Here is a 57671-nt window from a genome sequence, read left to right on the forward strand (position 1 = left end):
CCGATTCGCCGCCGCCTGGGGAAGTGAGGCAGACTAGCACCGGAACTCCTGGTGGGAGGTGGTTTTGACGCTCCCTTGCTACCAGGAGTTCCCCCACGTCACAGCCCCAACACGCCGCACCCCGTCAAGTTCCCAAACAGCCACTTAGCGATGCGACCATGTTCATGAACCCGTTGATTGCGTTGGTCACGGGCCGGCTGGGATCCAGTTCGCGCGCCCGCCGGGCTATCCGTCGGTTGAGGGCGATTCCGCGTGGCGTCGCGGTCTCCGCCACCTCGTTCCCGATCGAGTACATGATGACCGAGGGATGGTTGAAGTCCTTGGCGATCATCGAGGCGAGGTCCCTTTCCCATTCGGACTCGAAGTCCGCGGAGTAGTCGTGCTTCGACTTGCTGCGCCACCAGACGTCGGTCAACTCGTCCACCACGAGGACGCCGCGGCGGTCGCACGCCCGCAAAGCGGCGCGAGAAAGCGGGTTGTGGGCGCTGCGGATCGCGTTGTAGCCGCTTTCCTTCAGTATCCTGATGCGGCGGTCTTCTGCGGCGTCGAGGGTGTGAGCGCCGATGACGCCGCTGTCGTGATGGACGCAGGCTCCCCTCAGCTTCACGGCGCCGCCGTTGATCCGCAGCCCGTCGCGGGCGTTGACCGAGATCATCCGGATTCCGATCTCGTCTTCCGCCTCATCCATCTCGCCGCCCTCCGCCCGGACACTTGCCCGAAGCCGGTACATGTCGGGGTTGGCGGGAGACCACGGTTGGACAGCGCGGATCTCGATAACGGCGTGGACCTCGGCAACCCCGTCTGACTTGATCACCGCTGAGTGAGCGGCCGATTTGAACCGTTCGCCCGCCGGGCTGACCAACTCCGCCTCGACCACAGCCGCCCGCGTGCCCGGCGAGACGTTGCGCAAGGGTATGGTCACGGCCACTTCCGCACAGGTCCCGCAGATGCGCGTCGTGACTGCTCGCGGACCCTCGGGGGCGACGAAGACGGCCGGTCCGGTCAGCAAGTGGACCGGGCGGTAGATGCCGCTGCCGGTGTACCAGCGGCTGTTGGGCTCGCCGCTGTTGTCGGCGATCACTTCGACCGTGTTGGGGCAGCCGAAGTCAAGCAGGCCGCCGATGTCCACAGTGAACAGCGCGTACCCCGACGCGCGGCCTCCAGCCAAGTGCCCGTTGACGAGCACTTGTGAGCGCTGGTAGACGCCCTCGAACTCGAGAAACACCGCCCCGCCCCGCCACCCCTCCGGGGCGAGGAAAGTCTTGCGGTAGCGGTACTTCCCGCCGGGGAAATAGCCGGTTCGCGGGCCGTTGCGGGTTTCCGGGTCCCGCCCCTCGTGGAACATCGCGTCGTCGGGAAGGATCAGAGGCCCCCGCGCGGCATCGGGCCTGTCGGGCGTGGCGGTCTGGACGTACCAGTCGTCGGCGAAAGGCTCGCGTTTCATGGGCGTTCAGCGAACCGACTTGATCGGGACGATGACGGCCGCCGCCGCCACCACGCAGACCAAACCGAAGACGAACAGCGCTGGATATCCCCCGAATGCGTTGATGAGGAAGGCGGCCAGTCCGGGAGAAGCGGCGCCGGGGATGTTGTTGGCGATGTTCAGGATGCCGAGGTCTTTCGCCGCAGAAGCTCCGGCCTTTGGGAGAACTTCCGTCATCAGGGCCTGGTCGGCGGAGAGGTAGAGGCCGAAGCCCATCCCGACGAGGATCCCGAGGACGCACATTCCCGCGAGCGTGGGCGAGAACAGGGGGACAACCAGTCCGGCGCCCATGAGGACGGACGCGATGTAGAGGAAGACCTTCCTTCGGCGTAGCCGGTCGCTCAGCCATCCGCCGAGCAGCACCGTCGCCAGGACGCCGCCGAGCAGAGCTACGCTGAGGAGGCCGATTTTCTGGTTCGCCTCCGCTTCGGTTAGTCCAATGTAATCGGTCAGCGTGTAGAGCTGGTAGACGGACACGATGGTGTAGCCGAAGAGGAAAAGCAGACGTCCGAAGAACGCTAGGTGAAAGTCGGGGTACCTGCGGGGACTGACCCAAAAGCCCCGGACGAATCCACGCCAGTTGAACGGCTCGCGCTCAAGGGCGAGGCTGGAGCTGTCCCGGTTGAACGCGATGAACGCCCCAGTCACGGCGAGGATGGCCACGCCAAAGACGGTGTAGCCGGGCCCCAACCGCTCGGCAAGGGCCCCGGCGCCCACGACCCCCGCGGTTGTGCCGATGATGGTTCCGATGCCCACCGCGGCGGAGGCGGTTCCGCGCTTGCTGCGGGGAAAACGGTCCGCCACAATCGCGGACAATGGGCCCTGAAGCACGTTCAGCGCGAGTTGGATCACCACCCAGAACGCGGCGACCCAGAACAGGGACCGCAAGTGGCCCATGCCCAAGAGGAAGACGGCGGCGATCATAGATCCCGCCAGCATCCATGGCGTGCGCCGTCCCAGCCGCGACCGGGTGCGGTCGCTGAACGCTCCGATGATCGGCTGGACCACGAAAGTAAACATGACTCCGATGGTGGTGACCAAGGCGAGGTTGGTGATCTTGTTTTCGGGGTCGAGGTCTCTCACTTGGTTTGGCAGAAGGACCTGCTGGAGCCCCTGGTAGTTGGCTAGCAGCGCGATCCACACGACGGGGAGGGAGAGCAGCAGACGGCGGTGGGGCGCCTCTTCAATTGGCGGCCCGGCCGCGGCGGCCGGATGGGCTGGAGGTGTGGCGTTCGACATCGTTGTCCGTTCTGCGTTCAGATGGTTTGGCCTAGATCGGGGGCGTGCGAGCGTGACTTTTCGGCGGTCATGCCGCGCGCCCGGCGCTGACGGCGCGGCCCACTGCGTGAAGCCAACCGGGCCACCGGTTGTCTGGCCCCGCGGAGTAGTCCCAGAGCATGTTGTTGCAGACGTACCCCACGGCGACACCTGTCGCGGGGTCTGCGAATGCGAGGCGCCCGCCCGCCCCGGTGTGCCCAAACGAATGCGGTCCGAGCATTGGGTTGCCGGTGCGATAGATCTCGAATCCCGACGAGAACCGCAAGGGGTGCTTGTCCGGCAGTCTCGCGAAACTGCCTGGTGAACGCAAACCGTCGGTCTGGGGCGCCGCGGCCCGCCTGATTGTCGCGGCCGAAAGGAGGCGCGGCGTCCCTTCAACATCGCCGATGGTCGCCGCGTACAGCTTCGCCAACGAGCGGGCGTCGCCGATCCCGTTGCCCGAGGGAAACTCGGCCGCGTGGGCTTTCCTCGTGTTCAGTAGGCGCATAGCACCGTCGCCATGGGGCGCGACCGCCAAGACCGCCTGGACCAAAGGGTCCTTCCGGTCGAGGGCAAGCCAGGCGCGCAGGGCGATGCCGACCTTCACTCGCTGGTGGACGACGAGTTGCGGCACAACACGGGGCTCCAACTCTTGAGGAAGGCCGATCCACAAGTCGAGGGCCAAGGGTTCGGCGATCTCGCGTCGAAACACAGTGCCGATGGTGTCGCCTGTTACCCGTCGGATGGCCTCGCCGACAAGCTGCCCGAATGTGAAGGTGTGGTACATGAATGCTGTGCGAGGTCGCCAAAATGGCGCCATGCGCTCGAGCGACGCGATGGTGCGACCCCAGTCCAGATAGTCGTGCGGTCGCAGCCCGTCGGCGGCCGGGAACTGAGCGAGGCCGGCTCGGTGCGAGAGGACATCGCGCAAGGTGATCTCGGCTTTGCCGTTCTGCGCGAATTCCGGCCAGTAGCTGCCGATGGGGGCGTCGACGTCGAGTCTTCCCTGCTGCGCCAGCCGGTGCACCAGGATGCTGGCAATGCCTTTTGTCGCCGACGTGAGCACCTGGATGCCATCTCCGGGGTACGGCAGATCGCGGGCCAAGTCCCGGCCGGCCCAGATGTCGACCACCTTTACGCCGTGCTGGTAGACGGCCAACTGCGCTCCGCCGGCGTCTTTGGCCTGCGCTTGAGCGAACGCCTGACGGACGCTTTCGAAGCCGGGGGCGACATCGCCGCGGGTTGCAGCGGTCACGGCCGGGCGCCGAACACGAGGTCCGCGAAGTCGCGCCAGGCCGCGCGCAGATCGATCGAGGGGTCGCGCAGCCATGCGAGTTGGATGCCCTCATGAAAACTGTCGACCATTGTGACGAATCTCTCGGGATCGGGATGCCAATTGGCGGTCATGGCGACAGCCCGCTCCCGGATGCGCCGCGCGCGGTCGACTAGGTGCTGATGCGCGGGGTGAGAGGGGTCCAGGGATTCCGCCCCGAGGATGGTGTACAGGCGGACGATCTCAGGACATCCCGCATCGCGGTCGATGAGACGGTCCATGAAGGCCCGCGCGCCCTCGCGGGTGGACCCGTCCACGCCAATCTCGGCCAGGAAGCGCTCGTTCGACTCATCCTGGTGGTCGAGGACCGCGACAAGGAGATCCTGCTTCGAGGCGAAGTAATGCAGCATACCCGCGTTGGTCATCTCGCATTCTTCGGCGAGTCGCGCCAGCGTCAGGGCGTTGTAGCCGCGAGCGGAGATGAGCGCGGTCGCCGCTTCCAGAATCATGGCTCGGCGCTCGGGGCCGCTGAAGCGCACCCGCTTCCGGCCTTTCTCAACGGCAGTTTGCGATTTGGTCATGTCTCCCTCCCTCAGATTCTGACCGAAAGCGCGTTAGGGTCGCCGGAGAACGCCCCGATCTCAAGGCGCGTCCGCTCGGACGCGGGGCGGAATCCGGCCGCTGTCCACCGCTGGAGGGGCCGTGTTGTCGCCCGCACGGCGACCTCTTCCGATTCGCCCGCGTCAAGGCGCACCGGGGCGAATCCGAGCAGAACCCGCGTCGGGAAGTCGTCGCCGGCGCCCTCTGGAACGCCGTACACCTGCACGACATGGCGTCCGGCCCGCTCGCCGGTGTTGGCCACCCGCACGCGGACATCGAACCCGTCCTTGTCGCGGCCGACGATCACAACATCCGAAAGCTTGAAGCGGGTGTATGACAGGCCCCATCCCAACGGGAATGCGGCTGCGTGCCCCTTGCGATCCAGCAGCCGTTGACCGAACCAAATGTCGTAGGTGACGCTGGTCGCGTCGCGGTCAAAGAACGGAAGATGCGCCTCGGACGTCGGAATCGAGAACGGGAGGCGCCCAGAAGCGTCCTCCTCGCCCAAGAGCACTTTGGCGAGAGCACTGCCACCCTCCGCCCCTGAGTACCAGCCGATCACCACGGCCGGGACGCTTTCGCGCCACTCTTCGATGATGACGGCTCCGCCAGTGACGATCGACACGACCGTTCGCGGGTTCGCCGACCCCACGGCGCGGATGATCTCGGCGTCGATGGGACGCAGCCTGAGACTCGCGCGGTCGCCGCCGATCCCGCTGCCCCCGAGGATGTTGATGCTCCCGGGGCTCTCCGGATTGCTCATGCCCGCGATGACCGCCTGGCCGGCCGGGTCGTCGCCGACAGATGGCAGGATTGCCAGCAGGGCGGGGTCCGTGAAGGCGCTGGCGTCCACGTACTCCCCTTCGTCTTCCGAGGTGTATCCGGCGATGACGATGGCCACGTCCGCTGCGGCGGAGGCTGCGGCTGCAGCTTGCGGGTCGTCATCTAAGACGAAGACGAATTCAGTGTCCGGCAGCGCGGCCACCAACCCCTCTCGCACTGTGACCACCGATGGGGCATGCACGTCGGATGATCCGTGGTCGCCGGTGTTTGGTAGATCGGCGAGCCGGCCAATCAGCGCCACCTTGCGGAGAGCCGCCCGGTCCAAAGGAAGAACGGGGGCGCCGCCTACCTGGTCGTTCTTGAGCAAGACGATGCTCCGTTGCGCGGCCAAGCGGGCCAACGCCCGGTGCTCGTCGGAGAACACGACACCACGACTCGGTTCTTCCTTGTCGCGGGTTGCGTAAGACAGGATTTGCGTCCGCAGTATCCGGCGGCCCGCGCGGTCCACGTCCGCCCAAGACGCTCGGCCGGCGTCGAGGTCCGCGGGCAAGCGCGTCGCGCGGAGCTGGGCGAACGGCTCCTCGACGTCGAGGCCGGCCCGCAGCGATAAAGCCGCGTCTCGAATGCCCCAGATGAAGTCGCTGACTGTCACGCCCTCAAAGCCCCACATGCCGCGGAGCACGTCGGTCAGCAACCCCGCATTCTGACCAGCCCACTCGCCGTTGACTGAGTTGTAGGAGCTCATCACGCCGGCGACGCCCTCCTCGATGACGCGCCGGAAGTGCGGGAGATACACCTCGTGCAGCGCCCGGTCGTCTACCGTCACGTCCACCGCGAATCGCGCGTTCTCCATCGAATTGAGAGCGAAGTGCTTGACCACCGCCATGGCATTCCGCTGCGCGCCACGGGTGAGCGCAGCCCCGAACTCGCCCAGCAGGACCGGATCCTCGCCATACGTCTCCTGAACTCGCCCCCAGGCCGGGTGTCGCGGCAGGTTGACGCACACCCCGCCGTAGAAGTTGCCGCCCTGAGCCCGCAGTTCGCGGCCAATTGCGAGGCCGATTTGCTCTTCGAGTGCCACATCCCAGGTCGCGCCACGGGCCATCGAGACGGGGAAAGCGGTCGATTCGCCCAGCGTCACGCCGCGCGGACCGTCGGAGAAGCGCAACCCCGGGATGCCGAGACGCTCGACCGCGCCCATGACGATGGGCGCCCGGTTATAACCGTTCCCCAACATGTCGGCCATGGCGCCCCAGAACGGCGCGTCCCCGTCCAGGAGACTCAGCCTCTCCTCGGGAGTGAGGAGTGTCAGCAGTTCCTCGGCGGCGGAGTCTGCGGCCCCTCCGGCGCGTACCGCCGCGACGGCGACCTGGAAAGGCGAGACGGTTGTTGAAGGCATCGAGGCTCCTCTGGAACTTATCGACCAGTCGGTAGATAGCACGACGATAGCACACTCTCCCAAGAGGCAAGTGCCGTTCCGGATACCGTTCCTCGTGGGCGCCGAAACGCAAACTGCGGTCCAACCCCAGAGCCGTGAAGCGCAAGTACGAGAAGTTCCCCGTCAAACGGGCAGCCGCCGCGCCGCCCACGCCACCGGACAAGACCGTCAGACTGCGCTCACGCTAACCCAACGGTATTGATGTAAGGCGGCACTTGCGAGAGAAATGTCCAGCGCCCGCCCGGCAAGCCAAGGATCGATGTGGCCCCGGTAAGCATTCCGCCCAGGGCAGGTGCCAGGAGGCTGCCCAAGAAGCCGGCGGCGCTCGGGAACACGATGTAGCGGCCCCTGCGGGAAGGCGGGACAGACTGCTGAAGCAGAGCGTAGATGGTGGGCCAGACAAGGCCCCACCCTGTGCCGTCCACGCCGCGGCCCACGGCCAGCACGGCCATTGACGGCGCCAGTCCGGCTACCACTTTGCCCAGGGCCACCAGGCCGATCCCCAGCACCAAGAGGTGCTTTCGTCCCAGCAGATCGCCAATCCGGCCGAATATGGGCGTCCCGAGCATTGCCACCCACAGCCAAGCGACTTGCGTTAGCGCGTGCAGGCCCTCACTGATCGCCCGGACCGCCACCGCCGCCACCATAGCGTCCAGGCCGCCCGCGGCCATGCAGCCAGCGAGCAAGCCAGTGGTCAGAGCGGCCTGTCGCCCGGCGTCTGGCATTCCCATGTTCTAGACGCGGACGTTCTTGACTTGCGTCAAAGAGGTGGTCATTGGTTGGCCTCTTCCGCCAGAGAATCGGCGATCAAACCGAACGCGGCGCCGATAATCAGAACCGCCAAGCCGGGCATGATCGCGACCCACCAAGCCACGGGCAGAAGGGCGATCCCTCCTTGCATCATCTGGCCCAGCTCCGGGGTCGGTTCGGCCACGCCTATACCGAGGAACGCGAGCGACGCGACCAGACCCACAGTCCCAACGGCTTGGGCCGCCGCGTAGGACAGGTTGGTCGAGATGACCGCTGGCGCCACGTGCCTGGCCCGCCCACCCTCCGCGCTTCTCCCACTGGCGGGTGCAGATGGGCACCTCTTTGTCGCGACTGCACTCGGGTTTGAGCAAGCCGGCACCGCCACTCCCTGCACGTCCTACGGTGAGAGCCAGCTCTGGATTCGCGGAGTCCATATGGTCAGCATGGCCGGTAGTCGTACCAGTCCCAGAAAGCAGGTGCCGATGTCGCCAGGCCGGTTGCGTACATCCCTATGTAGACCCCGGTGAACCCGCCCGCCACCTCGGTCGACAAGTATCGGGTCTCGCCGCGCCCGATCTCGCGAGTCATTCCGCTGACATCCACGAAGCCGAAGCGGTAATGATCGGCATCCGCACCGACCACGAGGTCAATTGGCCCCGGAGGAAATGCGGACGTCGCCACTTCTGACACCAGGTCCCCGATGCGGCGCCTCAGAACCAGCTGGCGAGCGCCGTCGAGCAGGCGAAGCCCGATGTCGTAGTGGTGCGTCTCGTTCATCCGAACGGTCAGTCCCGCTTCGTCGGCAGCCGTGGGAGCAAAGTCGAGCCGGGAGGCAATTGTGAACTCATGGTCTTCTTGGCGGCGGCCGACGAACACCAGGTGCGGCTCGTCGGTGCTGTCGCGGCCCGGCTTCAGTCCAAGCCAGCCGGGGCGCCAATCGAGTGACCAGCTGGCAGGGTCGGGGTTGCGGAGATGGTTCCATTGGAGACCCAGAATCCGGCTGTCGAAGTCGTCGCGCCCCCAGCGGACTGCCGGTCGGCTGAGGGGAAGGTCAGGCGCGGGTGCCTCGAGTTCGATCATGCCCGACCCGGCGACCTGGGGCCAACCGTCGGCCGCCCAGACCACTTGGGCGAGAAAGGTCTCGCGCCCGAGGACGTGGACCGGGGGATTGCCGTGGGGCCGAACGCCGAGGCACAGCATCCACCAAGATCCATCCGGCAGTTCCACCAAGTCGCCGTGGCCGGTGGACTGGATGGCGCTGGCGCGCGAGCGGTGCGACAACACCGGATTGCGCGGGGACGGCTCGAAGGGGCCCCATGGCTCGGAGGAACGCGCGACGGTGACCATGTGTCCGTGGTCTGTGCCGCCCTCCGCCGCGAGGAGGTAGTAGAAGTCTCCGCGCCGGAACAGATGGGGGGCTTCGGGGAACCGGCCGCCGCTGCCGGCCCACAAGAAGCGGGACTCGCTCAAGCGATCGCCAGTGAAAGGGTCGACCAGACACTGCTGCAAGCCGCGCTGGAATCCCGGGGAAGCCTCCTCCACCTCATCCAGATTGGGCTCGATGGTGGAGGTGAAGTACGCCTTGCCGTCCTCGAAGAACAGGGATGGGTCGATTCCGTTTTGGTCTACCCACACTGGGTCGCTCCACGGGCCGGCGGGGTCGACCGCGTGGACAATGAGGTGGCCGCCTCCGGAAACGTTGGTCACGGTCATGAAGAAGATTCCGTCGTGCCAGCGGATGGTGGGGGCGAACAGTCCGCCAGACGGCCCGGCCGCGCTCAGGTCGAGTTGGCTGGGACGGTTCAAGCAGTGGCCGATCTGCCTCCAGTTGACCAAGTCGGTGCTGGCGAAGATGGGGATGCCGGGGTAGTACTCGAATGAACTGGTGACGAGGTAAAACGTGTCCCCGACGCGGCACACGCTGGGGTCCGGATGGAAGCCGGGAATCACCGGGTTGGCGAAGAGCCGCTGATGGGTCGGCCCCCGCCCGCCAGCGGCATCCGTGCCCCTCTGCAACTCGACGCCGTCGGGAGGTTTAGCGGCCATTGGCGTGCCTCACTTCCCGAATCCCGCCGTGATGCCTTGCACCAATTGGCGCCGGCCCACGGCGTAGGCCGCCAGCAGCGGAATCGCAGAGAGCACGACCGCTGCCAGGACCGCCGGGATGTTGATCATGAACTGGCCCTGGAATGTCCACAGCGACAGAGGCAAGGTGCGCTTGTCGGCGCTCTGGGTCAGGATCAGCGGGAACAGGAACCCGTTCCACACGGTAAGCGCGTCGTACACGGCGACGGTCACCAGAGCGGGCCGGGTCAGCGGCAGCACCAGATTGAACAGGAGGCGCCGGTCGCCGGCGCCGTCGAGCCACATCGACTCGAACAGTTCCCCCGGAATGTCGCGCATGAAATTGACCAGGATCAGCACCGTCAACGGAATGGCGAACGCGACCGACGGCAGGATCAGAGCGGCCAGCGTGTCGTAGAGGCGCAGCCTCATGACCATGTAGTAGACCGGGATTATCGTCGCCTGGATGGGTATGGCGATCCCCAGGAGAAAGACCGAGAAGATCCTGCCCGCGGCGGCCGAGCGGCTCCGGACCACCACATACGCGGCGGTCACGGCGAGCGCCAAGACGGCGGCCACGCTCGCCAACGTGACGATGGCGGAGTTGGCCAGGTAGCGCAGGAACCCGGATTCCCACACCAGGCGGTAGTTGTCGAAGGTCGCGTGGGACGGGAACGAGAGCGGGTTCTCCGTGTAGAAGGCGGATTGCCGGCGTAGTGACGTGATGAGGACGTAGTAGACGGGTAGAACCACGATGGCCAGCCAGATCGTGCTGGCCAGGCCGCCGATCACATTGGGGGTGGTTCGCCGGCTCATCACACGCCCTCCATTTGGCTTTCCATTCTGGTCGCGCCGGAGGCTTTGTTGAGCAGCAGTGACACCGCCAACCCGAGGGACACGAGGATTACTCCTATCACGCTGGCGCCTCCCATGTCCCAGCCTTTGAAGCCCGTCAGGTACATGTCCAGGGGCAGGATTCGGGTGGCGTAGCCGGGGCCGCCTCCGGTCAGGACGAAGATCAGGTCGAAGTATGTCAGCGTGCCGACCACGATCAGGGTGGACGAGGTGATGATTGTGTACCTCAGTTGCGGCAGGGTTATCGAGAAGAACTGGCGGATCCGCCCGGCGCCGTCCAGCATCGCGGCCTCGTAGAGAGATGCCGGGATTTGCCGCGCGCCTCCCTGATAGAGCAGCGAGTGGAACGGCACGAACTGCCACGCGATCACGAAAACGACCACGCCCAGCGCCAGGTTCGGGCTGCCGAGCCAGTCCTGGTTGAGGGCGGCGATGTCGAGGGCGTGGCCGAGCCCGAAGTTCGGGTCGAAAAACGCTTTGAAGGCGATGGCGATAGCCGCTGACGACAGCAGGATCGGGACGAAGAAGGCCACCGAGTAGATGGCCCGGTAGCGTTGGCGACCGGCCATGAACACTCCGAGCAGAAGGCTGACCGGCGTTTGGACCAGCCAGGTCACGACCACGAACCTGAGGGTCAGCCACAGGCTGTTCAGGACGCGGTCGTCGGACAGCATGCGCGTCCAGTTGGACGGGCCGGTCCACGTCGGCGAGCCGAGTCCGTCCCAAGTGGTGAAGCTGAGGGCCACCACCCCGATCAGGGGAAGCACGGCGAAGGCTCCGAAGACGGCCAACGCCGGAGCGGCCAGCCAGACCGACGGGCCTGGGATCGCATTGCGCTGGCCCGGCCGGCGGGCCCCGGCCCGGATGTCTGGCTTCCGGGCCGGGGCCTTGAGCTTCATTTCAGTGTGGCGTTCATGGCCGCGACGAAGTCGTCCGGGGTCGATTGGCCCAGGAAGACCAGGTCGAGGTTGGTGAGCAGTTCCTGCGCCTGGTCGGCTGGGAGCGCTTGATCCCACGACAGTTGGAAGTGGGGCGCGTTCACCGCCATCGAGTACGCGAAGGTCAGGTACTCGGCGTCCTCTTGGGCGGCTAATTGGCTTTCCAAACCGGTGACTGGCGGGATGCCGCCTCCCGCTATCACATCGGCGATGTAGGCGTCGTCGAACAGGGTCTCTGCCAGGTACGCGGTGGCCGTCGCCTGCGCCCCGGCGGTCGCGGAAGCGGCGACCGACCAGTAGTTCGCCGGATTGCCCGTGATGTTGGCCGGGTCGCCCTTGCCTCCCGTGACCTCTGGGAACCCCAGGAAGCCGAGGTTGCCTGCAGCGACCCATTCCGGGTTGTCGGTCTTGAAGTTCTGCGCGCACCAGCTGCCTTGCAGGATCATCGCCGCTTTGTCGGTATGCACCAGGGCGATGTCGGCGTTGGCGTCGGTGGAGACGGAGCTGAAGCTCTTGCCGAAGCCGCCCGCGTCGATCAGTTGCCGGATCAGCGTGAGGGCCTCTTTGAAAGCGGGGTCCGACCATGCGTCGGCCTCGCCCGCGACCACCTTGTCGAACGCCTCGGGGCCGCCGATCCGGTCGGTCAGATAGGCGATCCACATCAGTTCGGGCCACTTTGACTGGCCGCCGAGTGCGAACGGCGTGATGCCGGCGTCCACGAACTGTCCGACTACGGTCAGGAGCTCGTCCCAGGTGGCGGGCGGCTGCGCGCCGACCTTCTCGAACAACGCCTTATTGTAGTAGAGGATGACGGGCTGCATCGAGGACATCGGGACAGCGTAGACGCCGCTGTTGACTTCCCCGTTCGCCACCACCGACGGGATCAGCTTGCCGCGCAGCGCGGCGGTTTGCGCGCCGATCTCGACCACTTCGTTGTTGGCCACGTAGCTGTTGAGGGTGCCGCCGCTCCAATTCCAGATCAGGGTGGGCGCCTGGCCGGCGCCGACGGCGGTGCGGATTTTCTCCTTGTACGCCTCGTTCGCGAAGATCTCGGGCTTGATCTGCGCGTCGGGGTGAGCGGCGTTCCACCGCTCGAACGACGCCTCGAAGGCCGTCTGGTCGCCTCCGTTGAGAGCCCAGACGGTGGCGGTCTCCATCGCGGCAGCGTCGCCGTCAGCGGGGGTCTTGCCTCCGCCGCTTCCGGACGAATCGGTGTTGTCGCCGCAGCCAGCGAGCGCCAGTGCTGCGGCTGCCAGGATCGCGGCGCCGACTCTCGGACGCCGGTGTCGGAAGGACATGCTCATCATCTCCAATCTGATGGGAACGCAACATTGCGAAATCTTTGCGCTCGTATGTGGTTAGAAACGCTACACCAAGCGGTGTGAATGTCAACTCGTTTTCGCACGCCGCGCTTTGCGGCGCCGAAGCGCGTAGTAGCGTTGCGATGGCGGCTCGCGCGGCGACCGCGCCCAGACGAGAGGAGGACCAATGCCACCGGTTGGCCGGCGGCCCACCCTGGGCGACATCGCGCGCGCGACTGGAGTCTCCGCCGGAACGGTTTCCAAAGTTGTCAATGGGCGCCCCGACGTGTCGGCGGCCACCCGGCGGGCGGTCAATGACGCCATCAGCCGACTCGGGTACGTGGCTCCCGGGGCCAGGCGATCACGGGACACCAGCCAAATGCTGGAGTTCCTGTCCGGCGACTTGGTCAGCAACTACACCCTCGAAGTGCTCCGCGGAGCCTACCGGGCCGCCCACGACGCAGAGACGGAGGTCGTGGTCGAATCGGCGCTCGTCGAATCACGAGAGCCCCTTCGGCCCGGCCGGCCCTGGCTCCAGTCGCTGGCGCGAGCCGGCCGGATCGGCCTGCTCGTGGTGGCGTCAGATCTCCCCCCGGACCTCATCATCGACGCCGCGGCGACCAGGCTGCCGGTCGTGATGATCGACCCGGTCAACCTGCGGGATCCCGGCGTGCCGTCGGTCGGAGCCACCAACTTCCAGGGCGGCTTCGCCGCAGGCGAGCACCTTCTAGGGCTGGGCCACCGCCGAGTCGGGGTCATCCAAGGCCCGGAGGCGGTCATGGGCTCCACGGCCCGCATCCACGGCTTCCGCGCCGCTTTCGAGCAGGCAGGCAGCCCAATCGACCCGATGGCCATTCGCAGTGCGGACTTCACGTACGAGGACGGCTTGCGGGAAGGTCTGGCGCTCCTGGCGCAGCCGGAGCCCCCCACCGCGATCTTTGCCTCCTCCGACACGCAAGCCCTCGGGGTGTTGGAAGCCGCACGACAGGCCGGAGCCGCCGTGCCCGAGCGGTTGTCGGTGGTTGGTTACGACTCGACCATCTTGGCCGCCATGTCGACTCCGCCTCTGACTGCGGTGCGGCAACCGCTTGAGGAAATGGGGGCGGTCGCGGTGCGAACGCTGCTACGCCTGGCTCGGGGAGAAGTGCTCGATTCCCAGCACGTTGAATTGGCTACGGAGCTGATCGTCCGGGCCTCGACCGCTCCCGCCGCGACGATGTAATAGCCCAGGAACGGTTGACACCGCGCAAATTCGCGGTATATGTAGCGTTAGATCACGGCAGAATGCGCAACTCTTGCGGTCGCTGACGACGTGGACACGCCTGGACCGAAGCCGATCCGAACGGACTCTGCCGTCCCCACCGCAAGGGCTGCGAAACCCCGGCGGGCAGCGCCCGCCCAAACCAGCAAACAAGTGGAGGGTCCACATGAACAACCGAACGAACAAGCAACCTCCGCGCCGCACGCGCTCCGCGCGAGGGAGAACGCGGCGCGCCGGCGCCATGGCGGTGGCCGGCGCGCTCGTGGCGGCGCTCTCAGTCGGCGCCCTAGCTGGCGCAGAGGGCGCTTCGGCCGCGCCAACTACCGCTGGGGCATCGCCTGCGGCTTTCGATGTTCCGGATGCGGCGCTGACTCGCCCGCTGGGGGAGATAGCCCAGGGGGCGGCCGGCGGAGCAGGGTACGGGCCGCAATCTGTCGCAGGGCTGGGAATTCCACTCGGGGGCGTCGGCGCGGGGTCATTCATGATCAACCAGGCTGGGACATTCGGCCCCTGGGCCTTCGGGGGCCAGCAGAACGGGGACGGATGGCAGAACTGGATCCTGCCGCAGGCGGCCTTCCACTACCGCGAGGCGGTGGGCGGATCTGCCGCGCGGACCACCACTCTGGCAACCGAAGGACCAGACAACGCATCCGCGCGGCGAAGCTGGGGCGACCCGCTGGCCGCCTGGAACCTGCTGGGTGCCGGTGACGGCACCTATTCGGCGCTATACCCGTTCGGATGGATCGACTACGGGCCCTTCGAGACGGACGTCGCGCTGCGCTTCTACTCGCCCTTCGCCGCCGACCAAGACGAATTGACGTCACTTCCCGTGGCCTACTTCGACCTTTCGATCTCCAACAGCACAGACGAAGTGGCCGAGGTCTCGACGATGTTCACCATGCCGAACGCCGCCCCCTACCAGGGAGGCACCCCCGCCACCGTGCGCGCCGGCCTGGTTAACACGCAGTTCGTGGATGGCGCCCGCGGCATAACCGGAATCACAATGGCCGCCAACGACGCAGGCAACACTCCGGACGCCTACAAATCAGAATGGACCATCGCCGCCAAGCCTGCTCCTGGTCAAAACGTCACCTACGTCACGTCGTGGAACGCGAATGGCGACGGCGCCGACGTGTACGCTCCTTTCACCGCCGGCGGAGCGCTGCCCGGAGGCGCGCTGGATTCGAGCAACACGGCATCGGCCATCGCGGTGTCCGCAACTCTGCAACCCGGTGAGGCCACCGTTATCCCATTCGTCTTGACGTGGGACTTCCCTCAAGTCACCTACGACAACAGCGCCACCGTGTGGATGCGGCGCTACACCGAGTTCTACGGGGCCAAGACCACGGACGAGTCGAACGCCGTCGCCGGCCGTTACAACGAATACGTCACGGGGAGCTACCCCTTCAACCAGTCGCGCAACATTGCGACGGACGCCCTAGCCTTCAAGGACGAGAACCTGCGGGCGGTGCTGGATTGGTGGGAGCCAGTCGCCACCAACGACGCGTATCCCGCGCTCCTACGGAACGCTGCATTGAACCAGCTATACCAGCTGCCGTTCAAGAACACCCTTTGGGCGAACGGCTTGGTTCGGTCGTCCGACTCGGTGGGCAGGGCTGGCTCCCACCGCCCGAACACGCATGTCTTCTACCAGCCAGACGCCGCAGCGGGAAGCAACCCGACCATGGGCTCCGACGTGGGAGCATACGGCTACCTTGCCTACAACCTGTTCGTGCCGTCCATCGAACGCGACCGCCTCGTGGCGGTGGCAGACGCCGTCATGTTCACGGCGAGCCGGAATCCCGACGACCCGAAGATAGCCAACCCGTACATCACCCGGGAAGCCTTCGCGGACGCGGTCCCCGGCACCAACTGGTTCCTCGACGACCTCACCAACCGGATATTCCGCATGTACGCCTACTCGCAAGTCCACCGCGACCAGGACTTCCTGCGATACGTGTACCCGGCGATGAAGCGCCAACTCGCTTACCTGCAGGACACCATCGCTCCTGGAACCAACCTGCCGCTGGCCAAGGCCGGCAGCACCAGCTACGCCGACATGTCAATGCCCAACACCTACAACGCCATCGAAACCAGAGGGCGCGACGAATACAATTCCTCTCTCTACATCCTGGCGCTGGAATGTGCGATAGCCTCAGGCACCTCGCTCGGGGAGAGCGACGCCGTGCTCGCGGAATGGCGCGAGGACGCGCGTCTGGCGCGTGACGAGTTCGAGCGGGTCTTCTGGGACTCGGAGAATGAATGGTATCGCTACACCGAGTACCCCGATGGCACTGGCAGCGCGGTGCTGCTGAGTTCGTTCTTCGCCCAGCACGTCGCCGAGCAGGTCGGCTTGCCGGACGTTGTCGACCCCGGCCACTACCGCGCTCACCTCGCCAGCGTCAAAGCCGTGTTCGGAAACAACACCAACAGCGCAGGCGACCCAATCGGCGCATCCAATTTGGAAGTCCCCATTGGCCAGCCCGGCTTCCCCATCACCTCGGCGCTGTTCGGCGACTTTCAGGCCAACGGCGTCTGGGCGGGCGCCAACTACTTCGCCGCCAGCACGTACTACGGCGCGGGCTTGCGACTGGGTGACGAGGAACTGAAATCCCGTGGTCTCGCCTACGCAGACGTCATCGCCGACAGGATTTGGGACACAGCCGAGAACGGGTACGAGTTCAACGGGCCAGAGCAATGGAGCAAGAACAACGACCAGGGATACACGTATCCCGGATATGAGCGGCTGCTCGCCGTATGGGATGCCTTGAACGCGATTTCGCCAGTCACGCCACAGACCCAGCTTCCCGTCGCCGCCGGTGTAACTGGCGCGCCACCAGCGGGCCAGGTCGGGCAGGCCTACTCCCACCAGTTCACTCTTACAGGTCACCCGGCACCCACTGTCTCCGTCACCGCAGGCGAGCTACCCCCCGGCCTTCAGCTCTCGCCTGACGGCGCGCTTTCCGGAGTGCCCACGGTGTCTGGGGAATTCACTCTGACCATAACCGCGTCCAATGGGCGGGCGGCCGATGCTACGTTAAGCGTTACTGTCGCGATTCGGGCCGCGAACACGCCTCCGACCACGCCGCCTCCGACCACGCCAGCTCCGACCACGCCGCCCCCCAGCGTTGCGGCATCAGTCGACAAGGGATCAATCGCTGCTGGGGAACGGCAAACGGTTTACGGCTCCGGTTTCTCCCCCGGCGAGGAGGTTGTTGTCTCCCTCGACGGCCAGACGCTGGGAACGGCGCGGGCCGATTCTGAAGGGAAGGTCGTCTATGCCTTCACCGTTCCAGTTAACGCTAGCGTCGGCAGGCACGTTGTGAGACTTGCCGGAGATTCGCGGGTCGCCGAAGTCTCATTCGAAGTCACTGCGCAGAAGGGCGAGGGATTGGCTGTGACTGGCTTCAACGCCGGTGCCGGGCTGGTCGGAGTCTTTCTGCTGATTGCGGTCGGCACTGCGCTGGTGGCAGCCGAGCACCGCCGAAAAGCGGCCGGGAGCGTCATCTGATCGTGTCCGCTTGCGGCCGGGCGAAGCCTAGCCTTCGCCCGGCCGTCGGGATCCCGAAACAAGGGCTTGGCGACTGATGCCGTGGCTCGGTCTCGGGTCTGTTCCTCCGGCGCTGGTTCTTTCCTCCTGCGAGGGTCCGTGGCTATGGCAAGGGCGCCCCAGTCCGGCCAGCTATGGCGCCGGCGGTGCGGGGCCCGGATCCGACGCGCCAAGTGCCCCAAGTGAGGCAGAGCCGCAATTCTGGGTGAGTCGCTGTTCTGTCTGGTCAGGCGCCGCGAGCTTGACCGGGGTGAGCAATCCTGCGGCGGATGCGAGCAGCGAACTCCGGTGCTCCGGCGTTGGCGAACCGTTCAACAAGTTCCACGGGAGTAACGGGTGGGCGCTGGCGGAAGCTGGCGGCCGTTATGAAGGACTCCAGCACGCCCGCATTGGCGGCGGCGCAGAATGTCGCACCGGCGCCTTCGCAGCGGGCCTTGTTTGACGGGTACATCCTGGACAGGCAGGACCCGTCCGGCAGCTCGGCCAGGACCGGCAGGATCGAGTTCTTCTTCACCCGCCAGCACAGGGCCACGCCGGCCGCAGCGGCGGCCGCCCACAGGCCGAACGAGAAGAACCCCCGGTCCGCGAGCACCAGCATCCCCCGGCGCAGCGCGCCCCCGCAGATCCGGCAGCATCGTCTGCTCCCCGACCCCATGCCCGTGTCGTGACAGGGCGGCAAGCTCACCGCCCTGGTCGCATAGTGACTATTCGTACTCGGATTCGGTCAATCGCGCGCGGACCGAGCGCCGCGCTACTCTTGGGCGTCGAAGTCCATCGGGGCGTCGAAGGAACCGAAGCCCGCCCCGCCGTCCATGTTCCGGAAGTCGAAGGACAACTCGTCGGCGTCCAGCGCGTCCAGTTGGCCCATCTCCGCGTCCGTCAATTCGAGGCCGGATATCGTGATGTTCTCAACGATGTGGTCGGGATTGCTGGAGCCGGGCATCGTGACACTGCCCGATTGGAGGTGCCATCTCAGGATGACCTGTGCGGGGCTGGCGCGGTGCGCCGCAGCGATCTCGGTGATTGTCCCGTCCGCGAACAGGCTCTGCTGTCTGGGGCTGCGCCCTCCGAGCGGGAACCAGTCCATCAACAGGGTGCCATAGGGTTCGATGTGCGCCCTCATGGCGGCTTGCTGGACGTAGGGGTTGCGTTCGTTCTGCAGGACCGCCGGGGTGATCGTGGCGATGCCCACCACCTCGTCGAACTTGTCCTCATAGAAATTGGACAAGCCGATCGCGCGCGCCTTGCCCGCTTCCACCGCAGCCTCCATAGCCCGGTAGGCAGCGATGTACTCACCGAAAGCCTGGTGCAAGAACAGCAGGTCGACGTACTCCAGATCCAGCCGGGCCAGCGTGGCGTCAATCCCGCGTCCAGCGTCCTCGTATTCGCTGGGCCACAGCTTGGTCGACACGAAAACTTCTTCTCGCGGAACGCCGGACCGCTTGACGCCCCGGCCGACAGCTCGCTCGTTCATGTAGGCGTTGGCCGTGTCGACCAACCGGCACCCGCTGGTCAGCGCGGTATAGACCGATTCCTCGGCCTGCGCCGGCGAAAGCATGTAGGTGCCGATGCCCAACACTGGCATGTCGATGCCCGCGTTCAGCGCCACAGTCGCCTTCTCCAAACCGAACCTGCTTGTCGGAGCCGCGGCCCCCGATGGCGACTTGACCCCGCCTTCTGAACTCCCGGCTGCGTCACAACCCGCCAAGATTCCCAGCGCTCCAGACGCTCCGACTGCCATCACTCCCTGCAAGAACCCGCGTCGGCTTAGCTGCCTGGCTGGGAACACGGCCTGGTTCATCGATTCCGCCTTTCCTCGCTGCCAGCCTAGGAAACCTCAACCGCTCGAAGTCAAGCGCAGGTCAGTTAGTGCGGCGAACCGGCAAACCTGAACCGTCGAACGCATCCACAACGGCGAAGCATAGGCGCGTCCTGCTGGGGCCAGGCGCAACGTCGCCGCGATGGCGCGGCTGCCTGCCGCTTATGTGGCACAACGGCATCCGCGTACGGGCTACTTTCGGCGGCTTGTCTTGTCCCTGCCGAGGACGGCGCGTGTGGCTGTGGTGGCGAGGTCGGCGGCCTGGTCACCGTCGATTCCTGGGTGGGTGTCGGGTGAGAACCAGGTGAGGAACACTTCGATCACACCGGCGGCGGCGTAGCGGGCGCGGAGGACGGCGGCTGGATCATCAGGGGCGATCCCGTAGTCCTCGACGAGCTTCTCGGTCAGCGAGTCCACGGCGGCACGCCGGGTCTCGACCCCGCCATGCATGATGGCCTGGCGCAAGATCTCGTCGTTCTGGAGGGTGTCGAGCAGGCGTCCGGCAGCGTCTCCGGCGCGCGCGTCGAGGCGAGTAAGAATCTGCTCGGCGGCACCGGCGGCCGTCAGAGCGTCGACCGAGTCGAAGTAGCGGTAGAACGTCGGGCGGGCGATGTCCGCCTCGCGGCACACGTCGCTGATCGTGACGGCGTGGAACTCGTCGCCGGGGTTGGCCTCGTGGAGCCGGGCGGCGGCCTCGGTGATGCGGGCTCTCGTCGAGCTGGCGCGGTCGGCGTGCTTCATAGGCCCCATCCTTTCAGATTCACGTACACATGTCACATATGTTACGGTTGTAACTATGTCGAACCGTTGGAGCGAGGCGCAGGCCGTCCCGTCGTCCTCCGCAGCGGTGAGGACCTCCCGACCGCCCCGGTACGGCCTGGTCGTGGCGTCGTTGGCGTCGTTGGCGGTCGTGGCGTCGGCGATGCAGGTCTTGGTCGTGCCGATCCTCGGCTCGCTCGGGCCGATCCTCCACACGTCCGCTGACAACGCCGCCTGGGCGGTCACAATCACGCCCGTCGTCTCGGCGGTGTTCATGGCGGTCACGGGACGATTGGGCGACGCCCTGGGCAAGCGCCGGGTCGTGATCACGATAACCGTGCCCATGATCGCGGGCCTGGTGATCAGCGGGCTGGCAACATCCCTCCCGTGGATGCTGGTCGGTCGCGGGCTCCAAGGGGTTTCGCTGGGGGTCGTGCCGTTGGGGATCTCGCTGATGCGCGATCTGCTCCCGCCCGAACGGCTCGGCATCTCGGTGGCCATCATGTCCGCCAGCGTCGGCGTTGGCGGCTCGCTGGGCCTTCCGGTCGCCGCCATCGTAGCTGAGGTTTGGGGCTGGAACGTCATGTTCTTGGGGGTCGGCGGCCTGGCTGTCGTCATGCTTGTGCTCGTGGTGACGGCGGTGCCGTCCGACGGCCCGCACCACTCCGACGGCCCGCTTCGTTTCGACTGGATCGGGGCGATCCTGCTCGGGGCGGCGCTGGTCTGCCTGCTCCTTCCCGTGTCGAAGGGTGCGGCCTGGGGGTGGGCCAGCCCGGTCACTCTGGGCCTGTTCGCCGCCACTGTCGTGGCCGCCGTGTTCTGGGTCAGGGCCGAGTTGCGGCACCCGGCCCCGCTGGTTGATCTGCGGACGTTGACACGGCCCACCGTCGCCTGGACGAACGTCGCCTCGCTGGTCATCACGTTCGCCATGTACGTGCAGTTCCTGGTCTTGCCCCAAGTGCTCCAGTTGCCGACGGGCACCGGCTACGGGCTGGGACATTCAATGCTCACAATGAGCCTGTGGTACGCGCCCGGAGGGCTGGCGATGCTCGCGGTGACGCCCCTGACCGGCCACCTCGAACGGCGCATCGGCGCGCGGCGCGTGCTCATGTTGGCCTGCGGGGTCATCGCCGTGTCGTACGTCGCGGCGCTGCCGCTGATCCGTACTGAGGTCGGCGTCCTGGCCGTGTCCCTCCTGGTCAACGTCGGCGTCGGCCTGGGCTTCGGCGTGGTGCCCGTGCTGTTGATGTCGGCCGTGCCCGTCGAGCAGACCGGAGCCGCAAATGGGTTCAACATGGTCGCCCGCAACATCGGGTCCTCCACGGCCGCCGCCGTGATCGGCGCGGTCGTGGCGACCATGACCACCGGCTACGCCGGTGAGGCCGTCCCGAGCCTGGCCGGTTTCCATGCCGCCCTTCTCGCCGGGGCCGCGACAGCGCTGGTCGCGTTGGTCTGCGCCGCGCGCCTGCCAGGCCGTCGGCGGCAGCGGCTCCACGAGGACGGCCTGTTGGGCGAAGAGCCACCCCCTGAACGCTGACTTCTTGCCGGGTGCTCAGCCGCCGATGCCGCCGTCGGGGAAGTCGGTGCTGGCGGCGAGGCCGCGCATGGCGTCGAGTTCGGCGCGTTGCCTGTCCAACTCAGCGCCGATCACCTGGATCGCGTCGGTCCCGAGGACGACCCGCAGGGGCAGGTCGTCGCGTTGGGCCAGCGCGAGGAGGGCTTGGGCGGCGCGGGCCGGGTCGCCCAGTTGCTTCCCGCTGGTGTGGTCGTTGTCGATGCGGCGCAACCCGGCGGTGACGGCGTAGTCGTCAATGGGGACGGCGGACTGTTTGAGGCTGCGTCCCGCGAAGTCGGTGCGGAACGCGCCGGGCTCGACCACGACCACACGGATACCGAGCGGTTCGACCTCTTGTTTCAGGGCGTACGAAGCACCCCCCAGGGCGAACTTGGTCGCCGAATAGTAGCCGGAGCCGGGGTTGGAGGTGCGTCCCGCGATGGAGGAGACGTTGACGATCGTCCCGGACCGGCGTTGCCGCATGCCGGGCAGGACCTGTTTGATCAGGTTGATCGGGCCGAAGAAGTTCGTGGCGAACAACTCGTCCACGTCCGCAGTGTCGGCTTCCTCGATCGCGGACCGGTACCCGTGTCCGGCGTTGTTGATCAGGACGTCAATGCCGCCGAAGCGTTCGGCCGCCTGGCGCACGGCATCGGCCATCTGGGCGTGGTCGGTCACGTCCAAGGCCAGCGGCAGCGCGGTGGCGGGATGGGCGGCGGCGATGTCGGCCAGCGCCTCGGGGTGGCGGGCGGTGACGGCGGCCTTGTGCCCGGCGTCCAGCACCGCCTGGGCGAGGGCGTGCCCCAGCCCTGTGGAGCATCCGGTGATGAACCAGGTTGACATGATGTGCTTCCTTTCGCGTGTGGGCCAGGGCTTGGGCAGGCTCAGGAGTTGTCGACCGTCAGCGGGAACGTGCGCGTGTTGAGCAGTTCGGGGTCGGGTCCGCCGCGCAGGCCGGTGTCGAGGGCGTCGATGGCGGCCAACTCGTCGGGCTTCAGCGCGAAGTCGAAGACGCCCAGGTTCTCGGCGATCCGTTCCGGCCTGACCGATTTCGGCACGGCGGAGCGGCCCTCGTCCAGGTGCCAGCGCAGCACGATCTGGGCGGGCGTCTTGCCGTACGCGGCGGCCGTGTCGATCAGCCGGTACCCGCACGCGAGAGCCGCCTCCGCGGCGGCGACGGTTTGCTCGGGAGGGGTCTGGAAGACGCCGAAACCCAGCGCGGGGATCGTCACGCCGTTGTTCAGCGTGACAGAGGTCTGGCTCATGATGATTCCCTATCTCAGGGGCGGACGAGCACCTTGAGGGCCTCGCGGTCGTTCATGGCTTGGTAGGCGCTGGCGATACCGGACAGCGCGACGGTGCGGTCGAAGACCTTGCCGGGGTGGATGCTGCCGTCGAGCACCTTCGGCATGAGCGTCTCGATGTACGCCCTGGCCGGGGCCACGCCGCCGGTCAGCGTGACGTTGCGGAAGAACATCGACGCGAACCCGACGTTCGCGTCCTGGTACTGCGGCACCCCGACCCTGGAGACGACCCCACCGGCCCGGACCAGGCCGAACGCCTGGTCGTACGCGTCCAACAGGCCGACGGCCTCGATCACGACATGCGCGCCGTCACCGCCGGTCAACTCCCTGACCTCCGTGATCCCATCCGGCCCGCGCTCGGCCACCACGTCCGTCGCGCCGAACTTCACCCCGAGAACGGTCCGGGCCTGGTGGCGGCCCATGAGGATGATCCGCTCCGCGCCCAGCAGCCGCGACGACAACACCGCGCACAATTCGACCGCGCCGTCGCCGACGACCGCGACCGTCTTCCCCGGCCCGACCCCGCCCTTGACCGCCGCGTGATACCCGGTGCACATCACGTCCGACAGGGTTAACAGGTCCGGCAGCAACGCCGAGCCAGCGTCCACGGGGAGCTTGACCAGCGTGCCGTCCGCCTGCGGGACGCGCACCGCCTCGGCCTGCGCCCCGCCGACATCGCCCGTGCCCCAACTGCCGCCGTGGCGGCAGGACGTCTGCAACCCCTCCCGGCAGAAATTACAGGTGTTGTCCGCCCACACGAACGGGGCCACCACCAAGTCGCCCTTCGCCACGCCCCGCACGTCCGCGCCGGTCTCCTCGACCACGCCGAGGAACTCGTGGCCCATCCGCGCCACGCCGGGACGCGTGCCCCGACCGTGATAGGCGTGCAGATCAGAGCCGCACACACACGCGAGCGTGATCCGCACGACCGCGTCGGTCGGCTCCAGAACGACCGGATCGTCGGTCTGCTCGACCCGGACGTCGCCAGGGCCGTACATGAATGTCGCCAGCATGATTGCCTTCCTCGGGCCGGACCGGCGGCCACCTGGCTGCCCCGACCCGCCCTTTCACACGAGCCTAGAAAACTTCAAGCGCTTGAAGTCAAACGGCCGGAATCGCCGGTCACGGGACGATTACGATGCGTCCGCCGCCGCTCGCGGACCAAGCCGACTCCACCTCGCTCAGCCGAACACGGCGCACAGGGACGTCGAAGACGCCGCTCAGGATCGCGTCGGCGAGGGCTTGCAACTCGGCGCGGTAGGCGCGGGGCTCAACTGAGCCCTGGCCCGAGCCGATCAGCCGCAAGTTGACCGCCCGCAACGCTGCGGCCGGGATGGACGATTCGAGACCGGCGACCGATGAGCGGTCGGGTCGGGCACGTCGGCGTAGCGGGGGTTCTGGCCGAACTTGGTGACGACAGCAGCTTTCATGGTCACTCCTCGGCTGGGTGGCTCCAGAGGCGGAGCAGCCCATTGTAGGTGTATTCCATGGCGGCCCGTCCGTCGTGGGCGTAGCCGTCTTTGACCCGGTAGGCGAAGTTCCCGCCCGCCTCGGTGTCTGATTCGGTGAAGTGCGGCGAGGCGCGCATGAGTTCGACCCGGCGCTCGTCGTAGGGATACGCGAAGTCTTCGGTGCCGGTGATAACCCACACAAAGTAGTCGCCAGGCTGGCGGCCTTCGGCGGCGGCGAAGATGCCCCCGTCGTCCAGGGACGTGCCGCAACTCATCGGCAGGAAGTACCGGAAGTAGCCGAGCGCGTGCTGGAAGGTCCGCCAGGTCGCCACCGAACCCATCGAGAACCCGCCGAATCCCCGGTGGTCGCGGGACGCGGCCAGGCCTTCCGGGGTCGTGGCCTCGGCGTGGGTCGAGTAGGTGCCCTCCACCGCTGGGAGCAGGTCGCCCAACAGTTCGCGGTGGTAGTTCTGGTTCAGCTGGAGGGCCAGGGAGAAGCTCGCGGAGTCTTCGGGGCTGGTGTTGTTGTAGGTCGGGCAGACGACGATCAGCGGCTGGACGGCCCCGTCGGCGATCGCGTGGTCGATGACGTTCTTGAGGGGGCCGGGGCTGGCCGGGGTGCCGAGCGTGGTGGTCTCGTTGCCCCAGCCGCCGTGCATCAGGTAGAACACGTTGTACTCGCGGTCCTCGCTGTAGCCGGGCGGCAGGTAGACGATGGCCCGTTTGCGCAGCGGCTGGGTCTTCTGCTCGTAGGTCATCGACTCGAACGTGTCGTAGGACAACTCCACCAGGCTGCCCTGCTCGGCGGCGGGCGTGAAGTAGGCGTCTGGGACCGTCTCCAACTCGGCTGGAATCCAAGGCTCTGTCGCCGCGCCAGCGCCGCTGACCGGAGCGGGCTGAGACGTGCCCGGTCCCGGCCTCGGCGCGGGAGTGCATCCGCCCAACACGCTCGCGGCCAGGACAGCTGCAAGACCCGCCCCGGCGATAATCCTCGCGCTGTCACTTCTCATGGTTGGTGCCCTTCCCAAAAAGCCACCGCGTCCTCGATCCAGCCTTCGGCGGTCGTGCCGGCGCCCAGGCCGAAGCCGTGGCCGAGGTTGGCGTAGTGGTGGAACTCGGTGTCGATACCAGCGGCGGTTAGATTGTCGATTCGCGACTGCATGGTCCGCCAGTCGGCGATGCCGTCGTCCTCGCCGACGACGGCGTAGGTTGCCGGATCTTGCCGGGTGTGGTCGGTGTGCCCGGTGTACTGCATGACCACAGCGGCCGGGCGCGGCAGGCCGTCGCCGCCGTACGCGTCAGGCCCGTACGACCCGAGATAGGCCGCCATGCGCGCGCCCGCAGAACCGCCCCACAGCGAATAGCCGTCGGTGGCGACCCCCAACTCGTCGGCGTGGGCGAACACGAACGAGATCGCGGCGGCCAAGTCCTCGCAGGCGGCCTGCGCGCCGCCCGTCCGGTACTGCAACGCGAAGGCGTTGTAGCTGCGGCGGCTCAACTCCAACGCGTGGGGCAGGCTCTCGTGGATCGACCCCACATACGAGAACCCGCCGCCAGCGCTGACGATGGCGAACGGCGCTCCCGGCTCGCCGGCGAAGAAGAACAATCCCGTGTCCTGCTTGCTCGGGTCGGCGGCCTTCTGCTCGGGCGTGTAGATGTCGTAGAACACCGTCCGCCCTCGCTCGACCTCGCCGATCAGCGAGTTGACCACGTCCACGGTCGTGCCAACTTCGACGTGGGAGTGGTACGGCAGCAGGGTGTCGGTGTCCCGCAGCGTCAACGAGGGGTCCGGCAGGTCCCGCCCCGTCGGAAACAAGAACTGCCCGAACCCCGGGAAGGCGGGATGGTTGATCGTCGCCGCCATCGACCAGTCGGCGTCCACGCGCTCAAAGCCTCCCTCGCTCGGTCCTGGCGCAGCGCTCGCCGACACCGGCGGCTCCGAAACCACAGGGACGGACGGCGGCGACCCACACCCGGCGACCAGGACGGCGCCGACCAGCCACGCCGGCCCCCGACGCGACCGTTTCACCGCCCCGCCGGTGGTCAGGCTCCCGGACAACGCAACTCCAACGCACTCTCACACGCCTGGCCGAACAGCACGTCATCGTTCAACTCGGCGAACTTCGGCGCGAACCCGCCAAGAGCGTCTCGTCCCGCGGTCATCTTCTCCATCACAGGCTCCCCGACTCCTTGACCCCACCGGCCAACGCCCTCGCCTCCGCGCCGAGCCGGGCGACCTCGGCGTCGTCCCCCGCCGCCACCGCGCGCCAGTAGGCGATCTTCAACTCCACATACTCCCGCCGCACCGCCAACGCTCTCGCCTCGGCGTCCAGACGACCCCGCTGCGTTAGAAGCAACTCGATCTGCCGTTCCGCACCCTGGGCGCCTTGGCCTCGGTTGCCCAGATACGCGCGCATGTCCTCGATCGGCATACCGGTGCTGCTCAGGCACGCCACCGCGTCAGCCAGGTCCAGATCATCCTGGCTGTACACCCGGTGCCCGCTGGACTGATCCCGAGCCACGGCGGGCGTCAACCCAATCGACTCGTAATACCGCAACGCGCTCTCCGACAACCGCGTCACCCGCGCCACATCCCGGATCGCGTACCCGTCCCCGCGACGCCGAGCAGGCACGGGACCGTCCACTGTGCTCAAGGCCATGTGCCAAGGCTAGAAAACCTCAAGCGCTCGAAGTCAAGACGACACGGCCAGTCGCCCGCCAAAATGGTCCGGGGCGACGGCACCCGAGTTCTGAGTGCAACGCCCGGATGGCGCCACGTCGTGCCTGAGCCCCTTGCCGCGAGACCCCGACAGCCTCCTGGCCGAGGACGTATCGTTCACCAGAGTCGACATCCAACTCAGCGAAACGCCTCAACGTCCGGCGGCGGGTCTTCACGAGTTCGAGACCGCTCTCATGAACGCGATCTTCCACATCAGCATGAACCTAGGGAAGCGTCACCGTGGAACCAGGCGGATGGTCTGTGCCACCGTCACACGAGACGGTCGTCGATGGTCACGACGTCAGGGGATCAGCGAAGACCAAAGTCCAGCGATCAGCCTGGGACGACCGCATCAGGCTCGAGGCCGACCGCGTGGACGATACGGGCGAGCGGTCTCCGTGGGCGAAGGCGACGGTCATTCCCACTGGGTGCCGCGCGTCGTCGTCCCGCTCCATCGTTCGGACTCTCCGACGCCGTGAAGCTAGTCATCAACGTAGCCTCCCACTGGGGCTGCGAACCATTCGAACTCGCGCTGACGTTCCGTGACAACTCATCCAGACTGAGATCGAACACCCCCTGACGCAGCTCACCGGTCTCTTATATCCCCTTGTCACCACCTGTTCGGACACACTTCTGGCTTCTCGAGGTTGATCCCGCTCACCTTGCCGATGGAGGAGGCCAAGGTGACGGTTTCGATGCGGTTGATGACCGCCGGGGAAGGCTACAAGTATCTGCTCAAGAGCGTCGTCGCCGGGGATGGCGAGCGTCATCTTTCGACGCCTTTGACGCGGTACTACACCGAGCAGGGATGCCCGCCCGGCTCGTGGATCGGGTCGGGGCTTCGCTCGCTCGGCGAGCGGATGATCGAACCCGGCGACGAGGTCACCGAGGCTCAGCTTCAACTGCTCATCGGCCAGGGCATCCACCCGGTGACTGGTGAGACGCTCGGCCAGGCGTACTACAAGTTCCAGACCCGCGAGCGGCGCATCGCCAACCGCGTCGACCGGCTCCCCGAAACACTCACCGACGCTGAGCGCGCAGCCCAGGTCGAACTGATCGAGACCGAGGAACGCGAGCGGGGCGAGCGGCGCACGGTCGCCGGGTTCGACTACACGTTCAGCGTCCCGAAGAGCGTCAGCGTCTTGTGGGGCGTCAGCGACGCCGGGACGCAGGCACTCATCGCCCAGGCCCATCATGACAGCGTCGCCGACGTGATCGACTTCATGGAGCGCGAGGTCGTCTGCACCCGTTCGGGCATCTCAGGGCGTGGCGCCGGCGTCGTCCAAGTCGACGTGACCGGGGTGCTGGCGACCGCGTTCGACCACTACGACTCCCGCGCTGGCGATCCTCAACTCCACACGCACTGTGTGATCAGCAACAAGGTCGCCTCTGTCTTCGACGGCAGGTGGCGGTCGGTCGACTCCCGTCCGATGCACGCCGCCGTGGTCACGTTGAGCGAGCACTACAACGCGGTCTTGGCCGACCGGCTCGCCCGCGTCCTCGGCGTCGGCTGGGACCAGCGCGACCGGGGCCGGAACCACAACCCGGCCTGGGAGATCGAGGGCGTCGGCGAAGACTTGATCAAGGAGTTTTCCTCCAGGTCCGGCGACATCGACGCGGAGGCCGCCCGCAGGGTGGCCGAGTACCGGGCCTCGCATGGCCGCCAGCCGTCGAGGCGGATGATCATCAAACTGCGGGAGCAGGCCGCGCTGGCCACCCGCCCCGACAAGCAGATCAGATCGCTGGCCGACCTGACCGCCGAATGGCGGCAGAGGGCTGCCGCCCTGATCGGCGGGGACGCCACCGAATGGGCGCGGCAGGTCGTCGAGGACGGCGAGGCGGTGGTCCTGCGGGCCGACGACGTCCCGCTCGACGTGGTCGCACACCTCGGCGAGTCGGTCGTGCAGGTCGTCGGTGAGAAGCGGTCGACGTGGCGGCGGTGGAACCTCCACGCGGAGGCGTCTCGGCAGACGATGGGCTGGCGGTTCGCCACGGCCCAGGACCGGGAGGCGGTGGTAGCGCTGATCGTGGACGCCGCCGAAGACCGGTCGCTGCGGCTCACCCCAGCCGAACTGTCCGCGCCCGCCGAGTTCCAACGCCCGGACGGGTCGAGCCGGTTCCGGCCCAAGCACATGACCCTCTACTCCTCGCAGGCACTGCTCGACGCCGAGGACCGCCTGCTCGACCTGGGCCGCACGCTCACCGCGCCGACCGTGGCGCCGGACACGGTCGCCGGCCTGGTGGACACCCCGGACGGGCGGGGCCGTCTGCTCGGCCCGGACCAGGCGGCGGCGCTCACCTCGATAGCTACGTCGGGCCGGGTCGTGGATGTGCTGGTCGGCCCCGCCGGGGCGGGCAAGACGACAGCCCTGTCACGGCTGCGGGCCGCGTGGGAGGCCGAGCACGGCGGCGGCTCCGTGGTCGGCCTAGCCCCGTCGGCGACCGCCGCCGCCGTGCTGGCCGAAGACCTCGGCATCGCCTGCGAGAACACCGCCCGCTGGCTCGCCGAACACGACCACCTCGGACGCGACTTCCAACCGGGGCAACTGGTCATCTGCGACGAGGCCAGCCTGGCAGGCACGTTCACCCTCGACCGGATCACCGCCCTGGCCGCCCAGGCCGGAGCGAAAGTGCTGCTGGTCGGCGACTACGCGCAACTGCAGGCCGTGGACGCGGGCGGCGCGTTCACCATGCTCGTCGCCGACCGGCACGACGCCCCCGAGCTGACCGACATCCACCGGTTCCGCTCCGAGTGGGAGAAACCAGCCTCCCTCGGTCTGCGCCACGGACGCGCCAACGTCATCGACGCCTACCTCCAGCACGGGCGCGTCACAGAAGGCGACCATGATGACGTCACCGAGGCCGCCTACCTCGCCTGGCGCGACGACGCCCGAGAAGGGCTCGCCGCGCTTCTGGTGGCCGACTCCCACGAGACTGTTCGTGAGATGAACCAGCGCGCCCGCCACGAGCGCATTCTCGCCGGACTGGTCGACCCCGACGAGCACGTCACGCTCCACGACGGCTCCCTGACATCAGCGGGCGACGTCGTGATCACCCGCCGCAACGACCGCCATCTTGTCGCCGGGAAGACCGGGTGGGTGAGGAACGGGGACCGCTGGACGGTCGTGAAGACCCACAGCGACGGGGCGGTCACCCTGCGCCGCGCAGGCAGGCTCAACCAGGCCACCGTGATCCTGCCCGCCGCCTACGCCGCCGAGCACCTCGACCTGGGTTACGCGGTGACCGCGCACCGCGCCCAAGGCGTCACCGTCGACCGCTGCCACACTGTCGTCACACCGTCCACGACCAGGGAGAACTTGTACGTGGCGATGACCCGTGGCCGCTACGCCAATCTCGCCTACGTCGCCGTCGACAAGCCCGACCAGACCCACGATCTGCCGCACCCGTCCGACAACCCAGACGCCGACGCCCGCGCCGTCCTGTGCGGAGTGCTGCGGAACTCCGGCGCGGAACTCTCGGCCCACCAGGCCATCGCCGCCGAAGCCGAGGAATGGGGCAACGCTACCCAGATCTGCGCCGAATACGAGACACTGCTGGCCGCAGCCGAACGCGACCGGTGGGCGGCCCTCGTGGCCGACTGCGGCCTCGACCAGACGCAGGTCGAGCAGGTGCTCGCCTCCGAGGCGTTCGGCGCGCTGTGCGCCGAACTGGGCCGCGCCGAGGCAAACGGCCTCGACCCCGACACGGCCCTCCCGAAATTGGTCGCCGCCCGATCCATGGCCGGGGCCAGCGACATCGCCTCCGTCCTCCACGAGCGCTTCACCCGCCACAGCGAGCACGCGCAGGCCGACCGGCGCCTCCGACCGCGGCCTCAGCAGTGGGTCTTTGGCCTCATCCGCAAGCCGACCGCGAGCATCTCGCCTGTGTTCACCCAGGCACTTGTCGAACGTGAGGCCGCTCTTCGAAACCGGGCTTCCGAGGTGGTACGGCGGGCAATTCAGACAGGCGAGGCTTGGGCGATGGGTCTTGGTTCCCAACCGACCGATCCGCTCGGCGCGCGGCGATGGGCGGAAACCGCCTTGGCCGTTGCCGCTTATCGCGACCGTTACCAGGTTGAAGGATCTGACGCGCTAGGGTCGCCGTCTACCGCCAGGCAGGCCGAGGACGCCGCGCGGGTTCGGGCGACGGCAGGTCGACACACCCCGCCTCCACGAACACCTCATGGGAATCCGGTCTCGACGATGGAGCAGCTGAGCCTCTGAACCGCTGTCCTCGCGAAGGGTTGCCCCCACCAACTGGTTAGCACTCTCGTTGCGCGAGTGCTAACGCGGGCTCTACACTAATGACATGGATGTGGTTTCCGGAGCGAGGCCCGAAGACGGGACCGAAGTGGACCTGGTCGACGCCCGCCGGGCCGCGGTCTCCGGAACTGCGTCGACTGATCCATTCGCCCCTTTCTTCATCGACCCGCCAAAGCGTTTCCAGGTGCTCGCGCTGGACGGCGGCGGGGCAAGAGGCCTCTTCGCGGCCCACATTCTCGCTCGCCTCGAGTCCGACCTGGGTGTGAGAATCACCGACTCATTCGACTTGATCGCCGGCACATCAACAGGCGGGATCATCGCGCTTGCCCTCGGCGCGGGATTGCGCCCAGCCGAGATCGTCGCCCACTATGACCGACTCGTCGACGCTGTGTTCCCGTCCCGGCGTCGCCGATTCAGGCCGCTGCAACTGGTCAGGCCTTTGTACAGCGCGGACGCGCTCCGTTCGGCGTTGACAGACGTGGTCGGAGACAATCGACTGGGCGACAGCCTGAAGCCGCTGATCATTCCGACCTGGGACGTCGAACTCGGGCAGGTCCACATCTTCAAGACTCCGCACCATCCCAGATTCACCAGGGACTGGCGGATCAGCATGACCGATGTGGCTGTAGCCACGTCGGCCGCGCCGACGTACTTCCCTGCCGCTCGGGTGGACGGCTGCCGACTCGTGGACGGTGGCGTCTGGGCGAACGACCCGTCCGTCGTCGCCGTCACCGAGGCGGTCAGCGTGTTCGGCGTCCCTCTGGGAGCGGTCAGGGTCCTCAGTGTTGGCACCATCGGCGAGGGCCAAGACCACCCGAAGGCGCTCGACAACGGTGGGCTCGCGCAATGGTCGACGCGACTGGTGCCGACCTTCATGGGCGCGACCAGTCGCGCTGGGCAAGGCATCATCCAGCATCTTGTCGGCAGGAGCAACTACCTGCGCATCAACGCGACCATCAAGAAATCAGCCAGGTTCTCCCTCGACGCCGTGAACCGGGACGACGTCGAAGGTCTCGCCTCAAGCGTCAGCCGCGTCCACGGCCCCGACTACACGACCATGTTCGACGGCCACCGCGCCTACGACTACGAGCCGCTGCACGCCACTGGCGAGCCAACCCGCGAGGGGGAACATGCAACTCTCTGACCATTTCGATGTGCTGCTCAAGGACACCGTCAACCTCAGCCGAGCAAAGCTCGACCTGTTGCAGATCAGGGCCGACGCGGTCTCAAGCGCGCTGATGGCCGACACTGAGATCGGCGATCTCATCTCTGGCTTCACCCCGCAGGGTTCCTGGGCTCACCGCACGATCATCAACCCCCAGAACGGCAAGGAGTTCGACGCCGACATCCTCCTTGACATGGACGAGGTCGACGGGTGGGAAGCCAAGGATTACATCGAGCAGGTCTACCGCGCGCTGGGCCGCCACGGCACATACTCGGCCATGCCGCACACGAGGAAGTGCCGTTGCGTGCGGTTAACGTACGCCAACTCCATGCACATCGACATCGTCCCTCACCTCCATCTCGCCGACGGGCGCGAAGTCATCGTCAACCGGGACCTCAACGAGTGGGAGACGACCAACCCGACAGGTTTCACTGATTGGATGAGGGCGAAGGACTCTGTCACCGACGGCAACCTGCGCAAAGTCATCCGTCTCGTCAAATACTTGAGGGATCACAAGAATTCTTTCACTGGCACTCCATCGATCATCATCACTACCTTGCTCGGCGACCGGGTCGACGAGATCAGCAAATTGGTCCGGCCTGACTACTACGGGAACGTGCCCAAGGCGCTGCTCCACCTCATATCCGACCTCGATGCTTGGCTCCAGCAGCAGTGGACTAAGCCATCGGTGGCTGACCCCTCCAGTCCAGGCACCACATTCGACCACCGCTGGGAAGACGCAAGCTACGAGTACTTCCGCAACCGGGTTCACGCGCACGCCGCCGAGATCGCGGCGGCTTACAGCGAGCCAGACAAGGCCAAGAGCGTCGAGCTGTGGCAAGGCATCTTCGGGTCGGGGTTCGCCGCACCGGCAACGACGGGTGATGCCGCCGCGTTCGGAACTTCTCAGGGGGCGGCCTCCACGATTCGGAGGCCAGGCCGGGCTGGATGACCAAGAAGCGCGTGCGTCCCCGGTACTCACTGTGGCAGACAGAACTGCTGGCGCAACTGCGCCGCCGCGCAGACGAGCAGCCCGACATGTTGACGCTCGCAACCAACCCCAGACGTGAAGACAATAAAGCTGTCACTGTCGGCATCGCCTTGAACACGGGAAGCATCGCCGTCGTGCCCGGTGGGCTCCCACTCCAGGAGCGGGAGGAGTTCTTACTCTGTCTACCCGAATCGCCCCGACTCCCTCCAGGGGTCTTCGTCCAGCACGACCGCTTCCTCGGCTTCCCGCACGTAATGCTCGGGCGTGTGCTGTGCGTCTACCTCGACCCATACCGGGAATGGGACCCAGCGGGCGGCGCGACGGCGCTCCTCAACCGCCTCTACCAGTGGCTGGCAGACGCCGCCGGGGCACAGTTCGACGCCGCAACCGCGCTTTACCACGCGGTAGGAGGCGTTCTGCACAGGACGGAGGGAACACCCACCCTAGTGGTGCGAGACATCCCATCGAGGCTCGCCACCGCCAGACTGGCCCACCGCTCTCCGACAAGACTGGACGTTGTCTTCGGCCCCGAGGCTGCAGGCGACCGCGCCCCGCTGTTTTTCACCAGCCACCACCTGCCTCTCGGCGCTACCAACACCCTTGACCTGCTGCTGGCCGTTCTCGGGCACGAAGCCCAGGGCTTCCTGACGACGCTGAGTGCCAGCGCCGTTCGCAACCCCGAGGGAACGCCCCAGTACTACCTCCTGGCCATCCCCCACCCCGCCGGAGGACCACACCATCTCCTGGGCGGCAGACTGCCCCCGGCCACAGCAGACGCCCTCAGATCGTTCGGCAGGCGCCACGGGCCAGCCGCCATCCAACCGTCGATGATCCGCCAAGACACCAAGATCGAGTGGTGCAACATGTCAGACGAACGAGCAGAGAACACGACCCGGCGGGACGCCACCCGACCCGTCAACGGACTACTCGACAAGACCGCCTACATCTGGGGATGTGGCGGTCTCGGCTCATGGATGGCAGAGTTCATGGTCCGAGCAGGCATCTCGAAGATCACACTGTGCGACCCCGGCACCATCATCGGCGGTCTGCTAGTCCGCCAGAACTACACTGAGGCCGACATCGGCAAAGACAAGGCAACGGCCCTCGCTGACAGGCTGCGCGCTCTGAGCGACGCCGTCGACGTGACGGTCGACAGCGGCATGGGGCCGGCCAACGTTGCCGACATGCTGGCCGCAGACATCATCGTGGACGCCACCGTAAGCCTGTCCGTGCAGCGCGATCTTGACGCGCTCGCTTCCAGCCCGGACAGGAGGGCCGTCATCGCCCAAGTGGCCACAGACGCACGGTCAGCCACTCTGGGCATCCTTCACGTCAGCGCTCCGGGAAACGGCGGCACGCTGACGAGTCTGGATGAGAGCGCTGGCGCCGCCGTCATGGCCGACGGATCGCTGGAGTTGTACCACTGCCTCTGGAACTCGGACCATGCCGACGAACTGACCCCAACACGAGGATGCTCGGCCCCGACCTTCCACGGCTCGGCGGCAGACGTGGCAGTCGTGGCCGGAACACTGACATCGCTGATCGGCTCGCATCTTCGAGGCACGGCAGTGTCCGGAACTCACCTGGTGGCCTCACCCACAGCGGCCGCAGGCCCACGACACCACTTCTTGCCTCACGACAGCAGCGACCAACGACAAAGTGGCCTGCCGCGAAGCGGCAGGCCACTCGCCGGGGAGCGAGCTACTGCCGGTCAGCCCTCCGGCTCTTGAGCTTCGCGCCTACCAACAGAGCCGCGCCGAGCACCAAGGCGACGCTTCCGATTGCGATCCAGGGGCCGGTGTTCGCGCCGGTCATAGGGAGCGCCTTCCCGCCGGTCTCGGCAGACGGGCCGGGTTTGGGCGGCTGGTGCCACATGGTCCGCTCGCTGACCGTCCCGAAACGGCCCTGGGCGAGGACTGCCCGGTCGGGACTGTCACTGTCGGGCGACCAGGCGATCTCCTTGATCCAGGTGCAACCTTCCTGGTCGGAGGTGAACTCCGGCGACAGGAACTTGGCCGTCTCCCCGGCGCCCAGCTCTTTGTCGAGTTCGGTGGCGCCGATCTTGACCGTGCCGTCCATTTCGTCTGGGTCCGGCGCCTCGCATCTCAACTCGTCTTGGGCCGCGCCGGGGTTGATGTAATCGGTGCGCTGGTACCAGAACTCGACCTGGGTTCCCTTCGGGAACGGGCCGGTGAGTAGGGCTTCATCGGTGATCGTGTCCCCGACCTGGGCGTGCTCGGGGGCCGTGGTCGTGATCTGCGGCTCGGCTTCCTCCGGTGGTGGCGGCAGCAGGATGGCGGTCTCGTTGACGAGGCCGCATGCCCCACGCCGGATCACCTTTCCGTCGGCGTCGGCGACGGTCTCGACCAGGGACAGCAGGCCGGGCTTGTCGGGCATGGTGAACTCGGGCGAGGCGTAGACGCCCTCCCCGCTGATCGGCGCGAGCCGGCCGCTGCTGGCGAGCAGTGTTTCCGGGGTGCATCGCGCGCCTTGGTAGGCCGCCTCTCCGGACGGTTGGGCCACGATGCCGGGCGCCTGCCCGTCGTCGAACGGCTGCCAGTAGACGTCCCAGACGACTGTCCACCCGGTGGTGTCGGCGGGTCGCCCGTCGGTGGGGTACCAGGCGTGGAGCAGGTCAGTGATCTTGGTCCCGGCTTCGACCTGGAGGGCTTCGGTGCGCGCCTGGGCAGTGGCGACGCTGGCTCCCTTGCGTGTGGCTTCGGTGACGGTCTGGGTGATGAACTGGGGCTGTTCGTGGACCAGGGTGATGGTCTCCGATTTCTCTCCGCAGACCGACCGGTACGGTTCGGTGCGGGCGTCGCCGGGGTAGGACACGACGAACGTGTATGTGGCGTCGCCGCCCTCGGCTTTGAACTTGGAGCCGGACACCATCTGGCGGGCGGCCCAGGTGTTCCACGCCGGGGTCTTTTCGTTGACCGCGATCAGCCTGGCCGCTGGGTTGTCGACGGTGCAGGACTCCGGTGTGACGTCGCCTTCGATCCGCCACAGTTCGACGGTGACGGTCTTCGCGTCGGCCTCCCAGGGGCCGTAGCCGCCCCAGGCGGTGTGGCCGACCGCGCCGTGCAGATCAGAGTCTTCGGGGCCGTCGGGCCAGTCGGTCTGCCAGACCTCGTCGGTGAAAAACACCTCCTCGGTGCCGTCGTTGGTGGCCGACCATTGGCTGGCCGACGTGTGGACGACCGGGGTGCGGCGGATGATGACAGTCTCCTCGGGCAGCCACAGCGGCGTCGTGGCGTCCTTGGCCAGGTAGTCCTTGGTCGCCTCGGGCTGCCGGTCTCGTTTGATGTCGTAGACGAACCCGTAGGCCCCATACTCGCCGTAGTCGACGGTGTGGCAGACGGTCTGGGCGTGGTCTTGGCCGGCGGCGGTGAAGGTGAGCTGGTACTCGTCGACGACTGGGATGCCGGGGTCGATGCTGGTGGTCTGGGCGGCGGGCACCGCCGAGTGGTACAGCTTCCCGTCCGCGAGCACTTCGACCGGCCTGTCGGTGCCCCACTGGTTGAGCCACAAGTCGCCGGGGCTGGTGTGCTCGACCCACACGCTGTCGCAGACCTCGACGGCGCCGTCGCCCTTCGGCTCGGCCACGGTCTCGTGTTCGGTCTGGGACTTGATGACCAGGTCCATCTGGGTGACGTGGGTTTCGCCTGGTTGGCCGAACTTGTCGGACGGGTCGTTGTCGAACAGGACTTTCACGTCGTCGGCCTGTTGGCTGCGGTCGATCCGCCACACCCAGGTGCCGTACTGCGAGGTGGGGACGGTGAACCCGGCTGGGGCGTCCACGGTGACCGGGTCGCGTCCCGTGGTGGGCAGGGTCACGTCGACCGTGGCGGTGCCGAGCGGTTTCGCGTCTGCCGGTGGCTGGTCGGCGATGACGAACGAGGACGCCGATCCGGCGTAGTACGTGCCGGCCGCTTTGACGACGGCGGGGTTCCCGTCAGTCTTGCTGATCCACTGGTCTGTCGGGTTGGGCAGAGACACTGTGATCGTGTCGTCGGGGGCTTGGCCTTTGGCCCGGTATTGGTCGGGCAGAGCGGAGGAGACGGCGAGGGTCATGGGGATGGTGTACCGCTCGGTCGCTGCGAAGTAGTCGTCGCAGGTGGCCGCGCCCTTGGGCAGGTATTTCGCGTTGCCGCCCTGGTAGGCCGGGTCGAGGCACCAGCGCATCGCGTAGTGCCCGGAACCCGTGTCGGGCAGGGTCGTGGTCACGGTGGCCCACACGTCCGGGCCGGTCAGCGTGACCAGGGTCGGCTCAGCAGACACCACCACAGCCCCGGCGGGCAGCGTCTTCGACGCCGCGGGCGGCGTGGACGCCTTGACGACCTGGCCGGAGGCGACCTGCGGATGGTAGGTCTTCGGTTTGGTCTGGATCGCGTCGGCCCATTCCTTGACCGGCCACTGGGTGCCGTCGACAGCGGTGGCCTTGACCTTGTCCTGCACCGTCGTGGCGTTCCGGTCGAGGACCTTGGTCGGGGTCTCGGTGGTGATCTTGGGCTGCCATTTCGTCTGGGTGGCTTTCCCTGTGACCTTCGCCTCCAGGGACTGTGTCAGGCCGGTGACGATCCGTTGGGTCGACCCCTGCTGGTAGAACAGGTAGCACGGCTGCGGCACCCCGGCCACGGTCATGGTCACAGTGACCGCCTCGTCGGCGATCAGCGTGTGCCGGGGGACGATCCGGGCGGACTGGACGCCGGCGCCGGTGGTCGCGGTCATGGTGGTTCCGCCGCCGTCGAACGTCGCGTTCGGCGTCGTGATCGTCAGCGTGGTCTTGAACCCGTCGGCGTAGTGGGCGGCGGCCCGGTCTGTCTCTCCCTGCCGGACCAGGCCGTACCAGACGGTCAGGTTGTCCGCGTCGACTTGGAGCAGGGCTTGGCGTTGCCCGCCGTTTCGTTTCGCCTCGGCCGCCAACCGGTCGTGGACGCCCCGGTAGGTGACGGGGATGGAGTCGTGGTACTCGGCGCGGATGAACTGCGACACCGACACGGAGACGGCGTCGTCTGTGGACTTGTCGTACATGGCGGCCAGGTAGGCGATCTGGGCGGTCTTGTCGGGCGCGCCGCCCGCGGTCTGGCCGCAGATTTTGGTGGCGTGGGCGGGGTCGAGGGTGTCCGGCGGGGTCGTGCCGGGGTCGGCGCACCAGCCATACTGGCCCTGGATCAGGATGTTGCCCCAGTGCGTCGACGCGCCCTTGTAGGTGCCCCACTCGCCGCTCGGATACTCAGCCGCCAGAGCGGGCGTGGCACCGCCCACCGCCGACAGCGCGCTCACGCCCAGGGCGATGGCGGCCAGGACGGCCTTCTTGAATCTGGATGCCCTGCCCCCGTGACGGGCGCGGGCGGTCTGCTTGCGAACCACTCAGGATTCCTTTCCCACATGCGGCCCCGGTGGGGCCTGGTTGCCGGAGACCCGAGATCTCGGGTCGCTTACGGCCCCCAGGTACACGCCGCATCCCATACGCGCGCACGGGCTCCGTCGCCCAGCGCGCCTACAGTCGTTCCTGTTCGGCGGTCTCCATGAACCGGGTGGCCTGGTCGATGTAGTCGACGAGGAACCGCCACTGCTCGTTGTCGGCGTGCTGGCCGAACACCTTCGGGTCGTGGCGGTTCCACCAGCCGTTTTCCCGGCGCAGCGCCACGACGAGCGCGCGGGCGGACTGCTTCTCCCTGGCGTGCGGGTCACGCGGCGGGGGAGGCGGTTTCGGCTGGCTTCCCCTGGTTTCGCCGACGGTCTTGAGCGCCCGCTTGGCGGCCTTCAACCTCGCCTTCGGGGATTCCTCGGCCTCGACCGCATCTAACTGCTGGACGGCGGCGTCACGGACATCTTGCGGTTCTGTCGGGCTGTCGGCGGTGGTGGCGAGTTCGGTGAGGGCCTGGTGGAGTTTGACGCGTTCCCAGCGGGCGGCGACGTGGCCGTCCTCGTTCAGTTCGACCAGCGCGTCGATGGCGTCCTGTTGCACGAACGGGTCGGCTGTGTCGTCGCGGGCGATGGCCTGGAGTTCGCGGATGCGTTCCAGGCGCTGATGTGAGTCGGTGCCGGTCACTTTGACGGCGGCTTTCGTGCGGGACTTCGACGCCGACGGGGTCTTCCCTGCCGGGGGTGGTGAATCACCACCCCCGTCCGCCCCGGCCGGGGCGGCAGTGTTGCCGAACTGGGTGGCCTGGTGGCGGGCTTGCGCTTGTGCCGCGTAGACCGCCTCCCACGCCGCGTAGGCTTCGGCCTGCTCGATGGGCGTCCAGGATTTCCGCAGCGTCTCGTCGTCCCACATGGCCAGGGTGCGGGCCTGATCGTCGGTGATGTTGGTCGCGACCCAGCACGGCACGGTCTCCCAGCCGAGCTGCGTGACGGCCTGGACGCGGCGGCGACCGCACAGCAGTTGCCCGGCCTTAGTGACGACGACCGGGGATAGCAGTCCGAGGCGTTGGATCGAGTCAGCGAGGGCGTCGATGTCGCCCAACTCCTGCCGGAAGACGCCCTTGACGCTGATGTCGTTGAGTGGTTTGGCGTCCACCAGGTGGCCGTCGTCCATGCCTTTCGCCTTTCTTCCCGTCGATGTGTTGACGGCGGCCAGGTAGGGGTGGCCGACCCAAAGGCGGAGGGAGGGCAGGCCCGCTCGGGGTCTGCCCTCCCTCCGTTGGTCAGGTCACAGACTCATACCTCGCGCGGGACGGTTGGGCGGCTGGCCCAACCAGTCCGGTCTGGACGGCCCGACGGGTGGTGTGCCGAGGCTGAACCGGGTGGCGGGTTGGACGCTGGTCGGGGCGGGGCGTCGGCCGGCGGCCTTGTTTCCGACGGCTTTGGCTCTCAGCTTGGCCAGGTCGTCCAGTGTTGCCTGGTCAGCCCGGTCTTTGGGGTCGACGGCTGCGGCCCAGCCTGGCCCACCGGCTTGGGCGGCGGTGCCGACGACGAGCCGGTAGCGGCGTTCGCCTGCCGTGTCGGTCGCGTCGTACACGCCCGGCGGCAGGCACCGGTGCGCATCGCGTGACAGGCCCGAGTACTGGTGGCCAGCAGGGCCGGGCACGATCACAGCCCGGTCGCCCAGCCTGCGCACGATCCGGGAGACCTGGTGGCGGGCGTCCCGGTCGAGCCATGTCTCGCCCAACGTCTGCCCGGTCTGGCCGGGCACGATCAGTTGCCGCAGCGCGTCGACGCAGGCTTTCTCCAATCCGCCCGGCGGCTGGGGCGGGTAGGACGGCGCCGCGGCCAGCGACTCGCGGAGCAGGCGGGCCAGTTGCGCGTCGCGGCGTCGGGCGGCTTTGGGCAGGTCGGCCCGCCATTGGTCCCGGTCCCACCGGTAGGCCATGTCGTCGAACTCGCCGTCGTAGGACGGGCGGGTCGCCCGGTAGTCGGCGATGTCGGGCTCTTTCGGCAGCGGCTCCCCGGCCAGCATGACCGCGACCTTGCGTTGGAACGTCTCCAACGCCTCGTGCCGTTCCAGCAGATCGGCCACGTTCGCGGCGTTCATGGCCAGGTCGAGGCAGTGTTCCATCCAGTCCTCGACCGCTGCGTCCCACAGATGCCCATGAAGGGCGCCGTCCAGGTCCGGCCAGTCCTCCGGCTGGGGCATCTTGGGGAACGCCTCGGCCAGCATCTCCGGGATGCCCGAGTCCAACAAAGGCCCCCACACCCGCTCGGCGTCCCGCCCGTGCTCGGCCATCAGCTTGTCCCGGCCGGCCTGGCCGCCCACAGTCGGCTGGGCCGTGGGCGTGGGAGATGGCGGCTCGGCTGGGTTGAGTGGCGAGCCGGTCTGGGATTCGACGATGTGAACGGCGGGGACCGCCAGGTTCTTGCCGAGCAGCCGCAGCCATTCGCGGGCCTCGTCGGGGGTCTTCGGCTCCGGGTAGGCGTCGAGGAACTGTTGTACTCCCTCGCAGCTGTGGGGGTCGTCCTCCAGTTCGGCGTGGATGCGGGAGGCGATCAGCAAGTCCAACTGGTCGCGCGTGTCGGCCAGGAACACCTGCGGAGCCGCCCGTGTGCCCCCGTTCCAGGCCACTGCCGCCACCAGCGGACGCTTGCCCTCGGCTGGCGCGGCAGGGTCCTGGTTCGGCGCGGGCGATGGGTCGGACTGGACGGCCTGGCCGGTCGGGACGGGCGGCGCGGCGGCGGGTGTTGGTTGTCCGGTGGCGGTCTTGAGGATGGGGTGGCAGTCGAACTGTGGGCTGGGCATGACCTCGCGCAGGCCGTCGAGCCATTTCTCGACGCCGTCCGGGTGCAGGCCGGCCGGGTCGCCGTGTTGTTCCAGGTAGCGGGCAGCCTGGTCGGAGGCCGGGTCGTCCAATTCCTTCTCGTACAGGCGGGCCGCGATCCGGCGGGCGACCGCGTCGTGCTCGCGGTCGATGAAGACCTCCATCTCGGTCGGGGTGAGGCTGTTCTCGTCGTCCCAGACGATCACCCCCGCTGACAGCGCGTTCGCGTCAACTGTCGGACTGGGCGCGGGTTCGGCGCGGCGCAGGCCGAGGGAGGCCTCGAAGTCAGGCGGGCCGACCTGGTCGAGGACGGCCTGGTTGACGGCCTGCCGGGTCAGCGAGGTGAACACTCCCATGTCGATGTCGGCCACCCGGATCTCGGGCAGCGCCGTGGCCTGCTGGTAGCCGTCCAGCCACCTCGTGACACCCTGGGCGTCCATGCCGGTCGGGTCGCCCAAGGCGTCGAACAGGTCGCCGACGTCGAACGCCGGGCTGTCGTGCATCTCCTCCCACAGCCGTGTGGCCACGCTGCTCTCGACTGCCGCGCGATCCACCCCGACGATGATCTCTGGCGGCACGCCGCCGTCCAAGTCCCACCAGATCACACCGACCGTGACCGTTCCATCCGTCTCGGGTGCGGTGGCCGCGGCCTCCGGGCCGCTGTCGACCGTCGTCCGGGCGGTCATGGTCTCGGTGGCTGAGGCGGGCGGCAGCGGCGGCAGCCACTCCTGGCCGATGTCGAACCCTTGGTCACGCAGGACCCATCGGTGGGCCCGCAGCCAGGCTGTGACGGCGGCCGGACCGGGCAGCTTCTCCGGGTTGCCGTGCTCCTCGGCGAACTGTCGCTGCTCGGGCGTCTGGAACGGCCCGTCGAGCCGCTCGTGAAGGAGCACGGCGATCCGCCGCTCCAGGGCTTCGCGGTTGGCTTCGGCGAGCAGGCGCGCGTTCCACACCGACCCGGTCTGCGCGACAGCCGCCAGGAACAGCCTTTCCGGGTTTGCCGGATCGGCCTGCTCGACCGTGACCTCCTCCAGGGCGAACGCGGGGCCGGGACGCTCGGTTTCGACGGCCAGGAGCCAGTCCGACACGTCGCAATCGCCCGACCATTCGGCGGGGCGGGTGTGACGCTCGGTGAACGTGGACGTGCGCTCGAACCCAGAGTCGGACACCATCGCCTCGTGCAGTCGGGCGGCCACCTTCCGGGCCACTTCCGGTTCGCTGCGCCCGACGACGAACTCCGCGGCGAAGTCGTCGTCGGGGTCCCGAAAAATCGCCCCGACCCACGCCGTGGTCGCCACCGTCTCCTGAACGGCGGGCCGTTCGCTGGAAGCCTCGGTCCCTGCGGACTCGCTGGCCAGAGTGGGCGCGGGCGACCTCTGGGCGAACGCCGAGTCGGGATCGACGGTGGCGTGGTGGGTGGTGAACACCGGGAACGGCAGTTCCCGGCTCGCGGCGATCAGCCATCGCGACACCGCGTTGGGGTCGCCCAAGTCGGGCTGGCCGTGGACGTCGAGGAACGCGTCGTAGCCCGCGTTCGTGTCAGCCCCGATGATGCGCTGTTGGATCGTCTCGGCGAGTTCGCGTTCGACCAGGTTCGGGTCGAGACCGCCGATCACCTGGGTCTCGTCCCACACGTCCTCGCCCCACCGGATCACCGCCACCGTCACATCGTGGGCCGTCTCGGCGTCGGCCTGGACCAACACCGTGTCTCGGTGGAACGCCGGTCCAGGGACATCCATCGCCAGTGCCTCCAGCCAATGCTCCACGTCAGCCGGTTCGTGCCACTGGTGCGGCTTGGGGCTACGGTCGATGAACGCCCGCGCCTCGTCGTAGCCGGGGCTGTCCGCGATGGTGTTGAACAAGACCGTGGCCACCTCCTTGTCCAGGCGGTCTCCGTCCCAGTCGGCCATGACCTGCGGGTACTCGCTCGTGTGGTCGGGACGCCAGAACACCGCCCCCACCGCCAGGTCACGCCAGCCAGGCGTCGTGGCCGGGGTTGTTGGTTCGCTCATGAGTTGCCTCTCTGCTCGGGGTCTGCCGCCCGGCCGGGCGGTCGCCCGGGCAGGTACGCGAGGCCGGCCACACGCCCGAGAGGGTGTCGTATGGTCCCTTGCTTCTCAAGGGTTCTCAAGTCGCCGCCGCCAGCCGGTCCACGCGCGCCCGGATCAGCGGCACGAACGACGCGTCCTTCTCCACCGCCACGACCCGCCGCCCCAGCGACAACGCCGCCTCGACCGTCGAGCCCGATCCCGCGAACGGCTCCAGCACCACGCCGCCCGGCTTCGTGAGCAAGCCGACCAGCCACCGCATCAAGCTCAACGGCTTCACCGTCAAATGGGACACCCCGTCCACCTTTGGCCGTTCCGACTGGCCCGGCTTGCCCTCATACCGGAACACCGGGAACCCGACCGCCGCACCCTCGCAGCGGGCCTCCAGCGCCCGGCCCTGCCGCTCGTCCATCGCCACGTTGACCGGCCACCTGCCGCCGCCGAACCTCCCGGCATCGACGTTGATGCCGCCCGTGCCGTGGTCCAGCACGTTCGCCACCACGGTCCCGGCCAGGGGTTTGCGGGCGATCAGGATCGGCTCGAAACCCGGTTTCAGCCCCGTGCCCCACCCGGCCATCCGCCTGGCCTCATCTGTGACGGGGTCGCCTTTTGACAGCACCCGCCGGGTCATGCCCAGCACGCCGTCGGAGTTCGACACCTCCACCTCGCGATCCTCGCGCACCGCGCCGAGGTGGGTGTCGATGGCGTTGGAGATGTCCATCGACTTCGGCATCCCGGTCGCATACAGCCAGGCGATCTGGTCGCGCACCTCGAACCCGGCGGCCTCGACACCAGCAGCCAGCCGGTGCCACGTCCGCGCCCCGCCGAACGCCGCCATGTGCCCACCCGGCCTCAACGCCGACAAGGCACCAATGGCCCACGCCCGGCACCACGCCTCGAACACCTCCCCGTCGGGCATCCCCGCCGTGTCGAAGTCCAAGGATTCCCGGAACCCCCTTGCCCCGTCCCAGTCCTGGTCGCTGAACTGCAGCCCGTACGGAGGATCGGTCACCACCGCGTCCACGCTGTCCCGCGCCAGAAGCGGCAGGACGCGGACAGCGTCGCCGACGACCAGCATCAGCCGGTCAGTGTCGACGGCAGTCGGTACGGAAGCGGCGATGGGAACGACAGACACAGGCGGCCTCCCGGTGGCGGTGAACAAAGCACCGGGGAGGTACGCGAGACCGGTCGATGGCCTGCGTGGCTCGTCAGTTCATGGGATAATCACTGTTGGACTTGTCGCCGTCGAAGTGCCGCTCAACGCCGGGCCGGTCGGGGCCAGCCCCCTCGGATCGACTCGAAAGGACGGTTGTGGAAGACGCGCTAGCCGGCGGCCAGGCCGCACAGGATTCCGTCGCCGAGGCCGAGCAAGTCGAGGCCAAGCCCCTGACCGGCTGGTCGGATGAGAGCTACACCCAGCGCGACTTCTGGGTGGCGGTGGTCGTCGCCGACGACGCGCAGAAGACCGCCCTCGAGACCAGCTTCTCCGAGATGCGCGCCGAAGTCGCGGAGAAGTGGGGCCTGCCGGCCGACGTGGAGTTCCACGCCCACGACATCATGCAGGGCTGGCGCGACTGGGAGGTCTTCCAAGGCCGGTTCGGCGACGCGGCGTCACTGTACCGGAGACTGCTGAACGCTGTCGCCGACTCCGGGGTGAGGATCGCGCTCCAAGGCGTCGACGTGGTCCGGCTGAACCTCCGGTTCCAATACCCGGCCCTTCCCCACGAGGTGGCGGCCCGCCGGGCCCTGGAACAAGTCGACCAGTGGTGCGCTCAAGACGGCAGCGGCCCGGTCACGCTGATCGCGGACGAGACCGGCGACAACCCGTCCATGACGAGCCTGTTCGACCGGATCATCGACGGCACCTCACTGGCCGTGTCGTCCGGGTATCCGCGCCCGCTGACACGCGTGGCCCGGCCCGTCGCGCTTGTCTCGTCCGCCCGCCACGACGGCGTGCAGGCGGCCGACCTGGCCGTGCACATCGCCCGCCGCCACATTGAGGAGACCACCGCCGCCCCGAGGGCGAGGAAGCTCGCTCGCAGCCTGTACCACACGCTAAGCCCGGCCATCGCCTACGAGTCGAAGTGGAGGCCCTGAGCGAAGGTGCCGCAGAAAAAGCTCGGGACCCCGAAGGGTCCCGGCTGACGACGCTCCGGAACTCCGGCTCGTCGTGCTTCCATAGTACACCAGGCCAGCCCAACGCGACAGTGCAAATTGGGGTCCTACCCTGACTCCAGCACCGCCCGCATCGTGGCCCGCTCCGAGTCGGTCACCGCCAGCCGGTACCGAGCCTTCACGCCGACCTGAAGCAGCACGAACCGCACCCGGTAATCGTGCAGCGTGTTGCTCGGCAGCCACTTGTCGGCAGCGCGGTCGCCCTTCGACGTGTTGGCGCTGACCGACACCGCCAACAGGTTGGCCGGGTCGTTGCAGAACCGCTGCCAGTTCCTGCCCTTCGGGCTCCACCGGTACCCGCCAGCGTTCCACGCGTCGGCCACGGCGACGACGTGGTCTATGTGGACCCGGTAATCCTTCTTGTCCTCGACCTGGACGAACTCCACCTCGACACCAGAGTACGGGCACTCCCGCAGCCTGGCGTGCCGCAGGGTGAACCCGTCGGCGTCGTAGACCTTGTCAACCAGGTCACGGGCCAAAATGTAGTCCTTCATGTCGAGCCCGACTTGGGCGAACTTCGGCATGGACACGACCAACTGCCGCCGGTACGGGACCGAAGGCTTCCAACCGTCCGGGTAACTCTTCAACCCCTCCAGGCGGGCGAGTCCTTCGGTTCGCTCGGCCTTGTCGGATCGGGGCGAGAACGTGGTCGTCATCGCGGCCAGCCAATCGGAAGACTCCATGAACGAAGCCTACCGGCGAGGACTCGCCGACCCCGGTCGCCGCGGCAGAGGCGCTTCAACCCGCCTTCCCGGTCAGCGGGCCACGAACGGCGCAGTCGCCACGGCCACCGGGCACTGATCGCGGCTCATCCCAGAACACGTCGCCCCTCCCCGCCGCCATCCCGGCAACGGGCTGGCTCCCGTCGCCAGCCAACGCCCCAGAACCTCACGGCTGACAGTGCCCCAGGTGGAAGCCGCGCACCGTGGACGCGGCGACTCCCAACCGCTCGCCGATGCGCCGGTACGACATGCCCTCCGCCCGGAGGCGGATGATCTCGTCCCTGCGCTCGGCCAGAGACGGCCTGTGGCCCCTCGGGCGGATCGACACGCCAGCGTCCACCAGCAGCCGTCGAGCCGCCCGGTGGCCCATCTTGAACCGCTTCCCGATCTCCACGATCCGGACTCCTTGTGAATACAAGGCCACGATCTGCTCCACCAGACCCGGCGTCGCCTCGTGGGACGGCGCGGCGACACCGTTCAGCCTCGCGTGCCGACGGATAGTCGCCGGAGTGACTCCGCACCGCTGTGCCAGGGTCGCCGCTGGCGCCCCGGCGGCATACTCGGCCAACACCGCAGGAGACACCGTGGGTGACGGCACGACGCCCTGCCTCTTGGCATGCGCCCGCACCGTGGACTCGTGGACGCCGACCTGCCCGGCCACCTCCAGCGCCGTCATCCCTGCCCCATACAAGGCGAGCATCCGATCCACCTCGCCGGGGGTCAAGAAGGTTTGAGCGGTCTCAATTCGCGCCACACAGGACCCTCTCGTGTCCGAGAACCCGGTCTCAGAGCCGTCCCTGAGCCACTCTGAACCACCATCTGACCAGCGCTTATACAAGGCCAAGGCATGGGGGGAAAGGTTTGAAGAGGCTACCCTTGGGCGCACCGTCTGGCGCAACCGGCGCGTTGCGCGCAAGCCTTGCCCGGAGCGACCGGCGATGCCGTCCGGCCGCCCCCAGCCAGCCGTTGCGCCGATTCGTCGCCCTGTCCTCGCGAAAGCAGTTCCCCAGGGCTGGCTCCAGCGCGCTGGTAGCCGGGTCCGTGAGGAGAACCGCCGCGGCGCTTCGGCCTAGCGCCGGGTCCGGCCTGTGGAATCAGTCGGCCGCGAGCGCGTTCCCTTGGGCTTCGTTGATCCGGTCGAGCAGCGCGGCGCGAGCCGATTCGCCCGCCTCAGTGCCGTCTCCGGGGCTGACGGTGATGTTCGGGAACGCCGGGGCGGGGTGCGCCGTGTCGCCTGCCGCCCAAGCGGCTTTGGCTTCCGCGAACGCGGCCTGGTCAAATGGGGGGCACACGTTCAGCAGCGCGTTCAACTGGTCCATGGTCAGCGTGACGGGGATGACCGCCTCGGCCAGCGGATGGTCCGTCCCGGCGGGAACCACCTCAACCGCGATCTCGCCCTTGTCGCGGGCGCAGGCCGCCCATTCGTCGGTCGCCTCCCCGACCTGGGCCACCTGGCCCGCGTCGGCGCTGGCCGAACCCGCGGGCGCGGGGGTGTCGTCTGTGTAGCCGGCCTGGCCCAGGCACGCTGCATACGCCTCCGTGAAGTCTTCTCCGTCCAGTACCAGCACCGGCCCGTCCCCCTCCAGGTAGGCGGACTCTTCGGCCGGGGCGAGCGCCTCAACCCCCTGGACGTAGGAGATGGTCACCTGGCCGCCTTGGTCGCGGTTGACCACCCATTTGGTTGGCTCGAACACCAGCGCCCTCGCGCCGTCGGCGAGTTCGCGCACGGATGCCGGTATCCCCTCCCCCGCCAAGCAGGCCAGCAACGCGTCCGGCGACCCTTCGGCGGTCCCCGGCGCCGTCGGCGCGGCGGTCGGGCCAGCCAAGCCAGACGAGTTCGACGGCCTTCCGGTTGGTTCCGCCGCCTTGCCGTCCGCGCAACCCGCCAAGGCGGCCACCGCCACAAGGCAAGCGCCCGCGAAGCCCAGCGCTTTGGATAATGACGCTCTCATCGACAACCTTCCTAACAGCGGAAACGGACCCCCACAGGGGTTCGGGCGACCAGGCGCATCCGCGCAACCGGCCCCAACGGGGGCCGGCGGCCGCTCTATGAGCCAGTCTCTCACGCCCCGGCCGAGGCCGACACGGCCTGGGCGGTCGGCGCCAGTTTGACTTCGACGCGGGATCTGGTGCCCCAGGTGCCAGACCGGAGGGTGGCCAGGGAATAGAACCTCAGCCACACCAGCAGGCCGATGTGCAGCAAACCGTACACGGGCGCCACCAGGAACCCGTACAGGCGGTCTTTGCGGGAGCACCGGACTCCCGCCAGATCCGGGTACCGGTAGGCGCGGGCCCAGGCCAGCAACGCCAGGTAGACCAGGTACGGACCCAGCAACAACTTGGACGTCAACACGGGCGCCACAACGAAGGCGAACAGCAGCGACCCGGTGAACACCACCCAGGAGGCAAGCTCAAGGAACGTGAACCAAAAAGCGGGTTTCGCCACGGGCATGGCCCGCAACACCCACAGCGATTCGCGGAAGAACGACTTGTTCCACCTCACCTGCTGGCGCAGGAAATGACCCATCCGCTCCGGCACGGCGGTGTAGGCGACCGCTTTCTCCGTGAACACGGCTTTGCCTTCCAGCAGGCAGTAGTTCGTCAAACGGCGGTCGTCGCCGAACACCGCCGGGCGGCCCAAGAACCGTTGGCCCAGGAAGTCCCGCCGGTATTTCCGCAAGACGCTGGCCGAATACAGGGCCAAAGACCCGCACGCGCACAGCAGCGAGCCCAGCCGCGACTGGGCGCTACGGTCCACCAAGAACGATTGCGAGTACCGGAGGTCGATCAGCCGGGTCAGGAGGTTGCGGTCGTAGTTCAACGCCAGGACCAGGCCCGTGACAGCTGTCACACCCGGCCGCGCGTAGGCTGCCACCAACGCTCTGACCGCGCCCTTTTCCAGCACCGTGTCAGAGTCGATCCCCAACAGCGCGTCAACGTCCGGCTGCAATTCCAACGCGCGCATCAGCCCGTGGCGCTTGCCCAGGTTCTGGCTGAACGTGTCGACCGTGAACTTGATGCCGGCTGCGGTGAACCGTTCGGCCCACCGCTCCGCTTCCAGCCGGGCCGCCGGATCCGCCGAACAGTCATCAACCAGGACAACAGACTGCACCGGCCTGGATTGCCCCAGAATCGACTCCAGGCAGGCCGCCAACATGGCCGGATCTTCGTTGTAGAACGGGACCGCCACGCCCACGCGCACCAGACCGGCTTTGCGGACCGCCCGGTTGCCGCCCCCCACAAGCAAGCGCTTCGCCGGGCGCCACGACAGTGCGATCTTCGCCCCGAACAAACTGAGCACGGCCACCCCGCACCAAGACGGGCCGCCTGTGGCCTTCCAGAGGCCCGCCAAGGCCAGGCACACCACCAGGAGGACTAGGGTGCCCGCGTGTTTGCTCCCTTTCACGCCTCAAGATCGATTCGCGGTCTTGACGCGAGCCGGGACAACGCCACCAGTCCCAACCCGATCAACACGGCCGCCACGCTCCACATCCACCACTCGAACACCAAAGAACCAGTCGTGGCCAGGGCCTCGTCAACGCAGCCGGCGCCGCCTGCGATGGCGCAAGGTGGAACAACATTCATAGGGTCAGTTAAGCCGTCTTCGTACATTTCTGTTAAGCCCTCCTACTAATAGGCTCGCCAGCGCCGATGACGTCTTCGGGCGGGACGTCGACGCCAGGCGAGCGCCAGCTACTACCTGACCTGCCGGGACCGGGCCTGGGCCCAGGCCCCGGCAGAGCCAGCCGCCGATCCGGTGGCCGGCGCTTGGCGGGATGAACTTGTGAGTGGCGCCGTTGGCGTCCGCCCGGCGGGTACGTCCCGCGCCAGGCAGGCGCCAACGGCGCTCGAACAGCCAGCGGGCGACTAGACCGCGGGCCCGACAATCACATGGTTGGAGTACCTCACCACCGGGGCGAAGCCGTCAGCGGTGACGGTGACCTTGACCACCAGGTCCTTCAGCGCGTCAGCGTTGGTCGGCGTGTAGGACAACCCGGTCACGAGCAGCCCGGCCGAGTCCCTCAGCAGCGACGAGCCCTTGAACCACTCGATCTTCACCGTCGCGTTCGAAGGCGCCACCTGGAGATCCAGGGTCATGGTCTCGCCAACCGCCACCTGGCTGGCCGGGCTGAGCGCCGCGACCTTCACCGATGGGGCCGGCGGCCCGGAGACGGCCGTGCCGTTCGAGTACACGACAACCGTGTCCATGCCGGTCTTGGTCAACGTGACCTTCGCCTTGACCTCGGAGCCGGAGTCGGCCGCGGTCAGGGTGTAGGTAAGGCCCGAGGCCGTCGCGATCCACGAAGTGCCCCTGTACCACTGCACCTGGGGCACAGCGTCCGTCGGCGTGTAGACCAGGTCAAGGGTCAACGTGTCCCCGACCACGCCAGCCGCCGGCAACGCCTTCTTGGTGACCTTGATCTGCTCCGCGACCTGGATGCCGTTGGAGTACTTGACCACCGAGACGGCGCCGGTGCGGCTGGCCGTGACCTTCACCTTGATCAGAAGGCCCGCGTCCGCCGGTTGCACCACATAGGAGGTGCCCGACACGCCCGAGATATACGACGTGCCCCTGTACCACTGGTACAACAGCCCCGCATCGCTCGGAGACGCCGACACCGCCAAGGTCAGGGTCGAACCAACGGCCCCAGTTCCGGACAACACCGGCTCCGAGAGCGTGGCTGGCCTGACCACCAACGCGTCAAGCGCGGACTGAAGCGTCGCGGCGGCGTCGTCGACGTCCGCCTGAGGCACGTCATCGTCCGCCAACACGTCTTCCCCGGCGTCCCAAGCGACCTTCACGGGAGCCCAGGAGGCAGTCGTGAAGTTCTCTGGGTCGAGGGCAGCGGCCTCAGCCACGAGCCTCGCCAGTTCCGACTTGTCTTTGACCGTAACGGTCGCCGATGCCGACTTGGTCGCATCGCCGGTCGACGTCGCCGTGACGGTGAGCACCGTGCCGACCGCCTCGTCCGCGCCGACGCTCAACACGCCGTTCGCGATTGACGTGTCAGCCGACGTGGCACCCGTTACCGCCCAGTTCAGGTCGGTGCTGGTGCCGCCGGTCGAAAGGACTACCCTGCCGTCGAACGCAACCGTCTTGCCCGGCCGCGTGACAGCGGTGGCCGGCGTGAGGGTCACGTCAGTCGGGATCACCTTGTAGACGCCGGCCCAAGAGAACATTGGCGATTGCGCTTGGCTGATGGCCTGGAGCCTCAAAGTGACGGTTCCGGCCTCGGCCAATTCCACCTCGTGCGTTCCCACATAGGACGGCGTCGCGGTGTTGAGCGCGAACTGCACCAGATAGTTGGCGCTGCTGGCCGTGCCGTAGTCAATGTAGGTGCGGGTTGTCCTGGCGCTGGAGGCCCACCAGGTGTAGCTGCCGTAGGCCAGAGCGTACTTGCCGGCCGGCAGGGTGAACGTGTAGCGCACGCTCGCTCCCACCTGGTTCGACGTGTACATGCCCGTGGTTGTCAGCTTGTTGTACGTCCCGGCCTCGATCCCCTTGTAGCTCATCGTTGCGGATCCGCCGCCGTTGGCGTGGCCGTGGTGGCCCCAAGTGGAGCTGCCTTGAGCCTGGTCGGGTTTGTCGTTCAACAGAGTCCCGCCATTCGACTCAACCAAAGCCTTGATGGCCGTCCACGCCGGCGAAACATAACCCAAGGCGGATGTACCGGTGCCAAGCCCAGAGGCAACGCCGTTGCCGTCAACGAAGTAGACCAGGCCTTCCGGCACGATCTCCACCGTGGCGGTGGTCTCCAGATGCTGGTAGCGGCCGGTGATGGTCACGGACTGCCAGGCCTGGTTGAAGTTGGCCGCTGCCAGATCCCAAGTGATCGGGAACGACTTGGTGCTGCCGTCGTCCGCGTTGGTGGCGACAACGGTGGCCGGCAACGCGGGGGCCTGACCCTTCCACGTGGCCAGGTTGAAGGTGGGCAGCACCCAGGCGCCTGGCAGCGAGGTCGCTTGGAGGCGGGCGGCGATAGCCGCCGGCCCCTCGGCGTCCAGGCCGTAGGCCTCGGGATTAGCCACCGCCGACTCCGCGTGCGCCCGCGCCAAGCTGAAGCTGGCCCAGTCCGCGTCGGAGAACTCCGGCGTCTTGACGATGTCCGCCGTCGCCTCGAGAGCCGCCTCGATCGCCGAGACGTCGATAGCCTCGGGCGTGGCAACCGGCCTGCCGATGGTGTCGAACGAGTCGACGGTCACCGAGCCGGATAGAACCGTCAGCGTCACGGTGTGCGGACCGTAGGGCAGCCCGCGCAACGTGTAGTTGGTGCGCCAGTAAGCAGACCTGGACCAGGTCTTATCTGTTGAGGACAAGGTCACGCCGTCGACCGTCAACTTCAAGGTGGCCGCTGCGCCGTTGAGACCCATGATGTCAAGGCCAGTGCCGGTGAACGTGTAGCTCACGGTGGACCCGGCGGTAGACGTCGAGGACAGCGAACGCTGATAGTTGTACATGCCCTCGCCGTTGCGGTGGCTCCACGTGCCCGTGTACACCAGCTTGGTGTTGGGCGGCGAAGCCAGATCGTTCATCTCCATGTTGTCGAGACGCTCGGTGTAGTACGCCACATAGGTGGGCAGCTTCTCGATCTTCAGGTTGTCGAAGCTGGTCCAGTAGAAGCCGCTAGCCAGGTCCACACGCCCGGACAGAACCGGGGTGGGATCGGTGTAGGAGGCGACTTGCACGCCGTCAATGTAGGCGGTGACCGTGTTGCCGGCCGCCTGCAGGGCCAGCTTGTGCCATTCGCCGACCTCCACGGGGACGCTGCCGGTGGCTCGGTTGGCGCCGAAGTTCTGCAGGTACCAGTTGCCGGTGCGGTCGAGGCGCAAGACATACGGCGCGGAGCTCAGGTTTTGCGAGTTGTCCCCGCCAGTGGAACGCACGCCGACTGCGGCGTAGTTGCTGGAGGTAACGTCCTTGTCGAAGCGGACGTCCACGCTGGCCTTGTAGTTGACCCAGCGGAAGTCGCCGATCCCGGTGATGGGATCGCCGGCGTTCCAAGCCGAGCCAAGGCCGTATTCAGCCTGGTCAAGCTGCTGGCGCAGCACGTAACCGTCGCCCTCCTTGTAGGCCTCGAAGGCGCCGTTGCGGTCCCAGGTGTAGAGCGGGTCCGCGCCGGTGTCGCCGCCGCGTGAGTCGATAAAGCTCTCGGTCGCGGTGGTGGGGTTGCCGTTCGAGTCGAAGACCGGGACGGTCTTGTCGCCATACTCGAAATCGTCCTGCCACAGGACACCGTCACCGTTTTCTTCGATGTCCAGCACGGTGCGGTCGCCTTCAACCGGCAGCGGTGCGGTCACTTCGGGATCGCTGGCAACGTCGAGCGTGGTCACCGTGACGATTGAGAACGGCTTGATGGTGACGACATACTTGCCATCGTCCCCAGGAGCCACTGTGGCTACGTGCTTCTTGTAGTTCGAGTTGAACTGCTGGCCCGGATCGGCGGCCCTGGTCTCCCAGACCTCCAAGTCCGCGTCAGCGGGGATGGCCATGTCCTGCACCGTGAAGGTGTAAGTGTTGGTGTATTGCGAGTCGTTGACAATGACGGTCGAGAAGTCTGACTTATCCGGCGCGGCCAGAGTCACGTGGTTGGCCCCGCCGGCGCGACCGTTGACCGGATTTGTGCCGGTGGCGGTGGTTTGGCTCGCCGCCGTGACGCCCCGCCAAATGCCGGCCGTGTTGGTGTCGTTCTCCCAGCCGGTGACGGCGAAATCGCTGAAGTGCTCCAGCATGACCAAGCCTGCGTCATAGTGGATCCAGCCGGACCACGGATCGCGGGCCGAGACCAGTTCCTTGTGCGAATACTGGCCGCCCTCGTAGAACGAGCCGATGGCGGGCTGGTAGATGAAGTGGGTCCGGCGCGAGTTCACATAGCCCTTGACAATGGTGTTCGCCATCTCCAGAGGACCGTTCACTCCACCAAGTTGGGTGCCTTCAACGCGGGGCGCCTGAGCGGCGGTGTCCACCATGTTGTTGTTGGGCCTGAAGGCCGAGTTGGAGAAAGTGGCCTGCGCCTCGGAGTTCCAGATTTCCAAGTCGGCCGTGTCGGCCGCCCACTTGAAGTTGCCGGAGCTGTCGTCATCGGTGGTGTAGTGGTAGCCCACAACGTCGATCGCGTCGCGGAAGCCGTTCGTGTTGCTACGCAGGTAGGAGCCGAACCCGGCCAGACCGGACGAGTCGTCGACAATGATCTTGATCTGGCGGTAGAGCGCCTCTTCCTCGGGGCTGGACCAGCCGGCCAGAGCCGGATCGTCGCTGACGTAGCCGACGGTGTCTGACTGGATGCGGCCCGCGTAGGTGATGGTCCACGCCCTGTCGACAGAGGTCTCATTGGCTCCGGGGTTGACGTAGTCGACCATGTAGCCGTACTGGCGGTAGGCCGCGAGGGCGACGTTCTTCTGCCAGTTGTAGATCTTGTCGTTGGTGTTGGCCCAAGCTGGTGTGCGCCACCGCAGAATGGAGACCTTGAGGTCCGGGTTGATCTTCTTGGCGTCTGCGGCAAGCTGGAAGCCGGGGTCGCGGGCCACGTTGGCCGGCTCGGCCTCATAGCGCATGGTGGCCGGGTTCGGTCCGGTTGAGGTGTTCCGGTCGTTGCCAAGCTCGATCTTGACCTGGCGCATGATGGGGTTCTCGCCCCCGAACAGCTCCTTGAGGAGCTGGGAATAGGCTGCGGGGTTCTGGGCCTTGTAGTCCATCAGCACCGCACTGGTGGAGTTGGCGCTGAGAACGCCGAACCCCTTGAAAGTCAATCCGTTTACGTTGTCCGCGCGGATGTCGTCTCCGTCAATTGTGACGGCGACGGCGGTGTCCGCGGCTTCTGCCTCGTCTTGCGAAGCCAACGGGGTCAGGGTGACAGCTAGCGCAAGGGCCGCGGCCACCGTCACCGCCCTTCGGCTGAGGGTCCGCCAACGCGGGGGGGTGGACAGGTGTGTCCTGGTGTTCATCGTTGAAACTCCTAGCGATCATTAGTGATCAGAAATTAGGGCACAATTATCGTAATCCGCCCATTTATGCCCTGTCAAGACCTCATTTGTGATCACTTATGATCTAATCGGCCGACATTCGGGCCGCCTAATCGGAAGGAGGGGGCCCCGAAGACTCTCTGACTCGCAGCACGGGCGAGATCGTCATCCGGTGGACCGGGCGTCCCGGATCAAGCAGCCGCCTGACCAACAGGTCCACCGCCGCCCTGCCCAGGGCCTCGCGAGCCGGTCGAACGGCGGTTAACGCGGGGGTGAACATCTCGGCGATCTCGTCGTCATAAGCGATCACGGAAATGTCGTCCGGGACGCGCAGACTGTGCGCCTCCAGGTGCTGGACCAACGCCATGGCCTCGCGGTCCGAGTGGACCAGCAGCCCCGTCACCTTCTTTTCCAGCACTTGGTCGATCACCGAGTCCACGGCGGCGTTGAAGCCGATGGTCCGGGAGCTTGGGATCAGCCAAGAGACGCTGTGGGCGGGTTCGGCGCCAAGCTCCTGGCTGACGCGCTCAAAGCCGAGGCGGACCTTCCGTGTGGTGGGGCTGGTGCGGCTGACCATCAGCCCTATCCGGCGGTGCCCAAGGCCCCAGAGGTAGCGCACCGCCAATTCGGCGCCGTGCGCGTGGTCGGAAACAACCGACTCGACGGGCTCGCGGTCCGCCCCGGCGGCCGCCTCGCGTTCCATCAACACGCAGGGCAGCGATTGGCCTGCTATCCAGTCGATGACCTCGGCGGCGTTGGCGCCCTCCACGTTGGGCACGGCCAGCACCCCGCAGACGCTTTCGCTCGCGAACAGCGGCGCCAGCGCGGGACGTTCATCCTCGTTCTCATAGGAATCGCCCCGCAGCATCAGCCGGAGGCCGAAGCGGCGCGCCTCGGCCTCGGCGGCGCGGGAAACGTCTGGCCAATAGAAGTCCAAGGCCGGCGCGAGCATGGCGATTTGGCCCCGCAATTGCGGAGCGAGGGCGGAGTCCGGCGGCTCGGCGACCGCGGCGGGCGGGAACTCAGCCCGGGCCGACGGCTCGACCAAGCGGGCGCCCCCGTGGACCCGCTCAATCAGGCCCCGCTCCTCCATCAGTTTCAGGTCTCTACGAATGGTCAATGCCGTTACGTCGGTGGCGGCCGCCAACTCGGCCACCCGCGCCGTGCCCAACTCGCGCAACAGCGCCGCAAGACGCTCACGGCGCAGGTCCGGCAAAAGGCGAGTCTGCGCCATCGCGCCTGCGCCTCCTCCCGTCACTCTTGAACTCTCGACTCGGGACATAACATTACCCGCGCCCCACCGGGACGTTGTTCGGTTGTGATCGTTTTGTCTCGTCGAAGCCGCAGCAAACGACCTTGCTTTCACTGGCCGCGCCCGGATCCAACCGCAATTGGCTCAGGCGGGCCCCCCACACCCGCCAATGGCTGGGGTCATCCAGTTCCCGCCCGGCCAGCTTGAACTCGAAGGCTTTGGGCCAGGTCAGCTCCATGGTTCCCCCAGCCAAAGTCTCAATCAGGGCAAGGCCGCGCGAAGCGCGAACGACCTGCCCGGCGATCAGGAAGCGCAGTTCGACGGGCTGGCCCGCCTCCGCCTCCCAGCGCCACGCGTCGGCGATCTCGACGGCCTGCGCGGCCAAGTCAAGCCGCACCCGCCGGCGCCAGGCGGCCAGGCCCGGGACCTGGTAGGCCCCGGCCAGCTCGGCTTCAAAAACGGCGCCTTGCCGGTCGAAGGTCGCCCGTGCGCCCCTGGCCCCGTGGCGCCGGCCCACGCTTTGGCCCCGGCCGCCAATGCGTGGGACGTTGTGCCACTCGCTCTGCATGGCCCAGATCGCATAGCGGTCCGGCCCAAACGTTTGCGCGGTGTAGGTCGGGCGGCCGGCGTCCACCAGGACGGGCGTGCCGTCCAGGGCCACAATGACGGAGCCCACGTCATTGTGGTTGTGCGGTTCGCCGTTGTGCCCGCCTTTGGCGGCCACCGCCAACCCG

The 57671-nt window shown here is 67.3% G+C and carries 41 protein-coding genes (1 of these 41 running past the window's edge); 8 read left to right on the forward strand and 33 right to left on the reverse strand.

What is annotated here, in order from left to right:
- Window positions 1–124 precede the first annotated feature (124 nt).
- The 11 genes from LBC97_09850 to LBC97_09900 form a co-directional block, all read right to left on the reverse strand.
- Entirely contained in the window at window positions 125–1444 is a 1320-nt protein-coding gene (locus LBC97_09850) for a hypothetical protein (protein MDR2566334.1), read from the reverse strand.
- Window positions 1445–1450: 6 nt separating this feature from the next.
- Entirely contained in the window at window positions 1451–2722 is a 1272-nt protein-coding gene (locus LBC97_09855) for an MFS transporter (GenBank protein MDR2566335.1), read from the reverse strand.
- Window positions 2723–2789: 67 nt separating this feature from the next.
- Window positions 2790–4070, reverse strand: a complete 1281-nt coding sequence (locus LBC97_09860; protein ID MDR2566336.1) for a beta-lactamase family protein — start codon at window positions 4068–4070, stop codon at window positions 2790–2792.
- Window positions 3992–4594 carry a TetR/AcrR family transcriptional regulator gene (locus tag LBC97_09865; GenBank protein ID MDR2566337.1) on the reverse strand — a complete coding sequence of 201 codons (603 nt, stop codon included), beginning with the start codon at window positions 4592–4594 and terminating at the stop codon, window positions 3992–3994. Before LBC97_09865 ends, LBC97_09860 begins: the two co-directional genes overlap by 79 nt.
- An 11-nt stretch (window positions 4595–4605) precedes the next feature.
- Window positions 4606–6795 carry a glycoside hydrolase family 3 C-terminal domain-containing protein gene (locus LBC97_09870; GenBank protein ID MDR2566338.1) on the reverse strand — a complete coding sequence of 730 codons (2190 nt, stop codon included), beginning with the start codon at window positions 6793–6795 and terminating at the stop codon, window positions 4606–4608.
- Window positions 6796–7013: 218 nt separating this feature from the next.
- Window positions 7014–7559, reverse strand: a complete 546-nt coding sequence (locus tag LBC97_09875) for an MFS transporter (GenBank protein MDR2566339.1) — start codon at window positions 7557–7559, stop codon at window positions 7014–7016.
- A 47-nt stretch (window positions 7560–7606) separates the two neighbouring features.
- Entirely contained in the window at window positions 7607–7867 is a 261-nt protein-coding gene (locus LBC97_09880) for a hypothetical protein (protein ID MDR2566340.1), read from the reverse strand.
- 155 nt (window positions 7868–8022) lie between these two features.
- On the reverse strand, window positions 8023–9630 hold the full coding sequence (locus LBC97_09885) for a glycoside hydrolase family 43 protein (protein ID MDR2566341.1): 1608 nt from the start codon (window positions 9628–9630) through the stop codon (window positions 8023–8025).
- A 9-nt stretch (window positions 9631–9639) separates the two neighbouring features.
- Window positions 9640–10464 carry a carbohydrate ABC transporter permease gene (locus LBC97_09890; protein MDR2566342.1) on the reverse strand — a complete coding sequence of 275 codons (825 nt, stop codon included), beginning with the start codon at window positions 10462–10464 and terminating at the stop codon, window positions 9640–9642.
- Window positions 10464–11402, reverse strand: coding sequence for a sugar ABC transporter permease (locus LBC97_09895; protein MDR2566343.1), 939 nt, complete (start codon window positions 11400–11402; stop codon window positions 10464–10466). Before LBC97_09895 ends, LBC97_09890 begins: the two co-directional genes overlap by 1 nt.
- On the reverse strand, window positions 11399–12739 hold the full coding sequence (locus LBC97_09900) for an extracellular solute-binding protein (GenBank protein MDR2566344.1): 1341 nt from the start codon (window positions 12737–12739) through the stop codon (window positions 11399–11401). The genes LBC97_09895 and LBC97_09900 overlap by 4 nt, the downstream gene beginning before the upstream one ends.
- Before the next feature lie 190 nt (window positions 12740–12929).
- Here LBC97_09900 and LBC97_09905 point away from each other — a divergent pair, with 190 nt between their 5' ends.
- Window positions 12930–13964: a LacI family DNA-binding transcriptional regulator gene (locus tag LBC97_09905; protein ID MDR2566345.1), complete on the forward strand. Its 1035-nt coding sequence runs from the start codon at window positions 12930–12932 to the stop codon at window positions 13962–13964.
- Between the two features lie 280 nt (window positions 13965–14244).
- Entirely contained in the window at window positions 14245–17514 is a 3270-nt protein-coding gene (locus LBC97_09910) for a hypothetical protein (protein MDR2566346.1), read from the forward strand.
- Window positions 17515–17779: 265 nt separating this feature from the next.
- Here LBC97_09910 and LBC97_09915 read toward each other — a convergent pair whose 3' ends face one another.
- The 3 genes from LBC97_09915 to LBC97_09925 all read right to left on the reverse strand — a co-directional run bounded on the left by LBC97_09915 (window position 17780) and on the right by LBC97_09925 (window position 20113).
- Window positions 17780–18238, reverse strand: a complete 459-nt coding sequence (locus tag LBC97_09915; GenBank protein MDR2566347.1) for a hypothetical protein — start codon at window positions 18236–18238, stop codon at window positions 17780–17782.
- Between the two features lie 66 nt (window positions 18239–18304).
- Window positions 18305–19177 carry an aldo/keto reductase gene (locus LBC97_09920; GenBank protein ID MDR2566348.1) on the reverse strand — a complete coding sequence of 291 codons (873 nt, stop codon included), beginning with the start codon at window positions 19175–19177 and terminating at the stop codon, window positions 18305–18307.
- A gap of 387 nt (window positions 19178–19564) precedes the next feature.
- Window positions 19565–20113 (reverse strand): TetR/AcrR family transcriptional regulator, encoded by a 549-nt coding sequence (locus LBC97_09925; GenBank protein MDR2566349.1) that lies wholly within the window; start codon window positions 20111–20113, stop codon window positions 19565–19567.
- Between the two features lie 55 nt (window positions 20114–20168).
- Here LBC97_09925 and LBC97_09930 point away from each other — a divergent pair, with 55 nt between their 5' ends.
- Entirely contained in the window at window positions 20169–21668 is a 1500-nt protein-coding gene (locus LBC97_09930) for an MFS transporter (GenBank protein ID MDR2566350.1), read from the forward strand.
- Between the two features lie 15 nt (window positions 21669–21683).
- Here LBC97_09930 and LBC97_09935 read toward each other — a convergent pair whose 3' ends face one another.
- The 7 genes from LBC97_09935 to LBC97_09965 all read right to left on the reverse strand — a co-directional run bounded on the left by LBC97_09935 (window position 21684) and on the right by LBC97_09965 (window position 27101).
- Window positions 21684–22529: an SDR family NAD(P)-dependent oxidoreductase gene (locus tag LBC97_09935; GenBank protein ID MDR2566351.1), complete on the reverse strand. Its 846-nt coding sequence runs from the start codon at window positions 22527–22529 to the stop codon at window positions 21684–21686.
- A gap of 41 nt (window positions 22530–22570) precedes the next feature.
- Window positions 22571–22951, reverse strand: a complete 381-nt coding sequence (locus tag LBC97_09940; protein MDR2566352.1) for an aldo/keto reductase — start codon at window positions 22949–22951, stop codon at window positions 22571–22573.
- 14 nt (window positions 22952–22965) lie between these two features.
- Window positions 22966–24003, reverse strand: a complete 1038-nt coding sequence (locus LBC97_09945) for an alcohol dehydrogenase catalytic domain-containing protein (GenBank protein MDR2566353.1) — start codon at window positions 24001–24003, stop codon at window positions 22966–22968.
- A 109-nt stretch (window positions 24004–24112) separates the two neighbouring features.
- Window positions 24113–24310 carry a hypothetical protein gene (locus LBC97_09950; protein MDR2566354.1) on the reverse strand — a complete coding sequence of 66 codons (198 nt, stop codon included), beginning with the start codon at window positions 24308–24310 and terminating at the stop codon, window positions 24113–24115.
- A gap of 112 nt (window positions 24311–24422) precedes the next feature.
- Complete coding sequence (locus LBC97_09955; protein ID MDR2566355.1) at window positions 24423–25451, reverse strand: hypothetical protein; 1029 nt, start codon at window positions 25449–25451, stop codon at window positions 24423–24425.
- Window positions 25448–26371 carry an alpha/beta hydrolase gene (locus tag LBC97_09960; protein MDR2566356.1) on the reverse strand — a complete coding sequence of 308 codons (924 nt, stop codon included), beginning with the start codon at window positions 26369–26371 and terminating at the stop codon, window positions 25448–25450. Before LBC97_09960 ends, LBC97_09955 begins: the two co-directional genes overlap by 4 nt.
- 241 nt (window positions 26372–26612) lie before the next feature.
- The gene (locus LBC97_09965) at window positions 26613–27101 is read right to left on the reverse strand and encodes a MerR family transcriptional regulator (GenBank protein ID MDR2566357.1); all 489 of its coding nucleotides are present in this window, start codon (window positions 27099–27101) and stop codon (window positions 26613–26615) included.
- A 742-nt stretch (window positions 27102–27843) separates the two neighbouring features.
- Here LBC97_09965 and LBC97_09970 point away from each other — a divergent pair.
- The 4 genes from LBC97_09970 (at window position 27844) to LBC97_09985 (ending at window position 35308) form a co-directional block, all read left to right on the forward strand.
- The gene (locus tag LBC97_09970; GenBank protein ID MDR2566358.1) at window positions 27844–31383 is read left to right on the forward strand and encodes a relaxase domain-containing protein; all 3540 of its coding nucleotides are present in this window, start codon (window positions 27844–27846) and stop codon (window positions 31381–31383) included.
- Window positions 31384–31468: 85 nt separating this feature from the next.
- Window positions 31469–32566 (forward strand): patatin-like phospholipase family protein, encoded by a 1098-nt coding sequence (locus LBC97_09975; GenBank protein ID MDR2566359.1) that lies wholly within the window; start codon window positions 31469–31471, stop codon window positions 32564–32566.
- Window positions 32553–33539 carry a hypothetical protein gene (locus LBC97_09980; GenBank protein MDR2566360.1) on the forward strand — a complete coding sequence of 329 codons (987 nt, stop codon included), beginning with the start codon at window positions 32553–32555 and terminating at the stop codon, window positions 33537–33539. Before LBC97_09975 ends, LBC97_09980 begins: the two co-directional genes overlap by 14 nt.
- On the forward strand, window positions 33536–35308 hold the full coding sequence (locus tag LBC97_09985; GenBank protein MDR2566361.1) for a ThiF family adenylyltransferase: 1773 nt from the start codon (window positions 33536–33538) through the stop codon (window positions 35306–35308). The genes LBC97_09980 and LBC97_09985 overlap by 4 nt, the downstream gene beginning before the upstream one ends.
- Here LBC97_09985 and LBC97_09990 read toward each other — a convergent pair.
- From LBC97_09990 to LBC97_10005, 4 genes are all read right to left on the reverse strand, one after another.
- On the reverse strand, window positions 35280–38951 hold the full coding sequence (locus tag LBC97_09990) for a hypothetical protein (protein MDR2566362.1): 3672 nt from the start codon (window positions 38949–38951) through the stop codon (window positions 35280–35282). The genes LBC97_09985 and LBC97_09990 overlap by 29 nt on opposite strands.
- A 130-nt stretch (window positions 38952–39081) precedes the next feature.
- Window positions 39082–40122, reverse strand: coding sequence for a ParB N-terminal domain-containing protein (locus tag LBC97_09995; GenBank protein MDR2566363.1), 1041 nt, complete (start codon window positions 40120–40122; stop codon window positions 39082–39084).
- A gap of 114 nt (window positions 40123–40236) precedes the next feature.
- Window positions 40237–43791: a hypothetical protein gene (locus LBC97_10000; GenBank protein MDR2566364.1), complete on the reverse strand. Its 3555-nt coding sequence runs from the start codon at window positions 43789–43791 to the stop codon at window positions 40237–40239.
- A gap of 115 nt (window positions 43792–43906) precedes the next feature.
- On the reverse strand, window positions 43907–44962 hold the full coding sequence (locus tag LBC97_10005) for a site-specific DNA-methyltransferase (protein MDR2566365.1): 1056 nt from the start codon (window positions 44960–44962) through the stop codon (window positions 43907–43909).
- Between the two features lie 176 nt (window positions 44963–45138).
- On the opposite strand from LBC97_10005, the gene LBC97_10010 reads away from it, so the two are divergent.
- Window positions 45139–45924 carry a hypothetical protein gene (locus tag LBC97_10010; protein MDR2566366.1) on the forward strand — a complete coding sequence of 262 codons (786 nt, stop codon included), beginning with the start codon at window positions 45139–45141 and terminating at the stop codon, window positions 45922–45924.
- A 125-nt stretch (window positions 45925–46049) separates the two neighbouring features.
- On the opposite strand, the gene LBC97_10015 is transcribed toward LBC97_10010, so the two are convergent.
- From LBC97_10015 to LBC97_10050, 8 genes are all read right to left on the reverse strand, one after another.
- On the reverse strand, window positions 46050–46685 hold the full coding sequence (locus LBC97_10015) for an HNH endonuclease family protein (GenBank protein MDR2566367.1): 636 nt from the start codon (window positions 46683–46685) through the stop codon (window positions 46050–46052).
- A 205-nt stretch (window positions 46686–46890) separates the two neighbouring features.
- On the reverse strand, window positions 46891–47478 hold the full coding sequence (locus LBC97_10020) for a helix-turn-helix domain-containing protein (GenBank protein MDR2566368.1): 588 nt from the start codon (window positions 47476–47478) through the stop codon (window positions 46891–46893).
- Window positions 47479–47818: 340 nt separating this feature from the next.
- Window positions 47819–48676, reverse strand: coding sequence for a hypothetical protein (locus LBC97_10025; GenBank protein MDR2566369.1), 858 nt, complete (start codon window positions 48674–48676; stop codon window positions 47819–47821).
- Between the two features lie 110 nt (window positions 48677–48786).
- The gene (locus LBC97_10030) at window positions 48787–50130 is read right to left on the reverse strand and encodes a glycosyltransferase (GenBank protein ID MDR2566370.1); all 1344 of its coding nucleotides are present in this window, start codon (window positions 50128–50130) and stop codon (window positions 48787–48789) included.
- Complete coding sequence (locus tag LBC97_10035; protein MDR2566371.1) at window positions 50127–50309, reverse strand: hypothetical protein; 183 nt, start codon at window positions 50307–50309, stop codon at window positions 50127–50129. Before LBC97_10035 ends, LBC97_10030 begins: the two co-directional genes overlap by 4 nt.
- A gap of 282 nt (window positions 50310–50591) precedes the next feature.
- Complete coding sequence (locus LBC97_10040; GenBank protein MDR2566372.1) at window positions 50592–55667, reverse strand: Ig-like domain-containing protein; 5076 nt, start codon at window positions 55665–55667, stop codon at window positions 50592–50594.
- Between the two features lie 127 nt (window positions 55668–55794).
- Complete coding sequence (locus tag LBC97_10045; protein MDR2566373.1) at window positions 55795–56919, reverse strand: substrate-binding domain-containing protein; 1125 nt, start codon at window positions 56917–56919, stop codon at window positions 55795–55797.
- Window positions 56920–56971: 52 nt separating this feature from the next.
- Window positions 56972–57671, reverse strand: partial view of a heparinase II/III-family protein gene (locus tag LBC97_10050; protein MDR2566374.1) — the final stretch only. Its footprint extends 1220 nt past the window's final position; 700 of the gene's 1920 nt are visible here — the last part of the coding sequence; the start codon falls outside the window, past its right edge; it ends in the stop codon at window positions 56972–56974.

The sequence above is a fragment of the Bifidobacteriaceae bacterium genome, from assembly GCA_031281585.1.
GTDB lineage: Bacteria > Actinomycetota > Actinomycetes > Actinomycetales > WQXJ01 > JAIRTF01.

Excerpts from the sequence above, each read along its gene's own strand:
- LBC97_09850 (MDR2566334.1), bottom strand. The coding sequence starts at position 1,444 with ATGAAACGCGAGCCTTTCGCCGACGACTGGTACGTCCAGACCGCCACG.
- LBC97_09855 (MDR2566335.1), bottom strand. The coding sequence starts at position 2,722 with ATGTCGAACGCCACACCTCCAGCCCATCCGGCCGCCGCGGCCGGGCCG.
- LBC97_09860 (MDR2566336.1), bottom strand. The coding sequence starts at position 4,070 with ATGGCTGCGCGACCCCTCGATCGATCTGCGCGCGGCCTGGCGCGACTT.
- LBC97_09865 (MDR2566337.1), bottom strand. The coding sequence starts at position 4,594 with ATGACCAAATCGCAAACTGCCGTTGAGAAAGGCCGGAAGCGGGTGCGC.
- LBC97_09870 (MDR2566338.1), bottom strand. The coding sequence starts at position 6,795 with ATGCCTTCAACAACCGTCTCGCCTTTCCAGGTCGCCGTCGCGGCGGTA.
- LBC97_09875 (MDR2566339.1), bottom strand. The coding sequence starts at position 7,559 with ATGCCAGACGCCGGGCGACAGGCCGCTCTGACCACTGGCTTGCTCGCT.
- LBC97_09885 (MDR2566341.1), bottom strand. The coding sequence starts at position 9,630 with ATGGCCGCTAAACCTCCCGACGGCGTCGAGTTGCAGAGGGGCACGGAT.
- LBC97_09890 (MDR2566342.1), bottom strand. The coding sequence starts at position 10,464 with ATGAGCCGGCGAACCACCCCCAATGTGATCGGCGGCCTGGCCAGCACG.
- LBC97_09895 (MDR2566343.1), bottom strand. The coding sequence starts at position 11,402 with ATGAAGCTCAAGGCCCCGGCCCGGAAGCCAGACATCCGGGCCGGGGCC.
- LBC97_09900 (MDR2566344.1), bottom strand. The coding sequence starts at position 12,739 with ATGTCCTTCCGACACCGGCGTCCGAGAGTCGGCGCCGCGATCCTGGCA.
- LBC97_09905 (MDR2566345.1), top strand. The coding sequence starts at position 12,930 with ATGCCACCGGTTGGCCGGCGGCCCACCCTGGGCGACATCGCGCGCGCG.
- LBC97_09910 (MDR2566346.1), top strand. The coding sequence starts at position 14,245 with ATGGCGGTGGCCGGCGCGCTCGTGGCGGCGCTCTCAGTCGGCGCCCTA.
- LBC97_09925 (MDR2566349.1), bottom strand. The coding sequence starts at position 20,113 with ATGAAGCACGCCGACCGCGCCAGCTCGACGAGAGCCCGCATCACCGAG.
- LBC97_09930 (MDR2566350.1), top strand. The coding sequence starts at position 20,169 with ATGTCGAACCGTTGGAGCGAGGCGCAGGCCGTCCCGTCGTCCTCCGCA.
- LBC97_09935 (MDR2566351.1), bottom strand. The coding sequence starts at position 22,529 with ATGTCAACCTGGTTCATCACCGGATGCTCCACAGGGCTGGGGCACGCC.
- LBC97_09940 (MDR2566352.1), bottom strand. The coding sequence starts at position 22,951 with ATGAGCCAGACCTCTGTCACGCTGAACAACGGCGTGACGATCCCCGCG.
- LBC97_09945 (MDR2566353.1), bottom strand. The coding sequence starts at position 24,003 with ATGCTGGCGACATTCATGTACGGCCCTGGCGACGTCCGGGTCGAGCAG.
- LBC97_09955 (MDR2566355.1), bottom strand. The coding sequence starts at position 25,451 with ATGAGAAGTGACAGCGCGAGGATTATCGCCGGGGCGGGTCTTGCAGCT.
- LBC97_09965 (MDR2566357.1), bottom strand. The coding sequence starts at position 27,101 with ATGGCCTTGAGCACAGTGGACGGTCCCGTGCCTGCTCGGCGTCGCGGG.
- LBC97_09975 (MDR2566359.1), top strand. The coding sequence starts at position 31,469 with ATGGATGTGGTTTCCGGAGCGAGGCCCGAAGACGGGACCGAAGTGGAC.
- LBC97_09980 (MDR2566360.1), top strand. The coding sequence starts at position 32,553 with ATGCAACTCTCTGACCATTTCGATGTGCTGCTCAAGGACACCGTCAAC.
- LBC97_09985 (MDR2566361.1), top strand. The coding sequence starts at position 33,536 with ATGACCAAGAAGCGCGTGCGTCCCCGGTACTCACTGTGGCAGACAGAA.
- LBC97_09995 (MDR2566363.1), bottom strand. The coding sequence starts at position 40,122 with ATGGACGACGGCCACCTGGTGGACGCCAAACCACTCAACGACATCAGC.
- LBC97_10000 (MDR2566364.1), bottom strand. The coding sequence starts at position 43,791 with ATGAGCGAACCAACAACCCCGGCCACGACGCCTGGCTGGCGTGACCTG.
- LBC97_10015 (MDR2566367.1), bottom strand. The coding sequence starts at position 46,685 with ATGGAGTCTTCCGATTGGCTGGCCGCGATGACGACCACGTTCTCGCCC.
- LBC97_10025 (MDR2566369.1), bottom strand. The coding sequence starts at position 48,676 with ATGAGAGCGTCATTATCCAAAGCGCTGGGCTTCGCGGGCGCTTGCCTT.
- LBC97_10035 (MDR2566371.1), bottom strand. The coding sequence starts at position 50,309 with ATGAATGTTGTTCCACCTTGCGCCATCGCAGGCGGCGCCGGCTGCGTT.
- LBC97_10040 (MDR2566372.1), bottom strand. The coding sequence starts at position 55,667 with ATGAACACCAGGACACACCTGTCCACCCCCCCGCGTTGGCGGACCCTC.
- LBC97_10045 (MDR2566373.1), bottom strand. The coding sequence starts at position 56,919 with ATGGCGCAGACTCGCCTTTTGCCGGACCTGCGCCGTGAGCGTCTTGCG.